This is a genomic window from Streptomyces sp. NPDC002809, from assembly GCF_040295435.1.
Lineage (GTDB): Bacteria > Actinomycetota > Actinomycetes > Streptomycetales > Streptomycetaceae > Streptomyces.
The window spans coordinates 1-44,812 of record NZ_JBEOVJ010000070.1; the positions used below are offsets into that span (position 1 = coordinate 1).

At 71.3% G+C, this 44,812-nt stretch carries 32 protein-coding genes and 1 pseudogene; 20 read left to right on the top strand and 13 right to left on the bottom strand.

What is annotated here, in order from left to right; translation table 11 throughout:
* Window positions 1-613: 613 nt before the first annotated feature.
* Both ABT025_RS30195 and ABT025_RS30200 read left to right on the top strand, forming a co-directional pair.
* The gene (locus ABT025_RS30195; protein WP_351001449.1) at window positions 614-1,480 is read left to right on the top strand and encodes an RNA polymerase sigma factor; all 867 of its coding nucleotides are present in this window, start codon (window positions 614-616) and stop codon (window positions 1,478-1,480) included.
* Entirely contained in the window at window positions 1,480-2,712 is a 1,233-nt protein-coding gene (locus ABT025_RS30200; protein WP_351001369.1) for a serine/threonine-protein kinase, read from the top strand. The genes ABT025_RS30195 and ABT025_RS30200 overlap by 1 nt, the downstream gene beginning before the upstream one ends.
* Window positions 2,713-2,895: 183 nt before the next feature.
* On the opposite strand, the gene ABT025_RS30205 is transcribed toward ABT025_RS30200, so the two are convergent.
* Window positions 2,896-3,870, bottom strand: coding sequence for a L,D-transpeptidase family protein (locus ABT025_RS30205; protein ID WP_351001372.1), 975 nt, complete (start codon window positions 3,868-3,870; stop codon window positions 2,896-2,898).
* Between the two features lie 227 nt (window positions 3,871-4,097).
* Between ABT025_RS30205 and ABT025_RS30210 the strand changes: the two genes are divergently transcribed.
* Both ABT025_RS30210 and leuE read left to right on the top strand, forming a co-directional pair.
* The gene (locus ABT025_RS30210) at window positions 4,098-5,678 is read left to right on the top strand and encodes an acyl-CoA mutase large subunit family protein (protein ID WP_351001375.1); all 1,581 of its coding nucleotides are present in this window, start codon (window positions 4,098-4,100) and stop codon (window positions 5,676-5,678) included.
* 188 nt (window positions 5,679-5,866) lie between these two features.
* Window positions 5,867-6,535: a leucine efflux protein LeuE gene (gene leuE, locus ABT025_RS30215; protein WP_351001378.1), complete on the top strand. Its 669-nt coding sequence runs from the start codon at window positions 5,867-5,869 to the stop codon at window positions 6,533-6,535.
* Between the two features lie 7 nt (window positions 6,536-6,542).
* Here the strand turns inward: leuE and ABT025_RS30220 are convergent, their stop codons facing one another.
* Window positions 6,543-8,660, bottom strand: a complete 2,118-nt coding sequence (locus ABT025_RS30220; protein WP_351001381.1) for an FUSC family protein — start codon at window positions 8,658-8,660, stop codon at window positions 6,543-6,545.
* Between the two features lie 447 nt (window positions 8,661-9,107).
* Window positions 9,108-10,541 carry an FAD-dependent monooxygenase gene (locus tag ABT025_RS30225; RefSeq protein ID WP_351001384.1) on the bottom strand — a complete coding sequence of 478 codons (1,434 nt, stop codon included), beginning with the start codon at window positions 10,539-10,541 and terminating at the stop codon, window positions 9,108-9,110.
* 61 nt (window positions 10,542-10,602) lie between these two features.
* On the opposite strand from ABT025_RS30225, the gene ABT025_RS30230 reads away from it, so the two are divergent.
* Window positions 10,603-11,271, top strand: a complete 669-nt coding sequence (locus ABT025_RS30230; RefSeq protein ID WP_351001387.1) for a TetR/AcrR family transcriptional regulator C-terminal domain-containing protein — start codon at window positions 10,603-10,605, stop codon at window positions 11,269-11,271.
* A 161-nt stretch (window positions 11,272-11,432) separates the two neighbouring features.
* Here ABT025_RS30230 and ABT025_RS30235 read toward each other — a convergent pair whose 3' ends face one another.
* On the bottom strand, window positions 11,433-13,940 hold the full coding sequence (locus tag ABT025_RS30235; protein ID WP_351001390.1) for a YfhO family protein: 2,508 nt from the start codon (window positions 13,938-13,940) through the stop codon (window positions 11,433-11,435).
* A 306-nt stretch (window positions 13,941-14,246) separates the two neighbouring features.
* Between ABT025_RS30235 and ABT025_RS30240 the strand changes: the two genes are divergently transcribed.
* Both ABT025_RS30240 and ABT025_RS30245 read left to right on the top strand, forming a co-directional pair.
* The gene (locus tag ABT025_RS30240; RefSeq protein ID WP_351001393.1) at window positions 14,247-15,803 is read left to right on the top strand and encodes a hypothetical protein; all 1,557 of its coding nucleotides are present in this window, start codon (window positions 14,247-14,249) and stop codon (window positions 15,801-15,803) included.
* Window positions 15,800-18,136 carry a glycosyltransferase gene (locus tag ABT025_RS30245; protein WP_351001396.1) on the top strand — a complete coding sequence of 779 codons (2,337 nt, stop codon included), beginning with the start codon at window positions 15,800-15,802 and terminating at the stop codon, window positions 18,134-18,136. Before ABT025_RS30240 ends, ABT025_RS30245 begins: the two co-directional genes overlap by 4 nt.
* 125 nt (window positions 18,137-18,261) lie before the next feature.
* On the opposite strand, the gene ABT025_RS30250 is transcribed toward ABT025_RS30245, so the two are convergent.
* The gene (locus ABT025_RS30250) at window positions 18,262-19,650 is read right to left on the bottom strand and encodes a polysialyltransferase family glycosyltransferase (protein WP_351001399.1); all 1,389 of its coding nucleotides are present in this window, start codon (window positions 19,648-19,650) and stop codon (window positions 18,262-18,264) included.
* Entirely contained in the window at window positions 19,647-20,630 is a 984-nt protein-coding gene (locus tag ABT025_RS30255) for a glycosyltransferase family 2 protein (protein WP_351001402.1), read from the bottom strand. The genes ABT025_RS30250 and ABT025_RS30255 overlap by 4 nt, the downstream gene beginning before the upstream one ends.
* 220 nt (window positions 20,631-20,850) lie before the next feature.
* Between ABT025_RS30255 and ABT025_RS30260 the strand changes: the two genes are divergently transcribed.
* From ABT025_RS30260 to ABT025_RS30310, 11 genes are all read left to right on the top strand, one after another.
* The gene (locus ABT025_RS30260) at window positions 20,851-22,200 is read left to right on the top strand and encodes a DUF6716 putative glycosyltransferase (protein WP_351001405.1); all 1,350 of its coding nucleotides are present in this window, start codon (window positions 20,851-20,853) and stop codon (window positions 22,198-22,200) included.
* 190 nt (window positions 22,201-22,390) lie between these two features.
* Window positions 22,391-23,614: a cytidylyltransferase domain-containing protein gene (locus ABT025_RS30265; protein ID WP_351001408.1), complete on the top strand. Its 1,224-nt coding sequence runs from the start codon at window positions 22,391-22,393 to the stop codon at window positions 23,612-23,614.
* Window positions 23,615-23,629: 15 nt separating this feature from the next.
* The gene (locus ABT025_RS30270; RefSeq protein WP_351001411.1) at window positions 23,630-24,565 is read left to right on the top strand and encodes an N-acetylneuraminate synthase family protein; all 936 of its coding nucleotides are present in this window, start codon (window positions 23,630-23,632) and stop codon (window positions 24,563-24,565) included.
* 11 nt (window positions 24,566-24,576) lie between these two features.
* Window positions 24,577-25,635, top strand: a complete 1,059-nt coding sequence (locus ABT025_RS30275; protein WP_351001414.1) for a hypothetical protein — start codon at window positions 24,577-24,579, stop codon at window positions 25,633-25,635.
* 419 nt (window positions 25,636-26,054) lie between these two features.
* Window positions 26,055-27,281, top strand: coding sequence for an amidohydrolase (locus ABT025_RS30280; RefSeq protein WP_502972063.1), 1,227 nt, complete (start codon window positions 26,055-26,057; stop codon window positions 27,279-27,281).
* Window positions 27,282-27,419: 138 nt separating this feature from the next.
* A complete protein-coding gene (locus ABT025_RS30285; RefSeq protein WP_351001417.1) occupies window positions 27,420-28,472 on the top strand; it encodes a BMP family lipoprotein in 1,053 nt (350 codons plus the stop codon).
* 240 nt (window positions 28,473-28,712) lie between these two features.
* The gene (locus tag ABT025_RS30290; RefSeq protein ID WP_351001455.1) at window positions 28,713-30,296 is read left to right on the top strand and encodes an ABC transporter ATP-binding protein; all 1,584 of its coding nucleotides are present in this window, start codon (window positions 28,713-28,715) and stop codon (window positions 30,294-30,296) included.
* A complete protein-coding gene (locus ABT025_RS30295; RefSeq protein ID WP_351001420.1) occupies window positions 30,296-31,414 on the top strand; it encodes an ABC transporter permease in 1,119 nt (372 codons plus the stop codon). Before ABT025_RS30290 ends, ABT025_RS30295 begins: the two co-directional genes overlap by 1 nt.
* Window positions 31,411-32,673 (top strand): ABC transporter permease, encoded by a 1,263-nt coding sequence (locus tag ABT025_RS30300; protein ID WP_351001422.1) that lies wholly within the window; start codon window positions 31,411-31,413, stop codon window positions 32,671-32,673. Before ABT025_RS30295 ends, ABT025_RS30300 begins: the two co-directional genes overlap by 4 nt.
* Before the next feature lie 11 nt (window positions 32,674-32,684).
* The gene (locus tag ABT025_RS30305; protein ID WP_351001458.1) at window positions 32,685-33,074 is read left to right on the top strand and encodes a cytidine deaminase; all 390 of its coding nucleotides are present in this window, start codon (window positions 32,685-32,687) and stop codon (window positions 33,072-33,074) included.
* Window positions 33,075-33,215: 141 nt separating this feature from the next.
* Window positions 33,216-34,493, top strand: coding sequence for a thymidine phosphorylase (locus ABT025_RS30310; RefSeq protein WP_351001425.1), 1,278 nt, complete (start codon window positions 33,216-33,218; stop codon window positions 34,491-34,493).
* A 90-nt stretch (window positions 34,494-34,583) separates the two neighbouring features.
* On the opposite strand, the gene ABT025_RS30315 is transcribed toward ABT025_RS30310, so the two are convergent.
* Window positions 34,584-37,880, bottom strand: a complete 3,297-nt coding sequence (locus tag ABT025_RS30315; protein WP_502972062.1) for a S8 family peptidase — start codon at window positions 37,878-37,880, stop codon at window positions 34,584-34,586.
* A gap of 370 nt (window positions 37,881-38,250) precedes the next feature.
* On the opposite strand from ABT025_RS30315, the gene ABT025_RS30320 reads away from it, so the two are divergent.
* Entirely contained in the window at window positions 38,251-38,631 is a 381-nt protein-coding gene (locus tag ABT025_RS30320) for an STAS domain-containing protein (RefSeq protein ID WP_351001428.1), read from the top strand.
* Between the two features lie 19 nt (window positions 38,632-38,650).
* On the opposite strand, the gene ABT025_RS30325 is transcribed toward ABT025_RS30320, so the two are convergent.
* The 4 genes from ABT025_RS30325 to ABT025_RS30340 all read right to left on the bottom strand — a co-directional run bounded on the left by ABT025_RS30325 (window position 38,651) and on the right by ABT025_RS30340 (window position 42,186).
* Window positions 38,651-38,974 carry a hypothetical protein gene (locus ABT025_RS30325; RefSeq protein WP_351001431.1) on the bottom strand — a complete coding sequence of 108 codons (324 nt, stop codon included), beginning with the start codon at window positions 38,972-38,974 and terminating at the stop codon, window positions 38,651-38,653.
* Window positions 38,971-39,969: a sigma-70 family RNA polymerase sigma factor gene (locus ABT025_RS30330; protein WP_351001434.1), complete on the bottom strand. Its 999-nt coding sequence runs from the start codon at window positions 39,967-39,969 to the stop codon at window positions 38,971-38,973. Before ABT025_RS30330 ends, ABT025_RS30325 begins: the two co-directional genes overlap by 4 nt.
* Window positions 39,970-40,068: 99 nt before the next feature.
* Window positions 40,069-40,785, bottom strand: a complete 717-nt coding sequence (locus tag ABT025_RS30335) for a L,D-transpeptidase family protein (protein WP_351001437.1) — start codon at window positions 40,783-40,785, stop codon at window positions 40,069-40,071.
* 87 nt (window positions 40,786-40,872) lie between these two features.
* Window positions 40,873-42,186 (bottom strand): MFS transporter, encoded by a 1,314-nt coding sequence (locus ABT025_RS30340; RefSeq protein ID WP_351001440.1) that lies wholly within the window; start codon window positions 42,184-42,186, stop codon window positions 40,873-40,875.
* 63 nt (window positions 42,187-42,249) lie between these two features.
* Here ABT025_RS30340 and ABT025_RS30345 point away from each other — a divergent pair, with 63 nt between their 5' ends.
* Entirely contained in the window at window positions 42,250-43,203 is a 954-nt protein-coding gene (locus tag ABT025_RS30345; RefSeq protein ID WP_351001443.1) for a LysR family transcriptional regulator, read from the top strand.
* A gap of 23 nt (window positions 43,204-43,226) precedes the next feature.
* Here the strand turns inward: ABT025_RS30345 and ABT025_RS30350 are convergent, their stop codons facing one another.
* Together ABT025_RS30350 and ABT025_RS30355 are read right to left on the bottom strand one after the other, a co-directional pair.
* A complete protein-coding gene (locus tag ABT025_RS30350) occupies window positions 43,227-44,225 on the bottom strand; it encodes an RNA polymerase sigma factor (RefSeq protein WP_351001446.1) in 999 nt (332 codons plus the stop codon).
* 323 nt (window positions 44,226-44,548) lie between these two features.
* Window positions 44,549-44,812 (bottom strand): annotated as a pseudogene (locus tag ABT025_RS30355) (hypothetical protein); the annotation flags it as partial.

Sequence of the window (44,812 nt, forward strand, 5' to 3'; positions counted from 1 at the left end):
TCTTCGATCGCCCAGCATGCCGCCCCTCTCCTTCTGCGCCCTGACACACAGAAACGTCACAGCACACGGAAGCACCACCTCACCGGCCGGCCCCCAAACGGAACACGAACTCACCACCCGGCCCTCATCGGCACGCGGCCATGGAGCAGGGGTGCGTCTGCTGTAAGGACTTCGCCCGACGGGTCGCGAACCGCTCCGGCCCTCGACGCATCGCCCATGGGGTGGTGGCCGGTTTCGTTCGTGTGCCGTGCGGTGACGGTCCTGGTGCCTGATGCGTCGACGGTCACGTGCTGGTCGTCCGGAAGCCCCGTGAACCCAGTGAGCCGCGTGAGCCGCGTTCTTCCTGGCCAGAGAGGGTCAAAGGAAGACGACCGAGGCCGCCACCCCCCACAGGAGAGGCCCCGGTCGTCCTCCGCGGGGCCGCAGGACGACCCCGTACTCATCTCAGCGCCACGACTGCGTTTTCTGTCACACCGCACGGTGTCCGAAGAATGTTGCGGGTTGTACAAGTCATGGACGCGGTGCCCGCGAAGGACGTAGCGTGCTGAGTCGCGCAGGGTGGCGCGGCAGCGATGACCAGCTGCGATTCAGGACAGCAGGGCAGGTTGAGGGAGTGCTGGGGGACGACGCGGGGCTTACTGCCGCGGTGCTCGCGGCGCAGGACGGGGACGAGGACGCCTTCCGTGCTGTGTACCGCGCTGTGCAGCCGCGGCTGCTGGGCTACATACGAACGCTGGTGGGGGAGCCGGACGCCGAGGACGTCGCGTCCGAGTCGTGGCTGCAGATAGCCAGGGACCTCGAACGGTTCAGCGGTGACGCCGACCGCTTCCGGGGCTGGGCGGCGCGGATAGCGCGCAACCGTGCCCTGGACCATCTGCGGATGCGCGGCAGGCGGCCCGCCGTCGGCGGCGACGAGACGGAACTGTCCGAGAAGCCGGCCGGGTCCGACACGGCCGACGAGGCGATCGAGGCGCTGGCCACCAGCCGCACCATGTCGCTCATCGCCCAGCTGCCGCAGGACCAGGCCGAGGCCGTGGTGCTGCGCGTGGTGGTCGGTCTCGACGCGAAGAGCGCGGCGCAGACGCTGGGCAAGCGGCCCGGCGCGGTCCGCACCGCCGCGCACCGCGGGCTGAAGCGGCTCGCCGAACTGCTGCGGACGGATGGCTTGGGCGGCGTGGACGGCGTGGGCGGTGCCGGGAAACCGGGCGGCGAAGGCGGTCTGCGGGCCGTCGGTTCCGCCCCCGGCCCCGGCCCCGGCTCCGCGGAAGCGAACCGTCCGCGCGGCGACGGACCGGCCGGAGGCGTCGGTGCGCCGAGGGGGCCGGTCGACGGCACCGCCCCGGCGCGGTCCCCGCAGGGCAACGGGGCGGGCCGGACGGTGGAACTCGGCGCCGTTCCCGCGCAACGCCCCTCCCGCACCGGCCTGGTGGCGCCCGCCGGTGTGACGCATTCGCGTCAGTGGACGCAGAAGGACATGTGATGGCCGACGAGCAGCATGAATGGCTTGACAAGGCAGCGGCGGAGAAAATGCTCCACCGCCAACCGGTCGATCCTGCCGACGGCCGGCTCCGACAGGACGCCGAAAGGCTCGCGGCCGCTCTGGACGTCGTGGCCCGCTCCGCCCGCCCCGCCACCGGGGAACTGCCCGGCGAGGCCGCCGCACTGGCCGCCTTCCGCGCAGCCCGCCGTACCACCGCAGTGTCCGCCTCCGCGGTTCCGCTGCGCGCTGCCCGGACCGCCGGGACGGACGGCTCCACCGAGTCCGAGTCCGGGATGCTCGCCCCCGTACACATACGCTCGGCCGGTTCCGGCACGGCGTCCGGAGCCGCGGGTTCCCGCGGCCCCCGCCCGATGCGCTGGAGCCGGCCGATCCGCTTCGGTCTGGTCGCCTCCCTCGCGTGCTGCGCGATCGGCGGGGTGGCCGTGGCAGCCGGGACCGGGGTGCTGCCCGGTCCCTTCGGCCGCCACGCGCCCGCACCGGCCACCTCGGTGTCGGCCGCGGCGACCCCCGAGGAGCTGGGTTCCGGCCTCACCGCGGACGACGAGACGTCCGCACCGCCGCCCGGATCCCCGGGCGGCGACACCGCGATGCCGGGCAAGCCCGGTTCCGGCGGCGCCGGCGGCCCGGAGAGCGGCCGTCCCGAAGGCGACGGCCGCGCCACGGACGAGGACACCGGCGGCGAGGGCACCGGCGACGACCGGTCCGGCGGCACCGGGGACGCCCTGTCGGACGGTGCCGACGCGACGCAGGGCGAGAGCAGTCAGGACGGCCAGGCGGGCGACGGGACGTCCGGCAGCACCGGCGGCAAGACGCTCACCTGGTACGCCAAGACTCTGAAGGCCTGCCGCGCCTACCGCGACGGCGCGCTCGACGACGAGCGCAGAAGCCGCCTCGAAGCGCTGGCCGGTGGCGCCCGCAACCTCGACCGGTTCTGCGACCGGATGATCGACCAGGCCGACGGAACGAGCGCCGACGGAACGAGCGGCAGCGGTACGAGCGGCGGCGGGAAGGGCGACGACGGTCAGAGCGGCAACGACAACGGCGGCGACGACGACCCGGCCGGCAGTGACGGCTCGTCCGGTGGCGGCTCTGGCACCCTGCCCTCGATCCGCTTCTCCACGGCTCCCCCGGAGCCCTCGGCCACCGCCCTCGCCCCGGACTCCGGGTCCTCGCACTTCCCGGCGTCGGCGTTCTCCGGCGTGGCGCGCTGACGGTCCGCACCGCCCCACCACCACCGGGTGTGACGTTTTTCGGCCTGCGGGCGCAGTAATGAGTGAGCCGACTGGTCATCGGCAGCGCCCGGAGCCGGGGTTCCCCCCGTACCTACGGCTCGGCGCAAACGGCGCGGGCGGGACACGTTCCCCCGGTCCCGTCCGCGCCCCTCGTCCAGGACCTCACTTGTAGACGACGACCTTGTCGCCGTTGCGGACCTGGTCGAACAGCGAGGCGATCTTCCCCTCGTCCCGGACGTTGACGCAGCCGTGCGAGGCGCCGTTGTAGCCGCGGGCCGCGAAGTCCGACGAGTAGTGCACCGCCTGACCGCCGCTGAAGAACATCGCGTACGGCATGGCCGTGTGGTAGATCGTCGACACGTGGTGGCGGGACTTCCAGTAGACGGAGAAGGTGCCTTCGCGCGTCGGCGTGTACTGCGAGCCGAACCGCACGTCCATCGACGAGACGACCTTGCCGTCGATCATCCAGGACAGCGACCGGCTGTTCTTGCTGATGCAGATCACCCGGCCCGTCATACAGCGCTTGTCCGGCTTCGCGACCGGACGGGTGGTCGGCGGGTTCAGCTCGGCGGCCGTCGGCCGGTGCGTCATGCCGAGCAGCTTCTGCCAGGTGAGCGTGTCCGTCTTCCCTGTACGGGACAGTCCGCGCTTGCCCTGGAACGACTGCACGGAGGCGACCGTGACGGAGCCGTAGTAGCCCGTGGGGCTGCGGTCGAAGTGGCCGATCTGACGCAGCCGAGCCTGGAGCTCACGTACCTGCTTGCCCTCGGCGCCGCTCGCCATCAGCACCTCGGCCTGCGGATCGGCCGACGGCGAGGAAGGGGGCGAGGAAGGGGGCGCGGACGGGGGTGCGGAGGGGGGTGCGGACTCGGGGGTCGCCCCGGGTGTCGTCGTCGCCGGTGTGCTCGGCTTCGCGCTCGCGGACGGCGTGGCGGACTCCGGCCCGTTCGCGCCGGGCTTGGCGTCGTCGGTGGGTGAGCTGCTCGCCGGAGGGGCGGCCGACGCGCTGCCGGCGGGTTCCGCCTTGCATCCCGCGGTCACGGCGACCAGTGCCAGTACGGCGACGGCGGATGCCGCACCGGCCCCCCGGCCGCCTCTGTGCGCGTGGCCGCGCCCGGTCCTGCTGCTGCGTATCATCTCGGCCCCCTGAATCTGCGGTATCTCATGGGACGGATTCCCGCTCTGCCCGGTTGCCGAATCCTGCGCATGATGGGGAAAGCGGCATGGAGGCCCGGAGGATGTCAGGCATCGGGGCTGTGGGCAAGGTCCCGGCCCGGCCCGTCCAATGCTCGAGCACCCGCCGCTACAGTCCGTCGCGAAGACCATCGGCTGCCGGCGAGCAGCTTCAGCGGGAGGTGCAGCAGATGACACGCGAGTCGGAGTCGGGACTGCCCATCGAGCCGGTCTACGGGCCGGACACGCTCGACGGGTGGGACCCGGCGGAGAAGCTGGGGGAGCCGGGTGCCTACCCCTTCACGCGCGGTGTGTACCCGTCCATGTACACCGGCCGCCCCTGGACGATGCGCCAGTACGCGGGCTTCGGTACGGCCACCGAGTCCAACGCCCGCTACAAGCAGCTGATCGCCAACGGCACGACGGGCCTCTCCGTCGCCTTCGACCTGCCCACCCAGATGGGCCACGACTCCGACGCGGAGATCGCGTCCGGTGAGGTCGGCAAGGTCGGGGTGGCGATCGACTCGGTCGACGACATGCGCGTGCTGTTCGACGGGATCCCGCTGGACAAGGTCTCCACGTCCATGACGATCAACGCCCCTGCCGCGCTGCTCCTGCTCATGTACCAGCTGGTCGCGGAGGAGCAGGGCGTCCCGGCCCAGCAGCTCACGGGCACCATCCAGAACGACGTGCTCAAGGAGTACATCGCCCGCGGCACGTACATCTTCCCGCCCCAGCCCTCGCTGCGGCTGATCGCCGACATCTTCAAGTACTGCCGGGCCGAGATCCCGAAGTGGAACACCATCTCGATCTCCGGCTACCACATGGCGGAGGCCGGGGCATCGCCCGCGCAGGAGATCGCCTTCACGCTCGCGGACGGCATCGAGTACGTGCGTACCGCCGTCGCGGCCGGCATGGACGTCGACGACTTCGCCCCGCGGCTCTCGTTCTTCTTCGTCTCGCGTACGACGATCCTGGAGGAGGTCGCCAAGTTCCGCGCCGCCCGGCGGATCTGGGCGCGGGTGATGAAGGAGGAGTTCGGTGCGGAGAATCCCAAGTCGCTGATGCTCCGCTTCCACACCCAGACCGCGGGCGTCCAGCTCACCGCGCAGCAGCCCGAGGTCAACCTGGTGCGCGTCGCGGTGCAGGGGCTCGCCGCGGTCCTGGGCGGCACCCAGTCGTTGCACACCAACTCCTTCGACGAGGCGATCGCGCTCCCGACGGACAAGTCCGCCCGCCTCGCCCTGCGCACCCAGCAGGTCCTGGCGTACGAGACGGACGTGACGGCCACCGTCGACCCGTTCGCGGGCAGCTACGTCGTCGAGAAGATGACCGACGACGTCGAGGCCGCGGCCGTGGAACTGATGCTCAGGATCGAGGACATGGGCGGCGCCGTCCACGCGATCGAGCGCGGCTTCCAGAAGAACGAGATCGAGCGCAGCGCCTACCGCATCGCCCTGGAGACGGACAGTGCCGAGCGGGTCGTCGTCGGCGTCAACCGCTTCCGGCTCGACGAGGAGGAGCCGTACGAGCCGCTCCGCGTCGATCCGGCGATCGAGGCCCAGCAGGCGGCCCGGCTGGCGAGACTCCGTGCCGCACGCGACCGGGGCGCGGTGGACGCGGCCCTGGCGGCCCTGCGCAAGGCGGCCGAGGGCTCGGACAACGTGCTCTACCCGATGAAGGACGCGCTGCGGGCCCGCGCCACGGTGGGCGAGGTGTGCAACGCGCTGCGGGACGTGTGGGGGACGTACGTGCCGGTGGACGCGTTCTGAGGCGCACCACAAGCGCGGGACGTCGTTCGCCGTGCCCGACGAGGCGGCGTGGAGACGGAGCTCTCGGTGGACCGCCTGCGCGACGGCGACGGGGGCTGAGAGGGCCCTGCCGCGGAACTTCCGCCCCGGACTCCCGCCCCGGAACCCCCGGGACCGGGGCGTCGCACGCCCGTGCGACACTCCGTTTCATGCTGGGTGTCACCGACCTTCCGACCTATCTCGCCGGCCTCGTGCTCATCGTTCTGCTGCCGGGGCCGAATTCGCTGTACGTGCTGTCCGTCGCCGCCCGGCGCGGGGTGCGGACCGGCTATGTGGCCGCGGCCGGCGTGTGGACCGGGGACACCGTGCTGATGACGCTGTCCGCGCTCGGGGCCTCGTCCCTGCTGCAGACGACGCCCGTGCTCTTCGCCGTGGTGAAGTTCGCCGGTGCGGGCTATCTGACCTGGCTGGCGATCGGGATGCTGCGCGCTGCGGTGTCCATGTGGCGCGAGCGGCACCGCCGGGTGGCCGAGCTCACGGGTGAGACGGCGGACGGGACCGAGACCCCGGGCACCATGGAGCGGCCGTACCGGCGGGCGCTGGTGGTCAGCCTGTTCAACCCGAAGGCGATCCTGTTCCTGATCTCGTTCTTCGTGCAGTTCGTCGACCCCGGGTACGCGTACCCGGCGCTCTCCTTCCTGCTGCTGGGCACCCTGCTCCAGACAGCCAGCTTCCTGTACCTGTCGATGCTGATCTTCGGCGGCACCCGGCTGTCCGCCGCGTTCCGCCGTCGCAAGCGGCTCTCGGCGGGAGCCACTTCGGCGGCGGGCGTGCTGTTCCTCGGCTTCGCGGCGAAGCTCTCCCTCAGCAGCGTCTGACCGGGCCTCAGGGCTCCCGGGAGCTGCTCCCGGGCAGTCCAGGGGCTCCCGAGCGGGACGGTGGCGTCACGGAGGCCTCGATGTGGCCGAACTGATGGCCGAGGCTTGTCATCCACACCTCCAGGTCGACCGACAGTGAAGTCGGCGGGTAGTCGCCGGGGTGCGGTACGGGCGGCCGCGCGGGCACCGTTCGGCCGCCCAGCAGCGAAGCGATCCGGTCGGCCTCCACTTCCAGTGCCGCCGCCGTGGCGCGGGCCCAGGCCGCGGACGGGCCCGTCGTGCCGGCGCGCGGGCGAAGGCCGAAGCGGGGCAGCCGGTACGCGCCCATGAGCATGTGGCCGGCGGCGATGAGTACGGCGTGCCAGTCGGGGCCGGCCTCCTGGGAGGCGCCCGGGGCCTCGCTCCGGTACTGCGCGTACGCCGCCTCGGCAAGGCGCACCTTGTGCAGGCTCGGCAACGTCTGCACGGTCTGCACGGTCTGCGTCGACGAGCCCGGCGGGGTCAGCAGCGTCTCCGCGGTCGGGGGCACCATCCCGCCGCACGAGCGCAGCAGTCCGGCCATGGCGCGGCGGACTTCCCTTCGGGCCCCGGCCGGCCAGGCCAGCAGCCCGCACACCAGGCCGATCACGCTGCCGGTGACGACGTCGATCATCCGTGCCTCCGACAAGCGCCAGGTGACCGGCGACATCTGGGCGAACGCGGTGGCCACGACCAGGGTGAACGCTCCTTGCGCGAACGCGATCCCCAGCAACGGTCCCAGCGAGAACCCCACCAGCATCGCGGGGGCGAGCAGGGCGGCGTACACATCGGTGTGCGGGCCGACCCCCGTCAGGAGGGCCCCCGCCACGAGAGCCCCCACCGCATTGCCGGCCACCGACAGGCGAACCGTCCGCCAGGTCGCGCCCACGGTCGTACGCCCGAGGGTCAGCACGGCCAGAAGCACCCAGAACCCGTGGGCCAGGTCGAAGGAACCGGCCACCAGCCGGGCGGCCGCCAGGGCGAGCGCGGTCCGTACGGCGTTCTGGAAGACCACCGACCGGAACGTCATGTTGCCGAGGACGCGGTGGGCCCACAGCCTCGGTGTGGACAGCTCCGCGTACCAGAACAGATCGGGCGGGGCGGCCGGTGCGGTGGGCCGGCCGTTCACGGCGATGTCTGCGGTGACCTCCACGATCCGGGCCGATTCGGCCAGTGCCAGCACCCGCGACTGGCGCTGCAGCACGGCGGTCGGGGGCATGTCGCCGGGCGGGCCCGACACCAGACGGACGCGTTCCTCCTGGAAGCGCAGCATCGCCTCTTCCAGTGCCCCGGCCAGGGGCGGGTGGCTGCCGGTACGCAAGAACCGCGCGCATGCGGTGCAGACCGCCGCGACCCGGCCGAGGAGGGCGGCGGACGCGTCGTCGGCGGCTCCCGGTGTCGCTTCGGCGAGCGTGGCCAGCTGTTCCAGGAGCCGGCGTACCGAGCGGCCGGCCTGATCCAGCGCGCGGTCCTTCCGGCCCGCGCCGGCGGGTCTCTCCGCCGGCGGGATGTGCGACAGCCGCAGTTTCGATCCGGCCTTGCGCAGCTTCTCGGGCGGGACCTCGCCGCGCGCGGCCCCGACGGCTGCCGTCCCGAGCGCGCGCGCCAGCCGTTCCCGGTAGGACGCGGCGGACGGTTCCGGCAGGAGCACCTCGCATGCGGCGAGGAGCAGGATCCCCGTGGTGAGCCCCAGGAGCCGGGCCCCCAGCGAATCGGGGGCGTAGGGGGGAAAGCAGGCGAGGATGTAGAAGAGCTGAAGACCGGGCCCCGTTCCCGCCGGTCGCGGGCCTGCCACGGCCGCGAACGTCAGCAGGAACCCGACGGCGAGCACGCCGCCGACCGCCGCCCAGGTGTTCACCGCGAGGACCGTTCCCAGGGACGCCAGCGCGAGTGCCGCGGGAAGCGCGCACAGCATGACGGATGCCCTCTGCCGGCCGGATCCGGGGATGGCGGAGAGCAGACCGAAGGCAATGGGCGCGAAGAGCGCGTAGAGAGCGGCGATCGGCTGCTCGGCGGCGTACAGCAGCGGGTAGAAGCCGATGCTCACCGCCAGCGTCACCCGGACGGCTTTGCGCAGCGCCGCCGCCTTGTCCACGCCGGCGCTCACGCGCGCACCTCGCACGTGCGGGTTCTCTCGCTCACGCGCGCACCTCGCACGTGCGGGCCCCCTCGGGCGTGCGGGTCCTTTCACACGCCTTCGCGCGATAGGCGTCGGACCTGGGACCTCTCGTTCGGATCATGCCGGGCTCGCGGGGTGATCCGAACGAGAGGACCTGACCGGTGCAGGGCGCAGAGCGCGGCGTGCCGGTAGCGGTTGTGCGCTCATGCCGCCCGCTCCTCTCGGTCTGGGCCGCACCACGCAGGCTCGCCGCGTGGTGCCTCCCGCCATTGTTGGTCAGTGCGGAGCCGCCCGCGCGCGGGCCGCGGGGAATGGGCGAGGGGCGCGCCCTCCGCGCGGGCGGGTGCCGGGGCGCGGGCGAGTGCCGGGGCGCGGGCGATCGGGTCGGTCGGGCAGGGCGCCGGTCGCGGGCTCCGCACCGACGAACGCGGGAGTTCAGCCGCGCCCGAGGCCGAGACCCAGCGGGGCCAGATACTCCGCGAGGCCGGTCGCGTCCTCGCCCGCCCAGCCGATGTAGCCGTCGGGCCGGACCAGGAACAGCCCCTTGCCGTATGCCTCGTAGGCGGCCACGCGGTGCACCCTGACCTGTGAGCCGGTGAACTCCGGCAGCTCCGCTTCGGTGCCGACCGCCAGCAGGGTGAAGTGCGGGCCCCGGAAGACGTCGAACAGCCGCCGCTCGCCCGCCGGCCCGTCGGGGGCCCGGTCGCCGGCCTCCAGAGCGCCCGCGCGGCCCACCGACAGCGGGCCCTCGCGGTACCCGAGGCCCAGCTGCTGGGCGGCCGCGCCCCGCTCCTGCTCGCCGCGGTGGATACGGGTGGACAGGCCGAGCATCTCGGCGGCGACGGGGCGGCGCTCCTCCTCGTAGCTGTCGAGCAGGGCGGCTGGCGCCCCGTGGCCCAGCACCTGGCCGAGCTTCCAGCCCAGGTTGTACGCGTCCTGCACGCTGGTGTTGAGCCCCTGGCCGCCCGCGGGGGAGTGGACGTGGGCGGCGTCCCCGGCCAGGAAGACCCGCCCGTCGCGGAACCGGTCGGCGAGCGCGGCGCGCGGGCGGAAGTCGGAGGCCCAGAGCACCTCGGTGACGTCCTGCGCGTCCAGGTGGGTGCGTTCGGCGACGACTGCGCGCACCCCCTCCGGGGAGATGTCCGGCTCGCCCTCCTTGAACTGGGCGACCAGCTGGAAGTCCACGGTCCCGGGCAGCGGGCACAGCGTGATGAACCCCGAGTCGGTGTTCATCATGTGCCAGTTGAGCCGGTCGAGCGCGTCCTCGGCCACCCGCACGTCGGCCACCAGCATCGGCGCCGGGTCCACCGTCTCCCCGGTCATCGCGAGGGACAGCGCCCGGCGCACGGTGGAGCGCCCGCCGTCCGCCGCGACCAGGTAGGAGGCGCGGACCGGGCCGGTGCTCAGCTGCGCGGTGACCCCGTCCGCGTCCTGGTCGAGGCCGGTCAGCGCGGTCGAGAGGACGACGTCGCCGCCCAGCTCGCGCAGGCGCGCCAGCAGGATCTCCTGGGTGCGCCACTGCGGCATCATCCACGGCTCCCCGTAGGGTTCGGCGTCCGTCGGGGCGGCCACCCGGAACATGTGGTGCTCGCCCATCCGCTCACCGTTCCGCCAGGCCATCCCGACGGGCGCGGGACCGCCGTGCTCGCGGACCGCGTCACCGACCCCGAGGTTGTCGAGGACCTCCCGGGTGCGGGGCTGGATGCCCTTGCCCCGCGAGCCGGGGAAGAGGGCGGGCGCCTGCTCGACGAGGAGGGCGGGGACGCCGCGACGGGCCAGGTCGCAGGCGAGGGCGAGGCCGCAGGGACCCGCGCCGACGATGAGGACCGAGGTCTCCCGGACAGTTTCCTTAACATCGTTAAGTTCCATGGTCCGGAGTCTGCGCTTAACGCTGTTAAGTTGTCAAGGCGGGGGCTGTTAACTTGGCGAGGTGGGTACGACGAAGATCGACCGGTCCCGGGTGGCCGACACGGCGCTGCGGCTGCTGAACGAGGTGGGCCTGGACGGGCTCAGCCTGCGCGCCATCGCCAGGGAGCTGGACGTCAAGGCGCCCGCGCTCTACTGGCACTTCAAGGACAAGCAGGCGCTGCTCGACGAGATGGCCACGGTGATGTACCGCCGGATGCTCGACGAGGGTCTGCCGGGCCCGACCCCGGAGCGCTGGCAGGACCAGCTCGTCGCGTACAACAGCGGGCTGCGCAGAGCCCTGCTGCGCTACCGCGACGGGGCCAAGGTCTACGGCGGCGCGAAGTTCACCGGAACCGAGCACGCGGACGGGCTCGAGGCGCATCTTCGGACCATGGTCGACGCGGGCTTCGAGCTGTGGCAGGCCGTGCGGGCGGGCACCACCGCGTACTCGTACACGATGGGCTTCGTCAGCGAGGAGCAGGGCGTCCGCCCGATGCCGGACCAGCAGCGCGAGGGCTTCGACATCGGTGAACGCGCGGAACGGCTGGCCCGCTACCCGCTGGCCGCCGCGGCCGGCGCCGAGATCTTCGCCAACTACGACGAACGCTTCGAGGACGGCCTGCGGCTGATCATCGCGGGCATCGAGACGCGGTACGGAGCAGGCCGGTCCGGCACTGTTGGCGGGCAGTGAGGCCGATCCCGCCCCGCCGCAGCACGGTCACGCGATCCCGCCCTGCCGCAGCACGGTCACGCGAGCCCGCCCTGCCGGGGCACGTTGAGGCTGCGCTCCCCCTGCCGGTGCGCGGCCGGGCCGATCCCGCCCTGCCGTAGCGGCGCCCGGTGCCTTCGTCGCTACGGTCGTGCGCGCCGCCGCCGTACGCGCGTCAGGGCCGCCGGTCCGAACGCCACGGCGAGCAGTGCCGCCAGTGCGGCCGTCCCGGCAATCGTCCCGGCCCGCAGCCCCGGCGGCCGGAAGGTGCAGTCCACCGAGGTCCGGTCGCCGCCGACCGGCACCGCCACCAGGCCGAGGTACGAGTCGGCCGGACGCCCGTCGCAGCTCCATCCCGCGATCCGGGGCGCGGCCAGCACGGCCACCCCCCGCGTCCGCGGCGGGAGTTCGGCGTGCACACCGGCGCCCGAGACGGTGACCCGCGTCGCGCCCGTGTGCTTCAGCTCCGCCACCGCCGAGGCGAGGCGCCCCGGATCCAGGCAGCCGACGGACTCGTGCGGGACGGTCCCCGCCCTCTCCACCCGGAGCGTCACGGTGATCCGGCCCGCACCCGCGCCCAGCGGCAGTATCCCGGCACGGCGTGCGGGCATGTCGCCCCGGACATCGGCCGGTTCACCGGTCGCACCCAGCCGGGCGGTGCCGAACAGGTCGGGCGCCCACAGGAACACCTGGCTGCCCGCGGGGCACATCGCCTCCAAGGCGTACGTGCCGGGCTTCGCCGCGTAGGTGCTCGTGTTCCTGTCGGTGGCGGCGCTGCCGTCCGCGGACCGCAGCGCGGTCGTGGGCAGCGTGTACACCGAAGCGCCCAGCACCTTCTCCTGATTGCGGAACGGCGAGCGCCCCCACCCGGACGAACCGGACCCCGACGGCCGCACCGTCACCAGCGGCGGGACGTCCTGCCGGGACACGGTCACCGGCCGCCGGTCCGGGCGGTTCCAGACCTGATGCGGATCGCGCGGCATACGGACCCGGGCCCCGACCGAGAACACCGCGTCGGTCACCGGGTTGTCCAGGCTCTGCAGCGCGCGGCCCCGCGAGGTCCAGCCGGCGCCCAGCGCGAGGAAGGTGCGGGTCGTCACGTCAGGCGTATGGCTGCTGTAGTAGGCCCCGCCCTGCCCGCCGACCAGCATCGGATCGTTGGCTGTGCTCTGTTCGAGGCCGGGGTCGGTGCGGTAGCGAGGCCAGCCGTCGGCGGCGGCGACCGCAGCGGACTGGAGGCTCTGCCGCTCGCCCCAGGGGGCGTAGTCGTCGAGCCGGTTCAGCCGCTGCCGGTCGGCGTACGCGGTGGTCGCGGCGGCCTGCCCGGCCTGCGCACCGACCAGCAGGAGCACCGCGAGCACGACGAACCTGCGGCTGCGGACCAGCGCGAGACCGCAGACGGCCGCCACCAGTCCGGCGGCGAACAGCGGATAGGTCCACCGGGTGACCAGTTCGCTGGGGGCGGCGGCCGCGGCGACCAGCACCAGCACCCCGCCCCCGCCCAGCAGCGCCCGCCGGTCCGGCCAGGCATGGGCGACGGAGGTCCAGGCGGCGATCACCACGATGCCGGAAAGGACGAACGTCTGCCGGAACGGGCTCCCGTTCGGCGTCGCGAAGGCGTGCCAGAGCAGATGCGTGGGCCCCCACTGCAACGACAGCGCGACCACTGCCACCAGCCCCGGCCACACCCACCGCTCGGTGCGCGGCACGGCACGGTGAAAGGCCAGCGCACAGGCCAGCAGCAGCGAGCCCGTGCCGAGGAAGACCGCCGGGCTGAAGAATCCGTACGTGGCAGGCAGCAGCCGGGCGGCGACGTCCGGCCAGGCGGCCGGGGCGAACTCCCGGGTCCAGCCCGGGTAGGCGTGCCGCGTCCCCAGGAACACCGGCACCAGCACCGGCGCCGCCAGCCCGATGCCGATCAGCACCGTCCGCACCGCGCGCACCAGCCCCCGGACCCGCTCACGCGACGTCCCGTCCTCCAGCAGCAGCCGTACCACCAGCACCAGGGCAGCCCCGAGCGTGGCCATGTACGCGGTGTAGAAGTTGGACACCCAGGCGAGCGTGACCAGGAGCGTCCCCAGCACGGGGCGCCGCGCGGTGCGCGCCCACTCGCCGGCCAGGCAGAGCAGCGGGAAGGCGATCAGTCCGTCCAGCCACATCGGGTTGTACGCGGCCTCGACGACCGACCAGCCGCACAGCGCGTACGAGGCGCCGAGCACCGCCGCCAGCCACTCCCGGCCGCGCCCCCGGCGCAACGCGGTGAGCAGCCAGGTCATGGCCGCCGCTGCCGCCCCCGTCTTCACCAGCGTGACCACGTAGACGGCCAGGTCGATCCGGTCCCTCGGGAACACCCCGACGAGCAGGGCGAAGGGGCTGGTCAGGTACGTACCGAGGTCCGGCAGGAAGCTCGTGCCGAAGCCCGACTGCCAGTTGACCAGCAGTCCGCCGTCCGCCCGCCCGTGCAGCAGGTCCCAGAGCCGGGCGTGGAACGGTACGAACTGATTGCCCAGGTCGTTCACGCTGCGGGTGTGCAGGCCGAAGGGGTAGCTGCGGGCCACCGCGTCGCCGGCGCAGACGGTCGCGACGGTGAGCACGGCGGCCAGGGCGGCACCCCGGCCACGCGGCGATCGGAGAATCGACGGAGTCCTCATGATGGGTCGAATATGCCATCGAGCATCGCCAGATCCCGCGGGCGAAAAGGTGGTTCATCCGATGGACCGCCGGCCTTCACGCGGCCGTACCCGCTCGGTCATCCGGCGCGGACGGTGGCCGGGAGGCCGGGCCGGCCGGTGCCCACGGACGGAGGGCGGCAGTTTTCCGTGCTGACAGGGCGAGTTCATGTTCCGGCCGTTCAGGTTTCCTAGCGTGCTACGGAACCACGAACGGTTGACGAACATCCGTACCTCCCTCTCTTCCTACGCCCCTTCCCCCCACGGGCAGCAGACGCTTGGAGCGCCATGACGAAAGCCCGCACCCGTTGGCCACGGCAGCGTGACGCGGAGGAACCGACACCGCCCGACGGCGGCACGTCCTCCCTCACCACCGTCCGCCCGACGGAACTGGAGACCTGTCTGCGCGCCTGCGCCGCGCACAGCGGGAAGCTGGTCGCCGGCCTCGACCGGCGGCGTGCGGCGCTCGCCGAGGCCCTGCGGAATCTGCTGGCCACCCACGCGACCATGGAGCAGCCGTCCTCCGAGGCAGCCGCCCCGCTCCCGCTGCTGCGGCGCGCCGGCAAAGGCGGGCCGGCCTCCGCGCTGGTCATCGGTGACCAGCTGCTCGACCCCTTGCTCGCGGTCGGCTCCAAGGCGCTGGACTGCGGCTACGACGACGAGCTGAAGCTCGCCGTCCTCATCACCGACACCGTGCTGACCCAGCGCAAGAAGTCCCGGGCGGCCTGGCGGCTGCGGGCTCGTGTCCTGGAGGCGATCGGCGCGGAGAGCGCCGCCGTCGAGGCGTACGAGCGCTACCTGGCCCTCACCGACGAGGACGGCTTCGGGGTCGCGGCGAAGACGGCCGGGCTGCGGGCAGGCGCGGAGTTCCAGAGCGAACTGCTGCTGAAGCTGGAGCAGAGCTGCCCCGAGGCCGAGGGCTTCGCTGCGGGGTCGGTCACCGACACCTGGGCCGAGGGCCTGGCACTGTACGGGCGCGGGGACTGGAGCCGGGCGCGATCCCGGCTCATCGGCGCGCTGCTGGCCCAGGACCGGGCGGGCGCGCCCGTGCCGGAGATCCAGGAGGCCCTCAGCCAGTACGTCGGCCTCGCGCTGGAGGCCGGCGGCGCGCCCGGTGGTGGCGGCGCTCCCCGCACAGGCGCCGGCCACGGCGACCTCACCTCCCTCACCGGACTCATGGAGCTCTACGCCGGCCAGCGCCGGGCCCGGATGCGTGGCCCGGTCGGCGATCCCACCTTCGGCGACGTCGAATGGACGACGCTCGGCGAGTTCCGCAACCGCATCGCGGGGAAGTCGATCTGTCTGATCGCCAACTCGCAACGTGTCGGCACCGGTTCGATGGGCGCGGAGATCGACGCGTACGACCTCGTCGTCCGCTTCAACTCGTACCGGATCGACCCCGCGGCGACCGGCAGCCGTACCGACATCCACGCCACCATCCACAAGCACGGCTTCAACTGGGACCAGAAGGTCCATACCCGGCTGGTCTTCGGCGGGGTCTCCGGCGACTGGAAGTACTCGCTGCGCAACCGGCTGGTGCCCGGCGCGCAGCAGTACCTCGGCGACGAATCCCTGCGCTGGCCGCTGCGCAACATCGGCAGGGTCGGCACGGACGTCTGGCCGGCCATCCCCACCAGCGGATTCAACATGCTGTGGCTGCTGGACCACCTGGACGTCAGCTCACAACTCGACCTGATCGGCTTCGACTTCTACGAGAGCGGCGCCTACCGGCTGCCGGCCGCGATGAAGATGCCCATCACCTCCGTCCACGAGTACACCAGCGAAAAGGCGTGGGTCATGGAACGCGCCCAGAGCGTCACCGATACGAGGATCCGACTGCGATGACGACGACGCCCCCTGCCGCACCCGCGCCCCACGCCCCCTCCAACGCCCTCACCGGCAAACGCCGCGTCGCCTTCGCGAGCTTCGTGGACGAGAACTACCTGCCCGGCTTCCTCGCCCTGCTGCGCAGCCTCGCCCTGTCCAACCCGGGGGTCTGCGAGGACTTCATCGTCCTGCACGACGGGCTCCGCCCCGCATCCGTCGCACAGATCCGGGCGCTGCACCCGCGCATCGACTTCCGCCGGGTCGATGCCGCGCGCTACGACACGTACGCCAAGGGCGACCAGGACAACTACCTGGTCCGCAAGGCGTACTTCATCCTCGACGTCTTCCGGGTGCGCGACTACGACACCGTGATTACCCTGGACACCGACATGGTGGTCCTCGGTGACCTGGGCGACCTGCTGAGGCTGCGCGACGGACTTGCCGCCGTTCCGCAGTTCTTCTACGGGCAGCACAAGCTCAACAGCGGGCTGCTGGTGATCCAGCGCGAGTACCTGAGCGACGAGTTCTGCGCCAGGATCGACGACGTGGGCCGCAAGGGCACCTACGAACTCGACAAGCACGACCAGGGCATCCTGAACGCCGTGCTCGACGGCGACTTCGTGCAGCTCGACGCCCGCTACAACTTCGTCAAGCGGCGGCTCTCCGGCGACCTCCCGGTGCCCGACGCCACCGCCATCCTGCACTTCACCGGCCGGCACAAGCCGTGGCAGGGCGGCGAGGCCGGCTACGGCCGGGCCGAGGACCGCTGGCGTGAGTTCGAGCTGTCCGACGCCGCGTTCCACGCCGCGTACCTGGCGCTGCCCGGCGCCAAGCACCACGACCTGCTGGTGCACTACGGCACCCCGCACGTCCGCCGCACCGCCGACCCCGAGAGCGCCCGCAAGGTCGCCCTCGCGCACATCGGCGCCGGTGAGTACCAGGAGGCGGCCGACATACTCGGCGGCGTCCGGATCCCCGTCGACGAGGCCTGGCCGCACGAGGTGCTCGGCAACGCGCTGCTGAGCGTCTCCCGCTACGAAGAGGCACGCGCGCAGCTTCTGCTGGCCACCGCTGCCCCCAACCGGGCCGCCACCGCCTTCTCACGCCTCGCCCAGATCGCCTGGATCCACGGCGACGACACGACCGCCGCGCAGTACGCCCTCCAGGGGCTCGGCGTCGACCCCACCCACCGGGCGAACCGGCTGATGTACAAGCGCACCAGGGACGCCGAGACCCCCGTGGAGGGGCCGGCCGACGAGCAACTCGCCCACGTCGCCTTCTACATGGACCGGCAGGGCAACGCCGGTGACAAGCTGCTCCCGGAGAGCGTCCGGCTGGCCTTCGGCCGTGACACCGGCCCGGCCCGCTGGCACTCCGTCCACGCCCACCGGCTGTTCGACGAGGCCGCCCTGGAACGCGTCAACGCCCGCCGCGGACTGGTCATCGGCGGCGGCGGGCTCTTCATCCCGGACACCGCTCCGAACGGCAACAGCGGCTGGCAGTGGAACGTCCCCGACGAACTGCTGGAGCGGATCGACGTACCCGTCATGGTGTACGCGGTCGGCTTCAACGCCTTCGACGGCCAGGCGTACGGCCACGGCCGCGACCGGTTCCTCTCCTCGCTGCGCAAGCTGGTGGAGCGCTCCTCGTTCTTCGGGCTGCGCAACCACGGCTCGATCGAGAAGGTCCGCGAGCTGCTGCCGCCGTCACTGCACGACAAGGTCCGCTTCCAGCCCTGCCCGACCACCGTCACCCGGCAGCTGGTGGACGGCTGGACCGACCCCGCACAGCGCGAGGACACCGTGCTGATCAACGCCGCGTACGACCGCTCGGGGCTCCGCTTCGGCCACGACTACGCGCACTTCCTCGCCGAGATGGCCACCGCGGTGAAGGGGCTCGGTGCCCATGCCGAGGTGAAGTGCGTGGCCCACTCGCTCGACGACGAACGGATCGCCTTCGACCTGCGGCGCGAGCACGGCATCGCGCTGCCGGTGATCCCGATGTACGACTTCGGGAACGACGAGATCCGTGACACGTACGCCAGGACCAAGCTGGTCATCGGGATGCGCGGGCACGCGGGCATGATCCCGTTCGGCTGTGGCACGCCGGTCATCAGCCTGATCTCGCACCCGAAGATGGCGTACTTCCTGGCCGACATCGAGCGGCCCGAATGGGGCATCTCCGTCCACGACCGGCACCTCGGGGCCCGGCTCGTGGAGCGGGCGGCCGGGTTGCTCGACGACCACGCGGCAGCGGTGGCCGATGTGCACGGCCGGCAGCAGGAACTGTGGAAGGTCACCGAGGCGAACGCGGCGGACCTGCGGTTCATCCGGGCGGGCGTGCGCGTCTGACGGTACGGGGGCGGGGGCGGGTGAGCCGGCCGGTTCACCCGCCCCGCCGCCGTGGAAGCCCTGCAGCGAGGGCCCCGTCCGGATCCAGTGACCGGACGGGGCCCTTCACCTGCCGGGACCGGCCCTCACCCCAACGCCGCCCGCTTGAACGCCCGGGCCCTGCGCGCAACCCTTCGCAGGGCCCGGCTGCGCGGGATGAAGGAGAGCTGGGCGGGGACCGCCCCCGGCAGGGCCAGCGTCGTCAGACGGCGGCGCTTGAAGTAGCGCCGGGTGCGGTCGTTCAGATGGTGCGCGAGGTAGTGCTCGGCCGCCGGGCGCAGGTCCGGGTAGATCTGGGGCTGCATCGCGAAGCCCACCGCCGTGAGCAGCGGGGAGACCTGCTCGGCCACCCGGTCCGCGGAGGGCGGCGACCACTCGCGTACGGCCTGTGCGTCGCCCAGATCCGGCAGCAGCGCGTCGACCAGCGTCACCGGCACCCGGTTGCTGTTCTGGTACGGGGCGAGCCGGTCCAGCAGCAGGTCCGTACCGGTCCTGGCGACCGGCAGCCCGTAGAACGCGGCCGCCGTCAGGAGCGCGGTGGAGAAGCAGCCGACGACCAGTGCCGGCCGCATCCGCTGGTACAGCACCTCCGCGAGCAGGGATGCGCCTGTCGCGCCGGAGCGGCCGGAATCCCTTTCCAGCACGGTCAGTTCGGCGCCCAGCGCGCTCGCCTCGGCCACCATCGCGTGCGCCCACTGCTCCGGCGCGGTGGGATGCGGCTTGAACACCAGACGGGTGTGCCCGAGCGCGACGGCGCCCCGGATCATCCGCAGGTGCAGTTCCTCCTCCTGCGCCGCCTCGATCAGTCCGAGCGCCGAGAGGTACTGGCCCAGCAGCAGTGCGGGCGCCTCCACGGGCGGGACCGCGACCGGCAGGTCGGCGAGCTCCGCGAAGACCTTCAGCAGGTGGTCCGTGCTCAGCGTCTCCGGCTCCACGCCGAACTCCGTGAGCAGCAACGGCTTCAGCCCCGGCACCAGATCGGGATGGAGCAGCCGGCGCACCCGGGTGCCGATCAGCGGGTCGATCTTGTTCCTGGTCGGGCCGTAGCTCATCAGGCCGTCCGCGTACACGTCGATCGGTGCGGCTGTGAAGATCTGGCAGATCGACAGGGACGGGCTGACCTGGATCGATTCGACGACCAGCTCGACACGGTCGTCGCCGAGTCCCCACACGAGGCGCAGATGGCGCTCCCACAACGGCACGTCGTCCGCCCGCGGTTCCCAGGCGCCGGGGTGGAAGGGCGCGATGGCCTCGTTCCATGACAGCACTCCGTCGAAGCGCACGCGCAGCGCTTCGAAGCCGGGCATCGTGTCGACGGACGGGGACGTCTCGGGGATCGAGGCGTTGTTGCAGAGCAGGAGGAGCGAACGGTCGGCGGCCCCGAAACGGCCGTCGTCCATCGCGGCGGCCAGCGTGGCCACGCCGTAGAGGGTGGAGGCGACGAAGACGCGCGTGGTGCGCACGGTGGTGCTCATGCGGCAGCGACCTCCTTCGCGGTGTGCGGGCGGCGGCGCAGCCGGCGCAGCAGCGTCGCGCGCTGCCCGTCCATCGAGTCCAGCGCCTCGTCGAGTACCTGTTGCGGCATGCGCTTCAGGGCCGCCGAGCTGAGCGACTTCAATGTCCGGGCCACAGAGGGTTCGAACCTTTCGATCGAGCTGTTGTGATGAGAAATGACGGCGCAATACGTCCGTACGGCCTTCGGCAGCAGGACATCCGCGTCACGGTCCTCGGCCGTTTCCCGTACGACCTGGTCGAACGCCCGGATGAAATCGAGTTGGCGTACGTCGCCGATCTGGGTCAGTGAGGTGGAAACCCCGCGCCGGTAGAAGAGCCCCAGCATTCCGGTCACCGCGAAGGATTCCGCCTGCCGGTGCAGCCGCCAGATCCACGGCCGGTCCTCCGCCGTGCGCAGCCCGTCCGTGAAATGCAGCAGGCCGCGGTCCAGCAGTCTGCGGTGATAGATCCCGGCCCAGGCGTACGGGTAGTCGACCATCGTGGACCGGGTGGCGGGCAGGATCGCGGCGCGGGGATCCAGGGTCACGTCCCTGAGGCCGTGCGGTGCCCGCTGCACGGTGCGCGCCCGGGCGTGGGCCTGGACGTGGTCCGTGCGGACGAAGTCGCAGGACAGGCTCTCGGCACGGGCCAGGAGTTCGGTGTAGTAGCCGGGCGCAAGCCAGTCGTCGCCGTCCAGGAAGGTGATGTACTCGCCGCGGGCCGCGTCCAGACCGGTGTTGCGTGCGGTGGCCAGCCCGCCGTTCCGTTCGTGTCCGAGCACCACCACCCCCGGAATGTCCTCCTGGGCGCGGTGCAGGATTTCCGGCGTCCCGTCGGTCGAACAATCGTCGACGAGGATGAATTCGAAGTCGTCGCGGGCGTTGGCCAGCAGACTTCTGAGGGTGTCGGGCGCGTATGTCTGCACGTTGTAGAACGGCACGATGACGGAGAGCTTAACCACTCGCATCACGCTAGTTCCGGGCCGCGCATTCGTTCTTTCGGCTGTGCAGACGGTGGGTGAACGGCGCCCGTCGGATTCGTTAACCGGTAGGCCCGTAAGGGAATTCCTCTTCGCCTTTCAACGAGCCGGGCAGCCGGTTCGGCAATCGTCGGCGGGCTGTTAACCCGCTGTTGCTGTCGCGTTGGGCTGTCCACCCCCGGGCCTTCCTAACGTCTGGGACGTGCCCCCACGTACCGAAAAGACGACCACCCTCCGGGTAGCCGTACTCGCAGACTCCGACACCCGATGGAAGTGGGGCGCGCTCACCGCGCGCCGGCTCACCACGGGCGACGGAAGCGCGTCCGCGCCCCGTGCGGAGATCAGCGGACTGCTGCTCCGCGGCCGGGCCACGCCGACGCCCCGCCAGCTCGCCGAGGTCGGCGACGTCGGCATCGACACCGACCGGGTGCGCGAGGTGACGGCCGTCGAGTTCCTGCACACCGTGCGCGACGAGGGATACGACCTCGTGGTCCTCGCCCTCGTCGGCGGCGCCGTCCAGGCGATGCTGCACGGCCTCGCCGCACTCCGGCTGCCCGCCCGGCCCGTCGTCGTCACCGGCTACGTCGGCGTCGTCTACGAGAAGCTCGCCGACGGACTGCTGCTGCGGCACGGAGCCGACGTCGTCCTCGCCAACTCCCGCCACGACGCAGAGCGTTTCCGCGACGTGTACGAGGGAGTGGGCGCCGACGCCTCGGCCGTCACGGAGGCCGCCCTGCCGTTCCTCGGCGGCGCCCCGCACGCCCCCGAACAGGGCCGCGACACGGTCGTCTTCGCCGCCCAGCCCTCCGTACCGGCCTCCCGCGCCGACCGTACGTACCTGCTGCGCCGGCTCGTCGAGCACGCCAGGCTGCACCCGGGGCGCGACGTGCTCCTCAAGCTGCGCTCCAAGCCCGGTGAGCACACCACGCACATCGAGGAACTCCCCTACCAGCGCCTCGCCGAGAGGCTGCCCGGCGGACTCCCGCCCAACTTCCGTCTCGTGTACGGGCACATGGGCGAGGTCCTGGACCGCACCGACCTGCTGGTCACCGTCTCCTCGACCGCCGCCCTGGAGTCCCTGCACCGGCGCATCCCCACCGCGGTCCTCACCGACCTCGGGGTGCGCGAGACCCTCGGCAACCACCACTTCGTCGGCTCCGGCCTGCTCACCTCCTGGGACCACCTCGACGGCGGCGCCCATCCGGTGCCCGACGCCGAGTGGCTGGCCGGCCAGGGCGTCGCGGCCGACGGCACCTACGCCACGGCCTACGACACCGCCCGCACCCGGGTCGCCGCCCTGCTGGCGCAGGACCGGCTGCCGGACCCCGCGCCCTACTACACACCCGCCACCGCCCCCGGCTACCTCCCCGGCATCCTCGCCCGCCACCACCTGGCCCCCGACGGCCACCCGCTCCCCGGCGCCGCGGCCCCCCGGGAGGCCGGCCGGGTCAGGGGAGCGGTGCGCGAGGCGGTCCGCGACGCGGCCCGGGGCGCGTACCGCCACGGCGTCCAGCGAGTCGCCCCGGTCATCCGACGGATGGGCGAGCTGTGAGAACCACGAAGAGGGACCGGCAGCCGGGTGACGGCATCGCGGGGCCGGTCACCCGCATCTGCGGCGGTGTCGTCGGTCGACGACGCCCCGCGTTGCCTCCCTCCTCCGCCCCGCGACTGCACACACCCGGCCCCGCTCCTTCTTCCACCCCCCGATTGCCGACCCCTCCAAGCCACTCACTGGAGCAGCGATGACGCAGCCCACCGTGCTAGCCGTGATCCCCGCCCGCGGCGGATCCAAGGGCGTACCCGCCAAGAACCTCGCCCAGGTCGGCGGCGTACCGCTGGTCGTCCGCGCGGTCCGTGCCTGCCTCGCGTCGAGCGAGGTCACCGACGTCGTCGTGACGACCGACGCCCCGGCCGTCGCCGAAGCGGCCCGCGCCGCAGGCGAGGCGCTCGGCGAGGCGGCCCGGCTGCACTGCGTCCAGCGCCCCGAAGCGATCGCGGGCGACACCGCGACCAGCGAGGCCGCCGTCCTGCACGCCCTCGACACCTACGAGGCGGAGCACGGCCGGACCGTGGACGTGGTCCTGCTCGTCCAGTGCACCAGCCCCTTCGTCGCACGCGAGGACATCGACGGAGTCGCCGCCGCGGTCGCCCGCGAGGGCGCCGACACCGCCGTCACCGTCGCCCCCTTCCACGGCTTCCTGTGGCGCGACGGCAGCGCGGTCGAGGACCACAACTACGGTGTCAACCACGACAAGGCCGTCCGCCCCCGCCGCCAGGACCGCCCCGAGGACCTCCTCGAAACGGGCGCCGCCTACGCGATGGACGTGGCGGGCTTCCGCACCCACCGCCACCGCTTCTTCGGCCACACCGCCCTGGTGCGCACCGACCCCGCCCGGGTCCTGGAGATCGACGACCCGCACGACCTGGCCCGCGCCCGCGCCCTGGCCCCGCTCCTGGACCCGGCACCGCTGCCGACCCGCGAGGACATCGACGCGGTCGTCCTCGACTTCGACGGCACCCAGACGGACGACCGCGTCCTCATCGACTCCGACGGCCGCGAGACCGTCGCCGTCCACCGGGGCGACGGACTCGGCATCGCAGCCCTGCGCAAGGCCGGACTGCCGCTGCTGATCCTCTCCACGGAACAGAACCCGGTCGTCGCCGCCCGCGCCCACAAGCTCCGCGTCCCCGTCCTGCACGGCATCGACCGCAAGGACCTCGCGCTCAAGCAGTGGTGCGACGAACAGTCCATCGCCCCCGAACGCGTCCTGTACGTCGGCAACGACGTCAACGACCTCCCCTGCTTCGCACTCGCCGGCTGGCCCGTGGCCGTCGCGAGCGCGCACGACTCGGTACGCGCCGCAGCGCGCGCCGTGACCACCACCCCCGGCGGATTCGGCGCCGTCCGCGAGATCGCGGCCTGGCTGCTCGGACCCACCCTCACCACTCCCACCCCCACCAAGTAAGTAAGGAACACCCTCATGAGCACCTCCCGACTGCGCACCCTCGGCGACCGCACCGCGGGCCCCGGCCACCCCGTCTACGTCACCGGCGAGATCGGCATCAACCACAACGGCGACCTCGACAACGCGATCGCGCTGATCGACGTGGCCGCCGAAGCCGGCTGCGACGCCGTCAAGTTCCAGAAGCGCACCCCGGAGATCTGCACCCCGCGCGACCAGTGGGACATCGAGCGCGACACCCCCTGGGGCCGGATGACGTACATCGACTACCGCCACCGCGTCGAGTTCGGCGAGACCGAGTACCGCGCCATCTCCGAGCACTGCGCCGAGCGCGGCATCGACTGGTTCGCCTCCCCGTGGGACACCGAGGCCGTCGCCTTCCTGGAGAAGTTCGACGTCCCCGCCCACAAGGTGGCCTCCGCCTCCCTCACCGACGACGAGCTCCTGCGCTCCCTGCGCGCCACCGGCCGCACGGTGATCCTCTCCACCGGCATGTCGACCCCGCGCCAGATCCGGCACGCCGTCGAGGTCCTCGGCTCGGACAACATCCTTCTCTGCCACGCCACTTCGACGTACCCGGCCAAGGCCGAGGAGCTGAACCTCCGCGTCATCAACACCCTCCAGCAGGAGTACCCCAACGTCCCGATCGGCTACAGCGGCCACGAGACGGGCCTGCAGACCACCCTCGCCGCCGTCGCGCTCGGCGCCGCGTTCGTCGAGCGCCACATCACCCTGGACCGCGCCATGTGGGGCTCCGACCAGGCCGCGTCCGTCGAGCCGCAGGGCCTGACCCGCCTGGTCCGCGACATCCGCACCATCGAGGCGTCCCTCGGCGACGGCGTCAAGAAGGTGTACGAGTCGGAGCTCGGCCCGATGAAGAAGCTCCGCCGGGTCCCGGGCGTCGTGGCAGAGAGCGGCGAGACGGCCCAGGCCGCCGAGCCGGTCGCGGTCTGACGGGCAGACCGGTGAACCTCGCCTTCGTCGAGAGCCCGGTCCAGCTCCTGAACGTCCTGGAGTGGGCCTACACAGAGGGAGGCGGCGGCCGTGTCGTCCCGGACGTCACCGTCGTCGTCCTCCCTCCGGTCGACCCGATGTCGCGCGGTCAGCTGCGCCGGATGGCGGAGCTGGCCCGCGACGAGGGCATCACCGTGCGCTGGCAGGAGGCGCGCGGCGACTCGGGCACCCCCCTGAAGTCGCTGCGCGCCCTCACCAAGCTCGTACGCAACGCCGACCACATCGTCATCGGGGACCCGTTCTCCCGCTACGTACAGCTCCTGCTCTCCCTGGTCCGGCCCCGCCGGCTCACCGTGGTGGACGACGGCACCGCCACCATGGAGTTCGTCGCCCTGCTGACCCGCGGCGAGCGCCTGGTGCGCTGGCACCGCCGCGGCGGCTCCGGCCCCCGCGACCTGGCCCTGGCCCCGGTCTCCGCCACCGCCCGCCGCCGCTTCACCCCGTCCGCGGCGCGCGAGGTCGAGCTCTTCACCGCGATGCCGGTGGTCCCGCCGCCCGGCATCACCCTCATCCCCAACACCTTCTCCTGGACCCGCTCCCGCTTCGGCCCGCCGCTGCTCACCAAGGGCGCGGACCTGGTCGGCACCTCCCTGGTGGAGACGGGCGTGGTCGACCGCGCCCCGTACCTGGAGGCGGTCGCCGCCCTGGCCCGTACGCACGGCGCCACCCGCTACTTCGCCCACCGCCGCGAGTCCACCGAGAAGCTCCACGCACTGGAGGCCGCCACCAACCTGGAGATCGTCCGCCCCGACCTCCCGCTGGAACTCATCGCCCGGCGCGGCCCCATCGGCCGCACGGTCCTGAGCTTCCCCTCCACGGTCGTCCACACCCTGCCCCTGGCCCTGGTCGGCACCGAGGTCAAGGTCGCGGTCTGCGACATCGCCCCGGAATGGCTCCGCGAAACGGCGTCCCCGAGAGCCCAGGGCTTCCTGGCGGGGGTCACGGAGACGGCCCGCGACGTCCAGCGACTGGCGCCGTGGCGGGCGACGGCGGTGACGACGGAGGCGTGAACCGGCTGGGCGGGCCCGACAGGATCAAACGGGCATGACCTGCACGTCGTAGGAGGGAATCCGCTTGTCCCGGTTCAGGACGGGGTCAGGACGGCCATCCCCTCGGTCCGGGCCCGAGCGATCGGCGTCCGGTCGAAGGGATCCCGGTGGTGCCCGGGCAGACGACCCGCCCGTGCGCCGTGTCCGGCGGTGACGGGCAGTGAGAGGAACCGGCTGTCCCGCACCCGTTCCGCCAGGTCATCCGGCGGACGGCCTCGCCGCAGCGGCCGAGGGCGCCGACGGAAGGGGCGAGTTTACCCACCGTGTCAGGGGCTCACACACCGTGACCCGGTCATTTATTCGTCTATGTGGCTGAACTTTTCTTGTTTCATGGTCAGTTGGAGAGGGAAGGGCCTTACCCTTCACCAGTGAACCACTCGATGCCCCGCGATCGTGAAGCCCGGCCGCTCATGGAAGAGGCCCTGCCCGGCACGCTGTCCGAGTCCCTGCGCGCCGAGCTCATCGCCTTCCGCCGTGATCTGCACATGCACCCCGAGCTCGGCAACCAGGAGTTCCGCACCACCGCGGCCATCAAGGCCCGGCTGGAGCAGGCAGGCCTCGAACCGCAGGTGCTCGCCCTGGGGACGGGGCTCATGTGTGACGTCGGGACGCGGGGCGAGGGGACGCGGCCCATGCTGGCGCTGCGGGCCGACATCGACGCACTGCCGATCCCGGACACCAAGGCGGGCGTCCCGTACCGCTCCACGGTGCCCGACCGGGCGCACGCCTGCGGGCACGACGTGCACACCACCACCGTCCTCGGCGCCGGCCTCGTGCTCGCCGAGCTCGACCGGCAGGGGCTGCTGCCCAACCCGGTGCGGCTGATCTTCCAGCCGGCCGAGGAGGTGCTGCCGGGCGGGGCGCCCGACGCGATCGAGTCCGGGGTGCTGGAGGGCGTCGGCCGGATCATCGGGGTGCACTGCGACCCCAAGGTCGACGTGGGCCGGATCGGTCTGCGGGTCGGCGCGATCACCTCCGCCTGCGACCGCCTCGAGCTGTCCCTGGACGGCCCCGGCGGCCACACCGCCCGCCCGCACCTGACCACGGACCTGGTCACCGCCGCCGCCAAGGTCGCCACCGAGGTGCCCGCGCTGCTGGCCCGCCGGGTCGACGCGCGGGCCGGGCTCGCGGTGACCTGGGGACGCCTGGAGACCGGGCACGCGTGCAACGTGATTCCGCAGCATGCCGAACTGTCGGGCACGGTTCGCTGCCTGGACCTGGAGGCGTGGCGCGAAGCACCGGATCTGGTGCACGCCGCGATCGACGAGGTGGCGGGAATGTACGGCGCGAAGACGGTGATCAACTACATCCGGGGTGTCCCGCCCGTGGTGAACGACGCGGCGGCGATCGACCTGCTCGCGGGCGCGATGTCCGCCCGCCGCGGTTCGTATGCCGTCGAGGACACCGAACAGAGCCTGGGAGGGGAGGATTTCTCCTGGTATCTGGAGCATGTGCCGGGCGCGATGGCGCGCCTCGGGGTGCGGACGCCGGGTGACCCGCGCGGGCTGGACCTGCACCGGGGCAACTTCGACGCGGACGAGGAGGCGATCACCGTCGGCGTGGAGCTTTTCACCGCCTCCGCTCTGCTTGACGGCAACCGTCCGTAACCGGACAGGTCGCCCCTCGTTCGCGACGATCCGATAACGGCTGCCGTACAGGTCATTATCTGACATCTACGCGCGTTACGATCGCGGCGAAACCAGCGCCGGAAGAGGCGCTTCGGTCAGGTTTGAAGGAGCCTTCCCTTGCGCCGGATCACTAGGATTGCCGCTGTGGGCGTCATGTCCGCGGCACTCGCGCTGAGCGTTACAGCGTGTGGCGAATCGTCCTCCTCGTCGAGCAGCAGCTCCGACTCGAAGGACAAGAAGACTGCCCTCGCATACGACATCGGTGGCCGCGGCGACCAGTCGTTCAACGACGCCGCGTACGCGGGTCTGGCCAAGGCGGAGAAGGAGCTCGGTGTCAAGGGCACCGAGGCCGAGCCCTCCGACGGCGAGTCGGACGCGGACAAGGTCCAGCGTCTGACGTCGCTGGCCCGCGCCGGGAACAACCCGGTCATCGGCGTCGGCTTCGCGTACGCGCCCGCTATCAAGAAGGTCGCGCCGAAGTTCCCGAAGATCACCTTCGGCATCATCGACGACTCCTCGGTGACCGGCGCCAACATTGCCAACATCGTCTTCAACGAGGAGCAGGGCTCCTACCTCGCGGGTGTCGCCGCCGCCAAGGTCACCAAGACCAAGACGGTCGGCTTCATCGGTGGTGTCGAGACCCCGCTGATCAAGAAGTTCGAGGCGGGCTTCACGCAGGGCGTCAAGGACACCAACTCCGCGGTGAAGGTGATCCCCCAGTACCTGACCCAGCCGCCGAACTTCGACGGCTTCTCCAAGCCCGACCTCGGCAAGGCCGCAGCCCAGGGGCAGCTCGACAAGGGCGCCGACGTGGTCTACTCGGCGGCCGGTCTGGCCGGTTCCGGTGCGATCGAGGCCGTCTCCAAGGCCGGCAAGTGGAACATCGGCGTCGACTCCGACCAGTACAGCCAGAAGGGCCTCGCCGCCTACAAGGAGTCCATCCTGACCTCGGTCACGAAGGACGTCGAGGACTCGGTCTTCAACCTGATCAAGTCCGTGGTGGACGGCAAGCCGCAGACCGGTGAGATCCGCTATGGCCTCGACAAGGACGGCGTCGGCCTGGCCATGTCGAACCCGAAGTTCACCGCGATGACCGACGTCATCGCCGCTGTGGACAAGGCCAAGAAGGAAATCATCGACGGCAAGATCACCGTCAAGACCGCCCCGTAACGACTCCGGTCGTACGGCTGGATCCACGTGGGCCCGGAGCGCGCAGCGTCGCTGCTCCGGGCCCACGGGGTACTCCCGCGAAGTGGTTCCGCCCGTTGCGGTGCCCTCTCGGACAGGCCTCGAACCCGGTGTTCCGGCCGCGCTGTGCACATGCGTTTGACGATTCGGCAACGCTACGCGTGTAGACAGCCTTCAGGCGCGATAACTTCACCCCGCCCCCCTGCCCCTCCGCTCCCGCTCCTGTCCGGCCAAGGAGAGTGCGTCATCAACGCGTCCAGCAGCCCCCCCGCCGTAGAACTGCACGGCATCACCAAGCGTTTCCCCGGCGTCGTCGCCAACCACGACATCGGCATCACCGTCCGCAAGGGCACGGTCCACGCCCTCGTCGGCGAGAACGGTGCCGGCAAGTCCACCCTGATGAAGATCCTCTACGGCATGCAGAAGCCGGACGAGGGCACCATCGCCGTGGACGGCGAGCAGGTCTCGTTCGGCAACCCGGGTGATGCCATCGCGCGCGGCATCGGCATGGTGCACCAGCACTTCATGCTCGCCGACAACTTCACCGTCCTGGAGAACGTCGTTCTCGGTGGCGAGAGGCTGCACGGCATCGGCTCCGCCGCACGGAAGAAGATCAAGGAGATCTCCGACGCGTACGGCCTGGGCGTCCGGCCCGACGCACTCGTCGAGGACCTCGGGGTCGCCGACCGGCAGCGTGTGGAGATCCTCAAGGTCCTCTACCGCGGCGCCCGCATCCTCATCCTGGACGAGCCGACCGCGGTGCTCGTCCCGCAGGAGGTGGACGCGCTCTTCGCGAACCTCCGCGAGCTCAAGGCCGAGGGCCTCACCGTCATCTTCATCTCGCACAAGCTCGGCGAGGTCCTCTCGGTCGCCGACGACATCACGGTGATCCGGCGCGGTACGACGGTGGGCACCGCCGACCCGGCGCACACCACCACCAAGCAGCTCGCCGAGCTCATGGTCGGCAGCGAACTGCCGTCGCCCGAGACGCGCGAGTCCACGGTGACGGATGTGCCGATGCTCAGCGTCGAGGGACTCTCCCTCGCCATGACGGACCCGGACGGAGTCGTGCGCGACGTCCTGTCCGATGTCAGCTTCACCATCCACAAGGGCGAGGTCCTCGGCATCGCGGGCGTCGAGGGCAACGGCCAGACCGAGCTGATCGACGCACTCATCGGGATGAAGTCCGCGGACAGCGGAGTGATCACCCTGGCGGAGCAGGACATCTCCCGTGTGCCCACCCGCAAGCGGCGCGAGAGCGGCATCGGATACATCCCCGAGGACCGGCACCGCCACGGAGTCCTGCTGGACGCACCGCTCTGGGAGAACCGCATCCTCGGCCACGTCACCGAGAAGCCCAACAGCCGCGGGTTCCTGCTCGACCCCAAGGCGGCCCGCCACGACACCGTCCGGATCGTGCGTGAGTACGACGTCCGCACCCCCGGTATCGAGGTCACCGCCGCCTCCCTGTCCGGCGGCAACCAGCAGAAGCTGATCGTCGGCCGCGAGATGAGCCACGCGCCGAAGCTCCTGATCGCCGCCCACCCCACCCGTGGTGTGGACGTCGGCGCACAGGCGCAGATCTGGGACCAGATCCGCGACGCCCGCCGCGAAGGCCTCGCCGTCCTGCTCATCTCGGCGGACCTGGACGAGCTCATCGGGCTCTCCGACACCCTGCGCGTCATGTACCGCGGACAGCTCGTGGCGGACGCCGACCCCGCCACCATCACCCCCGAGGAACTGGGCTCGGCCATGACCGGTGCCGCCGCAGGTCACCTCGAAGCAGCACCGGAGGACGAGGCCTGATGAAGAAACTCGACAAGGACCGGCTGATCCTCGGCTTCGCCGGGCCGGCACTCGCCCTGGTCGTCGCCTTCGCGCTCAGCACCCTGGTGCTGCTCGTGTCGAACCGCGACCCGTTCGAGCTGTACCGGCTGCTGTTCGAGCAGGCGTCGTACTCCGACGTGCAGGTGCTGATCATCAACCAGGCCGGTACGTACTACCTCGCCGCTCTCGCGGTCGCGGTCGGCTTCCGGATGAACCTCTTCAACATCGGCGTCGACGGCCAGTACCGCCTCGCGGCGATGATGGCCGCCCTCGTCGGCGCGAGCGTCGACCTTCCCGGACCGTTCCAGATCACCCTGATCGTCGTCGTGGCGATGCTGGTGGGTGCGTTCTGGGCGGGCATCGCGGGCATCCTCAAGACGACTCGGGGAGTGAGCGAGGTCGTCTCGACGATCATGCTCAACTCCATCGCGACCTCGCTGATCGCCTGGCTGATCCTGCCGAAGAACTTCGGTGACCAGGCAGCCGGGTCCAACAACCTCACGACGGGCGACATCGCCGAGTCCGGCTGGTTCCCGGGACTGTCCCTGGGCCCCGAGTCCGGAGAGATCTACGGCTTCACCTTCGTCGCAGCCGGCTGCGGCCTCGTGTACTGGTTCGTCCTCAACCGCACCCGCTTCGGCTTCGACCTGCGGGCCACCGGCGCCAGCGAGAGCGCCGCCCAGGCCTCCGGTGTGGACGCCAAGAAGATGATCCTCACCTCCATGCTGATCTCCGGCGCGGTCGCCGGTCTGGCGGGCATGCCGACGCTGCTCGGCGACACCCACACGTACAGCCTCGACTTCCCGGTCGGCATCGGCTTCACCGGCATCACCATCGCCCTGCTCGGCCGGAACCACCCCGTGGGCATCGCCCTCAGCGCCTTGCTGATCGCGTTCCTGGACAAGGCGTCCTCCCCGCTCGACCAGTTCGGGTTCGAGAAGGAGATCGCCACGATCATGCAGGGCCTGATCGTGATCTCCGTCGTCATCAGCTACGAACTGGTCCGGCGTTACGGGACCCGCCGCCAGCAGCAGAAGGTCGGCGAAGAGCTCGCCGCCGGCCACGCCCTCACGACCGAGAAGGAGGCGGCCCTGTGAGCACCAGCAAAGTCTCCGCCGCACGCGTCGCCCCCAAGAAGGGCGGCGGCCGCAAGCTCTCCCTGCCAGTCGTCCTGCTGATCATCGCCGGCGCGCTCGCCCTCGTCTCGCTGGTCCGGCTGATCAGCGGCGCGAACGACATCACCTCCGTGGGTCAGGTCGCGGGCGCCCTCGAACTGGCCGTTCCCATCGGCCTCGCCGGCCTCGGCGGTCTGTGGGCCGAGCGGGCCGGCGTCGTCAACATCGGGCTCGAGGGCATGATGATCCTCGGCACCTGGTTCGGTGCCTGGGCCGGATTCCAGTGGGGTCCGTGGGTGGGCGTCCTGTTCGGCATCATCGGTGGTGCGCTCGGCGGTCTGCTGCACGCGGTCATGACGGTCACCTTCGGCGTGAACCACATCGTCTCCGGTGTGGCGATCAACATCCTCGCCGTCGGCGTCACCCGCTACCTCTCGAACTTCACCTTCGCCGACGAGCCGGGCGGCTCCTCCAAGCAGTCCCCCCGCCTGGAGGAGATCGACAAGATCACCATCCCAGGACTCTCCGACTGGTTGCAGGACCTCCAGCAGCACCACTGGTTCTTCGTCTCCGACCTCGCCGGCATCATCGGCGGGCTCGTGACCGGACTGTCCCTGCTGACCGTCGTCGCCCTGCTGCTGATCCCGGTCACCTGGTGGGTGCTGTGGCGCACGGCGTTCGGCCTGCGGCTCCGCTCCTGCGGCGAGAGCCCGGTGGCCGCCGAGACCCTCGGCGTGAACGTCTACAAGTACAAGTACATCGCCGTCACGATCTCCGGCGGACTGGCCGGCCTCGGCGGCGCCTTCCTCTCCATCGTCGCCACCAGCATCTATCAGGAAGGCCAGACCGGCGGCCGCGGCTACATCGGTCTCGCCGCGATGATCTTCGGCAACTGGATGCCGGGCGGCATGGCCCTGGGCGCCGGACTCTTCGGCTTCACCGACAGCCTCAAGCTGCGCGGCGGCGCGGAGAACGTCCACGCCATGCTGCTGCTCCTCGCGATCCTGCTGGTGATCGTCGCCTTCTGGCAGCTGTACCGGAAGAAGTACGTGGCCGCGGTGATCTCGGCGGCCTGCTCCGCGCTGCTGTTCACCTGGTACGCGCTGACGGACCAGGTCCCGAGCCAGTTCGTCGACGCCGCCCCGTACGTCACCACACTGCTGGTGCTCGCGCTGTCCTCACAGCGGCTGCGGATGCCCAAGGCGGACGGCGTGCCGTACCGCAAGGGCGAAGGCAAGTGACCGCGGGCGTCATGGCCCCGGCCGACTGGGAGGCGCTGCGTACGGCCGCCAGGGACGCGATGTCCCGGGCGTACGCCCCGTACTCGGGCTACCCGGTCGGCGCGGCCGCCCTCGTCGACGACGGCCGCACCATCGTCGGCTGCAACGTCGAGAACGCCTCGTACGGCATCGGGCTGTGCGCCGAGTGCGGCCTGGTCTCCCAGCTGCACGCCACCGGCGGCGGCCGGCTGACCCACTTCACCTGCGTGGACGGTGCGGGCGAGATCCTGGTGCCGTGCGGCAGGTGCAGGCAGCTGCTGTACGAGTTCGGCGGACCGGAGCTCGTCCTGGAGACCCCGGACGGGCTCCGCACGCTCGACGAGATGCTGCCGCAGGCCTTCGGGCCGAGCCACCTCGGCTGAGCGCCTTTCGTCCCCACCCGCCGGACGGGCCCGCACACAGCGGGCCCGTCCGGCGTCTCTCAGACCCTCTATGCGCGTAGAGTCAACGGGACTCATGCGTGCTCATGTGTACGTACGTACCGGCCGGAAGGACTCCAGACCATGGACGCCATCTCCGTCATCCGCACCAAGCGGGACCGAGGCGAGCTGACCCCCGAGCAGATCGACTGGGTCATCGACGCGTACACCCGCGGTGAGGTCGCCGACGAGCAGATGTCCGCGCTGGCCATGGCGATCCTGCTGAACGGCATGAACCGCACGGAGATCGCCCGCTGGACCGCCGCCATGATCGCCTCCGGCGAGCGGATGAACTTCGACGCGCTCTCCCGCCCCACCACCGACAAGCACTCCACCGGCGGCGTCGGCGACAAGATCACCCTGCCCCTCGCACCGCTGGTCGCCGCCTGCGGCGCAGCCGTACCGCAGCTCAGCGGCCGCGGCCTCGGTCACACCGGCGGCACGCTCGACAAGCTGGAGTCCATCCCCGGCTGGCGCGCGCACCTCTCCAACGCCGAGATGCTCAACGTCCTCGACACCACCGGCGCCGTCATCTGCGCGGCCGGCGACGGCCTCGCCCCCGCCGACAAGAAGCTGTACGCGCTCCGCGACGTCACCGGCACCGTCGAGGCCATCCCGCTGATCGCCAGCTCGATCATGTCCAAGAAGATCGCCGAGGGTACCGGCGCACTCGTCCTGGACGTCAAGGTCGGCTCCGGCGCCTTCATGAAGACCATCGAGGACGCCCGCGAACTGGCCTCCACCATGGTCGCGCTGGGCACCGACAGCGGCGTGCGCACGGTCGCCCTGCTCACCGACATGGCCACCCCTCTCGGCCTCACCGCGGGCAACGCCCTGGAGGTCCGCGAGTCCGTCGAGGTCCTGGCAGGCGGCGGCCCGAAGGACGTCATCGACCTCACCCTGGCCCTCGCCCGCGAAATGCTGGACGCGGCCGGACTCAAGGACGCCGACCCGGAGAAGGCCCTCGCGGACGGCACCGCGATGGACGTCTGGCGCCGGATGATCTCCGCCCAGGGCGGCGACCCGGACGCCACGCTCCCGGTCGCCCGCGAACAGCATGTCGTGAAGGCCTCGTCCTCCGGCGTCCTGACCCGCCTGGACGCGTACGACATCGGCGTCGCAGCCTGGCGCCTCGGCGCGGGCCGTGCTCGCAAGGAGGACCCGGTCCAGGCCGGCGCGGGCATCGAGCTGCACGCCAAGCCGGGCGACACGGTGACGGCCGGACAGCCGCTGCTGACGCTGCACACGGACACCCCGGAGAAGTTCGACTACGCGCTGAAGGCCCTGCCCGACGCGTACGACATCGCACCGTCGGGCACGCCGTTCACCGCCACCCCGGTGGTGCGGGAACGTATCGCGTAACCACGCGCACCCCGACACGAACGGCCCGCCGGGACGGTGAGAACCACCGTCCCGGCGGGCCGCTGTCATGCGTGCCGGAGCAGGCAGGACCTACTTGCCGAAGTAGGCGTCGTAGATCGCCACCGAGGACTTGTTGCCCTTCCTGTCCGTGACATCGGCCTTGAAGGAGAGGGACTTCTTCTTGGCCGGATTCCGCACCGAGATCGTGCCCTTCTTGACCGCGGTCTTCTTCCAGGTCTTCCCGGCGTCATAACTGACGTACACCGTCAGCGACTTGAGGTTCTTCCCGGCAGCGGCACCCTGCACGGTCACCGGCACGGACACGGTCTTGCCGGCCTTGGCGGTGCCGTCCAGCGCGACCGCGGGCGCGAAGCGGACCATGGAGACCGGCAGCGCGACGAGATCCTTGGCCCCGCCGGAGCGGAAGGTCCAGCTCGCGTCGATCCGGGTGGAGACCGAAGCGACGTCGGCGGCGCGCCGCACCGAAGTGGTCAGCCGGTAGTCGGCGGCCGCGGCCGGCACGGTGATGGGCGTCTCGCCCGCCAGCGGGTCGGCGTTCTTGGCGAACACCTTGCCGTTGCGGTAGAGCACGGTCTTCACCGAGCTGTAGACGGAGCCGCCGATGTTCCGGTGGCCGTCGGCGACCAGCGGCAGCGACCCCACGAGCGCGTTGCCTTCACGGAAGACCCCGAAGTCGGCGTTGACGTGGGGCCCGAACACCGCGCTGTTCACGGTCTTCGTGTACGCCTTGCCCGCCTTGAGGATCTGCGGGGCACCGAGCGAGTACGAGGCGTCGGCCTGCGGGAAGCCGTCCTCGTCGGGTGCGCCGTTCTGGTTGAAGTCGAAGGCCCACCGGACCCTGTCGGCGGTGGAGACGTAGGCGGTGGTGGCCGACGGGAGCTTCTGGGTGGTCACGGCCGCCCAGCCGCCGAACGCGCCGGGCAGCTCGCTCCACGCGGAGATGTCACCGGTCTTGCCCTTGACGGACGAACCGGCGCGGACCGTGACCTTGGCCAGCTGCCCGCTGCCGAACGCGCGACGGTAGCCGGTCGCCACCTGGCTCACCGGGCCGCCGAGCGCGATGTCGTACCGGGTCGCCGCGCCCTTCGTCCAGGTGCCGTACCAGTGCTGGGAGAGGCGGACGCCGCTCACCTTCGGACCGATGTGCGCGGTGCGCAGCTGCTTGAACGAGTTGAGCAGCCAGCCGTAGCCGTAGCCGTTGTCCTCGTTCTCGACCTGGAGGTCGGGGGAGGCGAGCACGGACTTCGTGCCGGTGCCCGGCACGGTGATGTCCACCGGCTTGGCCAGGCGCGCGTCGAAGGTCACCGTGGTGTTCCTGGTGAGGTCCAGCGAGGGCCGAGCGAGCCAGTCGACGCCCTTGCCCAGGTCCTCCGGGTCGATGTACACGGCCGCGTTCAGCACGTACCCGCCCTTGGGAACGCGGATCTTCGCCGTGCCGTCGACCGCCTCGGGGGACTCCCACACTCCGACCGCGGCACCGCTCATGCCGTAGACGTCGCCCGTGGTGTACCGGGCAGGCTTGCCGTCGCGCCCGATGGTCTTGAGCGTCAGGTCGTACGACTCGCGCTCGCGATCGACCGCGGCCGCGGTGCGGACGGTCTGGCCGCCGCCGGTCGCGACGACGTACGCGGAGTAGCCGCCGTCGGCCGTGCCGCCGAGCTTGGTGTTCACGGTCAGCGGCACCTCGGCGGTGCCGCCCGCCGGGACGGTCACACCGGTGGAGCCGAGGGCGAAGAAGCCGGCCGGGGCGGGCTTGCCCGTCGGACCGGTGGCCTCGACGGTGAGCGCGAGTGTGACATCGGCCGTGCCGAGGTTGCGGTACGACACCTTCTTGGTGACCGGCACGTCATCGGTGTGCGGCCACTGCTGGAGGCCGAAGCTCAACGAGACCGGGTCGGCGACGACGGACTGGGCGATCGCCCGGTCGACGGCGATCCGGCCCGAGCCCTGCTGGAACGGGGTGTACTTCCCCGGCTTCGTGGAGGCCGTGAGCGCGCCCTTGAGCTCGGCGTACTTCCACGTGGGGTGCTGCTGCTTGAGGAGTGCCGCGGCGCCCGCGACATGCGGGGTCGCCATCGACGTACCGGAGATCGTCAGATAGCCCGCCGGGCTCTGACCGACCTCCTGGTCGATGACGGAGCCGGGTGACGCGGCCGCCGTGATGTCCACGCCGGGAGCGGTGACATCGGGCTTGATCGCGCCGTCGCCGACCCGGGGACCCCGGCTGGAGAAGTCCGCCAGCAGGTCCTTGTCGTCGACCGCGCCGACGGTCAGCGCGGAGTCCGCGCTGCCGGGGGAGCCGACCGTGCCGGCCCCGTCGCCCTCGTTGCCCGCCGCGATGGCGAAGAGCACGCCGCTGTCGGCGGAGAGCTTGTCGACCGCCGCCTCCAGCGGGTCGATCCCCGGGGTGTCGGTGCCGCCGAGGCTCAGGTTGATGACGTCGGCGCCCTGCGCGACCGCCCACTCCATGCCGGCCAGGATGCCGGAGTCCTCGCCGTAGCCGTCGTCGTCGAGCACCTTGCCCTCAAGGAGCTGGGCGTCCGGGGCCACGCCCTTGAACTTTCCGCCCGACTTCGCGCCCGTACCGGCCGCGATCGAGGAGACATGGGTGCCGTGGCCGAAACGGTCCTTCGTGTCGGGCGAGGCGGAGAAGTTCTTCGACGCGAGGATCTGGCCCTTGAGGTCCGGGTGGGTGGCGTCCGCACCGGTGTCCAGGACGGCGATCTTGACGCCCTTGCCGGTGTAGCCCGCCTCCCAGGCGGTCGGGGCGCCGATCTGCGGGACGCTCCTGTCGAGGCTCGCCCGGCGCACGCCGTCCAGCCACACCCGGTCGATTCCGGCGGCCGTGGTCCGCTGGGCGCTGCCCGACGGCTTTCTGGTGAGCGCCTGCCAGACGGACCGGACGTCTTCCCGCGGGGTGGCCACGGACTGGGCGTTCAGCGACTTCAGCACGGGCCCGACGCGGGTGGCGCCCGCGTCGCGTACCTCGGCCTTCGCGGCCGTGGCCGCGGCACCCCGGTAGGAGACGATCAGCTTCAGGCCCGACTTCTGCGCCCGGCGGTTCTCCGTCCGGCTCAGCTCCGTGACGTCGAACAGACGGCGGTCCAGCTTTCCGGAACTGATCAGCCGGTGCGCGTCGGCCGGGACGAGCAGGGTGTGCCCGTCCCGCATCTGCCGCTGCACGGGTATGTGTTCGCGCCCCGCCGCGGGACGGAAGCCCACGACCCGGCCCTTGGCATCCACGGTGACGCGGTCGCCGGTGATGAGCGTCAGCTGATGCCGTGCGCCGGACGAACCGGCGGCCGGCTGCGACGGGCTGTTGTCGCGGGCCATGGCCGGGGTGGTCAACCCGGCCGCGAGCGCCACGGCCGCCGCTGTGGCGACGGTTGAAACACACGCTTTTCTCACGTGTCTGCGCAACTCTCCCCCTGGAGAATCAGGCGGCCCCCGAGAGGGCCGGTGGGCAGCCGGCACCGATGGGTGCACCGGTGCCGGCTGTTTCACCCGTATAGAGGGAGAGCTGTTCGAATGGGTTCACAGCAGGCGCACAGATGGCCGGAGTTGACGGATCTTTGTCGGCTTCCGGTCGCCTGCCGTTCGGACCTGCGAGATGGGGAAGCGGCCGTTACGAGGGTGGCCGGCGAGGCCCATGGGCAGCTCGGGGGCACAGAGGCGCCCCCGCGGAGCCGGAGGAGAGGGCACTCGGGTCCGGCGGGAAGCGGAGAACGGTGGGTCGATGAGTTTCGGCCGCCGGACCGGTCTGCCTGGTATGGATCCCCTGCCGTCAGCCGTACTCGTCCTCCCAGGACGCGTCACCCGAGCCGCCGTCCCCGGACTCTGCGCCGAGCTGGAGGCGCTGCTGACCACGGCGGACGCGGGGGCGGCCCTGGTGGACTGCGACGTGAGCGGGCTCGTCCAACCGGATCTGGCCGCGGTGGAGGCGATCGCCCGCCTGTCGCTGGTCGCGCGCCGGGCGGGCGGCCGACGGCTGCGGCTCCGCGGGACGCGACCCGAACTCCGGCTGCTGCTCGATCTGGTGGGCCTGGCCGACGTGGTGGGCCTGGACGACGGATCGGCGACCGTGGAGGCGGGCCGGACGCCCGGCCCGGGTCCCTGACGAGGAGGGGCGCAGCCCCTCAGTCCCGGCTGCCGTACTCCGCGTAGTCGCAGACGACCTGGCTGAGGCGGGCCTGCCCGTCGGCCCCCACGACCGAGTCCTTCGTCAGGTGGCCGGTGGCCGACGTATCCGGTGTCCGCGACTGCTCCCGCTTCGCGGCCCGCACCGCCTCCGCGCAGTCGTACTCCGGCTGCGGCCCCGGTTCCGCGGCGGAGCCCGGTGGCACGACGCGGCCCGGCCCCGACGTCGCCGCCGGCTCACCGACCCACTGCGTGACGCCCCACCCGGCCACGGCCAGTACCAACCACCCCGCAACCAGCCCCCGCACCAGGCGCGGACTCACGCGGCATCGGCGTCCAGATGATCAGGCAGCCCGAACAGCGGGAACCAGCGCGGGGTGTCCAGGAAGCAGTGCATCCCGGTGATCGCACCGTCCGAGATGTCGATGACCTGCACCGCCCACGGAACGAACCCCGGCCCGTCCGGGTTCGGCTTGTAGTGCGCGAACGCCGGGGTGCCGTTCGCCGACGTGGCGACCAGCCGGGAGCCCTCGCAGGCCGCGCCGATGGACGTCATGAACCCTGCGATGTCGTCGTGCCCCTGCAGCCAGAGGTCGAACGGCGGCATGGTCATCACGGCGTCCTCATGGAGGAGCGCGGTCAGCGCCTTCATGTCGTAGCCCTCGAACGCCGCCACATACCGCTCCAGGAGCTTGCGCTGCTCCTCGTCGAGCGGGTCCGCCGCATCGGCGGACGCGGAGGCATCGCCCTGGTGGTCGGTCAGCGTCGCCCGGGCCCGCTGGAGGGCGCTGTTGACCGAGGCGACGGAGGTGTCGAGCAGCTCGGCTACCTCGCTCGCCTTCCACGCGAGCACCTCGCGCAGGATCAGCACCACCCGCTGCTTCGGCGGCAGATGCTGGAGTGCGGCGACGAATGCGAGCCGTACCGACTCACGGGCGACGGCGGCCTCCGCCGGGTCCTCGACCGACGGCAGGATCCGCCCGTCCGGCATCGGCTCCAGCCAGGTGTTCTCCGGCAGGGGATTGAGCGCGGCCTGCGCGAGCGGCGTCGGGCCGGACAGGTCGACCGGCCTGGCCCGCTTGTTGCCCGCGTTCAGCATGTCGAGACAGACGTTCGTCGCGATGCGGTAGAGCCAGGACCGCAGCGACGAACGCCCCTCGAACTTCTCGATGTTGCGCCACGCGCGCACCAGGGTGTCCTGGACCGCGTCCTCCGCCTCGAAGGCCGAGCCGAGCATCCGGTAGCAGTAGCCGGTCAGCTCGACCCGGTGTCCCTCCAGACGGCTGTCGATATCGGTCGTCGCCGTCAGATCACTCATCGCTTCACTTCACCCCTGTTGCGCTGTGACACCGCTCACTCCAGCACTTCGGAAGCTACCGCAGGGCACTGACAACGGGGGCAGGAAGAGCAGAAGCGGTCACGTCCCGAGCTTGCGCCCGTACACGTACACGTCGTCGCCGTTCTTCAACAGGTTCCAGTATGACTTCGCGTCGGCGGTGCGCATGTTGACGCAACCGTGCGAGCCCGGCGGGTTCCACATCTTCACGCCCACTGCGTGGAACGCCTGCCCGCCGTCGAAGAACTGGGAGTACGGCATCGCGACGTTGTAGATCGACGAGACGTGGTTCTTGTGCTTCCAGTAGATCTTCTTTGCGCCGGTCCGGGTCTCGTAACCGTCCCGCCCGGTCCGCACCGGCACAGGACCGAACTTCAGCTTGCTGCCGTCCTGGATCCAGGTGATCTGCCTGGTCAGGTCCACGCACGCGATGCGCCCCTTGTTCGTGGGGCACTTCTTGGCCTTGTTCGGGTTCTTCCCGGCCGCCTTCTGCGCGGTGAGCGTCTGCATGGTGCGCCAGGTGATGGGCCCCGCGTATCCGAGGGTGGGCGTGACCCCGTACTTGCTCTGGAACGACCGGATCGCCTTGCAGTCGGCGGCCGACTGCTTGCCGTCCACCTTCAGGTGCAGGTACTTCTCGGCCTGCTTCTGGTACGGCCCCTTGGACGCCGTGCAGGACGCAGCCTGGGCGGTGCCGCCGGTGCCGAGCACGAACGCCGGTATCGCGGTCAGACCGGCGACGGCCAGCGCGAGCCCGCGCCGTGCCCGTACGCTCCGCATGTTCCCCGTGACTCTCATGTGAACCCCAACTCCCCTTCGCGCGCAGTACGGTGCTTCCGCCTGCTAGACGCGCGTCGGGGAGCGGATGGTTGTGCGCCGAATGTCTCAGTTCTGTACGGAGACCACTGTGCTCGGCCGCAGCCGCTCGGTGCGAGCCGCCCGCGACCCGAACAGCGTGATCGAGACGACACCGAGGACCGCGACCAGGCCCAGCGTGACCGTGCCCGCCCAGCCCCCGGCGTGGAAGGCGACCGCACCGAGCGTGCCGCCCACGCTGGAGCCCAGGTAGTACGCCGACTGGTAGAGCGCCGACGCCTGGGCGCGGCCCTTGGTGGCCGTACGGCTCACGGAGGACGAGGCGACCGCGTGCCCGGCGAAGAACCCGGCCGTGATCAGCACCAGGCCGAGGAGCGCGGCGGCCAGCTGGTCGGCGAGCGAGAGCAGCAGACCGGCGGCCGTGGTGGAGACGGCGAGGTACAGCGCGCCCCGGCGCCCCAGCCGGGCGACGAGCCTGCCCGCGGCTGCGGAGGAGACCGTACCGACCAGATAGACGAGGAAGATGGACCCGACGACACCCTGCGGGAGGTTGAACGGCGCCTCGACGAGCCGGTAGCCGATCACCGTGTAGACCGCGCCGAACACCGTCATGAACAGGGCGCCGATCGCGTACAGCCGGCGCAGGAGCGGATCGGCGAGGTGCCCGCCGACCGTCTTGGCGAGGGCCCTCGGGTTCAGCGAACCGGGGGTGAAGTGCCGGGCCCGCGGAATCATGAAGTGGAAGACGACGGCGCAGCCCACGGCCAGCAGCCCGACCGCGCCGAGCGCAGCCCGCCAGCCCCACGCCTGGGCGACCCAGCCGGTGAGGATACGGCCGCTCATCCCGCCGATGCTGTTGCCGGCCACGAACAGCCCGATCGCGGCGACCAGCGCCTTCGGCCGGACCTCCTCCGCCAGATACGCCATCGCAGAGGCGGGCAGACCGGCAAGCGCGGCGCCCTGGATCGCGCGCAGCGCGATCAGCCAGCCGATCGAGGGAGCGAACGGCACGAACAGCCCGACCACCACGGCCACCGCCAGCGAGGCGGTCATCATCTGCCGCCGCCCGAACCGCTCGGACAGCGCGCTCATCGGCAGCACACACAGCGCCAGCGCACCCGTCGCCGCGGACACCGTCCAGCTCGCCTGCCCGGCCGTGGCGCCGAAGGACGCGGAGACGGCGGGCAGCAGGGCCTGGGTGGAGTAGAGGAGTGCGAACGTCGCGACACCGGCGGCGAAGAGCGCGAAGCTCATCCGGCGATAGCCGGGGCGCCCGGGTTCGAGCCGCTCTGCTGCGACGGCGGGAACGGTTGCGGCGACGGGGGACGGCTGGTTCGAGGCGGCCACGGTGAGGGTGGACGCCCCGGTACTGGCAGGAGGCATGCCACGAACGTAGGCCTGTCACCTTTCATGCGTCCAATGCACAAACACGCGATAATCAATCCCATGGCGCATCAGTACAGCTCACAGCCTCGGCTGTCACCAAGCAGTTACGAAGAAGACATTCGCGCGGTACTGGCACCACGCCTCGCGTACTTCGAGGCGGTCGCCCGCCACGAGCACGTCACCCGCGCCGCGCACGAGCTGGGCGTCCCGCAGTCCACGCTCTCGCGGGCGATGGTCCGCCTGGAACAGGACCTGGGCGTCGCCCTGTTCGCCCGCAAGGGCCGCACGGTCTCCCTGACCCCCGCGGGCCGCACCTTCCTCGGCTCCGCGGAACGGGCACTGGAGGAGGTGGAGAAGGCGGCCGACTCGGTACGCGCCGACGCCGACGCCACCTCGGGCAAGGTCGCCTTCGGCTTCCTCCACACGATGGGATCGGAAACCGTCCCCGCCCTCATCCGCGCCTTCCGCGTCGACCACCCCCGGGTCCGCTTCCAGCTCGTCCAGAACTACGGCGAGGCCATGCTCGAACGCCTCCGCGCGGGCGGCCTCGACCTCTGCCTCACCTCACCGGTCCCGGACGCCCCGGACCTCGTGGCCCGCCGCCTGGACGAACAGCGCCTGCGCCTGGTCGTCCCCGAGGACCACCGCCTGGCCACCCGCCGCCGCATCCGCCTGGCGGAGGCCGCCGACGAAACCTTCGTCACCCTGGAACCCGGCTACGGCCTGCGCCGCATCACGGACGACCTCTGCACGGAGGCGGGCTTCGTCCCGCGCGTCGCGTTCGAGGGCGAGGAGGCGGAAACCCTGCGCGGCCTGGTCGCCGCGGGCCTGGGCGTGGCGCTGCTCCCGCCCCCGGCGGTGGCCCGCCCGGGTGTGGTGGAGCTGACGGTGACGGCACCGCGGGCCGCCCGGGAGATCGGCGTGGCCTGGCTGGACGGGCACCCGGACACCCCGCCGGTGGCGGCGTTCAAGAAGTTCCTGCTGTCGCGGCGGGGGAACCTGCTGCCGGACTGAGGGGAGTCGGCCCGCCGGCTCCGTCAGGTGTCCTCGAAGTAGTCCCGCAGCGCCTGCGAGCGTGAAGGGTGGCGCAGCTTGCATATGGTCTTGGCCTCGACCTGGCGGACGCGTTCACGTGTCACGCCGTAGACCTTGCCTATCTCCTCCAAGGTCTTGGGGCTGCCGCCCATGAGCCCGTAGCGGAGCGAGATGATGCCGGCCTCACGCGGGGTCATCTCCGCCAGCATGCTCTGGATGGCTTGCTGGAGAAGACCGAAGGTGACCACGTCCCAGGGGGAGGGCGAGTCGCTGTCCATGATGAGGTCGCCGAACTCGGCGCTTCCGTCATCGAACAGGGTGGTGTCCAAGGAGATGGGTTCCCTTGTGTAGGCGTCGAGTTCGGCCAGCCGCTCGACGGGGATGCCCACCTTCTCGGCCACTTCTTCCGGGGCGGGCTCGTTCCCGGTGCTGTGAACCAACTCGCGACGGACCCGCGTCACGCGGTTGATGATCTCCACGGTGTGCACCGGGATGCGAATGGTCCGGCTCTGGTCGGCCAGGGCCCGGGTGACGGCCTGCTTGATCCACCAGGTCGCGTACGTCGAGAACTTGAAGCCCTTGGTGTAGTCGAACTTCTCCACCGCCCTGATCAGTCCGGTGTTGCCTTCCTGGATCAGGTCCAGGAAGGCAAGGCCGTGCCCGGTGTAGCGCTTGGTGACGGCGACCACCAGACGGAGGTTGGCCTCGGTGAAGTGGCTCTTCGCGCGGCGTCCGTCCTCCGCGAGAAGGGTCAGCTCCCGGCGAGAGTCCGCGTCCGGGCCCGGCTCCTCGACGAGGAGGCGCTCGGCGTAGAGACCGGCTTCGATCCGCTTGCTCAGTTCCACCTCCTGTTCGGCGGTCAGCAGCCGGACCTTGGCGATGAGCCGCAGGTAGTCCTTGACCTGGTCGACGGTGCCGTTTCCCGAGGAGATCCGGGGGGCGGGGGCGTCGGTCCCGTCGTGCTCAGGGCGCAGGAATTCCCCCGTGCTCCGCACGTCCATGACGTTCACCTGTCCTCTCGCTTCTTTTGCGGCCGGCCGTCGTTACGAACCGACGTCATCCGGTCACCGTCAATCGCCGGGGACAGCCCCTCGGCCGGACGCGCGTCGGGCTTTTCCGGCTCGTCGGGCAGCTTGGGGGAGCCGCCGCGCATATAGGAGGGATTCGGTGTGACGCCCCGGGCCATATGGCGCCCCGGATCATTCGGGAATGGGTCATGAGTATTGATGACAGGCTTGACTTTCCTGATGCGAATACACCGGTGACCCGATGAGTGCATTCCGGGGAACGGCGCGGGCGGTGGGCCGCGCCGGCACCTTTTGATTCAGCCGGCGGCGTGTGGATCGACAGGCCCGGAGCCTCGGCCCGAACCGTCCGTCACCGACGTCACTCCGGGGGCGGCCGCGGAAAGCCCGAGAGTCGGCGTGGGAACGGTCAGCCGTCCTTCTTCGGTGTTCTGCGCGTTGCCCGGTCGCTGTTCCGCCCCGGTGTCCGGCCGCACACCGACGCCCAGCTTCTCCAGGATCTTCTTCTCGATCTCGTCGGCGAGGTCGGGGTTGTCCTTGAGGAAGTTGCGGGCGTTCTCCTT

Bases quoted from the DNA above. Each gene is read 5' to 3' on its own strand.
- ABT025_RS30335 (WP_351001437.1), bottom strand. From the start codon at position 40,785: ATGAGAGTCACGGGGAACATGCGGAGCGTACGGGCACGGCGCGGGCTC.
- ABT025_RS30245 (WP_351001396.1), top strand. From the start codon at position 15,800: ATGACGACGACGCCCCCTGCCGCACCCGCGCCCCACGCCCCCTCCAAC.
- ABT025_RS30235 (WP_351001390.1), bottom strand. From the start codon at position 13,940: ATGAGGACTCCGTCGATTCTCCGATCGCCGCGTGGCCGGGGTGCCGCC.
- ABT025_RS30265 (WP_351001408.1), top strand. From the start codon at position 22,391: ATGACGCAGCCCACCGTGCTAGCCGTGATCCCCGCCCGCGGCGGATCC.
- ABT025_RS30200 (WP_351001369.1), top strand. From the start codon at position 1,480: ATGGCCGACGAGCAGCATGAATGGCTTGACAAGGCAGCGGCGGAGAAA.
- ABT025_RS30310 (WP_351001425.1), top strand. From the start codon at position 33,216: ATGGACGCCATCTCCGTCATCCGCACCAAGCGGGACCGAGGCGAGCTG.
- ABT025_RS30340 (WP_351001440.1), bottom strand. From the start codon at position 42,186: ATGCCTCCTGCCAGTACCGGGGCGTCCACCCTCACCGTGGCCGCCTCG.
- ABT025_RS30280 (WP_502972063.1), top strand. From the start codon at position 26,055: ATGCCCCGCGATCGTGAAGCCCGGCCGCTCATGGAAGAGGCCCTGCCC.
- ABT025_RS30295 (WP_351001420.1), top strand. From the start codon at position 30,296: ATGAAGAAACTCGACAAGGACCGGCTGATCCTCGGCTTCGCCGGGCCG.
- ABT025_RS30320 (WP_351001428.1), top strand. From the start codon at position 38,251: ATGAGTTTCGGCCGCCGGACCGGTCTGCCTGGTATGGATCCCCTGCCG.
- ABT025_RS30330 (WP_351001434.1), bottom strand. From the start codon at position 39,969: ATGAGTGATCTGACGGCGACGACCGATATCGACAGCCGTCTGGAGGGA.
- ABT025_RS30210 (WP_351001375.1), top strand. From the start codon at position 4,098: ATGACACGCGAGTCGGAGTCGGGACTGCCCATCGAGCCGGTCTACGGG.
- leuE (WP_351001378.1), top strand. From the start codon at position 5,867: ATGCTGGGTGTCACCGACCTTCCGACCTATCTCGCCGGCCTCGTGCTC.
- ABT025_RS30345 (WP_351001443.1), top strand. From the start codon at position 42,250: ATGGCGCATCAGTACAGCTCACAGCCTCGGCTGTCACCAAGCAGTTAC.
- ABT025_RS30350 (WP_351001446.1), bottom strand. From the start codon at position 44,225: ATGGACGTGCGGAGCACGGGGGAATTCCTGCGCCCTGAGCACGACGGG.
- ABT025_RS30205 (WP_351001372.1), bottom strand. From the start codon at position 3,870: ATGATACGCAGCAGCAGGACCGGGCGCGGCCACGCGCACAGAGGCGGC.
- ABT025_RS30250 (WP_351001399.1), bottom strand. From the start codon at position 19,650: ATGAGCACCACCGTGCGCACCACGCGCGTCTTCGTCGCCTCCACCCTC.
- ABT025_RS30225 (WP_351001384.1), bottom strand. From the start codon at position 10,541: ATGGAACTTAACGATGTTAAGGAAACTGTCCGGGAGACCTCGGTCCTC.
- ABT025_RS30240 (WP_351001393.1), top strand. From the start codon at position 14,247: ATGACGAAAGCCCGCACCCGTTGGCCACGGCAGCGTGACGCGGAGGAA.
- ABT025_RS30305 (WP_351001458.1), top strand. From the start codon at position 32,685: ATGGCCCCGGCCGACTGGGAGGCGCTGCGTACGGCCGCCAGGGACGCG.
- ABT025_RS30270 (WP_351001411.1), top strand. From the start codon at position 23,630: ATGAGCACCTCCCGACTGCGCACCCTCGGCGACCGCACCGCGGGCCCC.